The organism is Actinomadura sp. NPDC048021, from assembly GCF_040653135.1.
Lineage (GTDB): Bacteria > Actinomycetota > Actinomycetes > Streptosporangiales > Streptosporangiaceae > Spirillospora > Spirillospora verrucosospora.
Genome location: NZ_JBEZJQ010000023.1, coordinates 1 through 55,944 on the forward strand (window position 1 = coordinate 1; position 55,944 = coordinate 55,944).

The following is a 55,944-nucleotide window of genomic DNA, read 5'->3' on the forward strand; positions in this document are numbered from 1 at the left end:
CGGCCCGACCGGGCGGCCCCGCGCACGGGCCGGCGTCCGTTCCCGGCGCCGCGGCGGAGAAGAGCCGCGGCGAACGGGAGACCAGGGCGCCGGGCGGCGGCCCCGGCGGCCGGCACCGCCGGGGCACGCCCGGGAGCGCCGCCGTCCTGGGAGTGGGACGGGTGACGGCGGCGGTGGAGCGGCTCGAGGGAAAGTGTTCTAGAGGTTAGAAAACTCTGTCCAGTTGTTTAGGAGAACATCTTGAGATAAGTTCAGGCGGAAATGTCATCATTTCCCGCTTAGTTGGCCCCGCGGCCATTTCCGTGGGTCCCCGGAAGAGGTAGTAATGTCCCTCCCCGTGCCCCCGACCCTCGACTCGCTGCTGGACTGTCCGCCCGGCCTGCTCGACATGACGTTCGACCAGCTGCGGACCCTGCTGGTGGTGCACGAGACCGGTTCGGCGCTGCGGGCGGCCCGGGTGCTGGGGCGCGAGCAGTCGAGCGTCCAGAAGCAGCTCGACACGCTGAACCGCAACAGCCAGGTGCTGTGCGGGGAGGTCCTGACCGTCCGGCAGGGGCGCGGGAAGGACTACCTGTTCACGCCGACCGGGGAGACGACGGTCGAACTGGCGCGCACGACGTTCGAGAAATGGCTGGAGTCCATTCACTGGAGCCGGCGCCGCCTCGGCCGCATGCTGACGGTCGGCACCACCGAGTTCACGCTGCCGATCGTCTCCCGGGCCTGGGACCGGGTCTCGGAGGAGTTCCGGCAGCGCGAGGTCGAGTTCAAGGTCGCCCACGTCCGCACCAAGGACCTGTGGTCGCGGCTGGAGACCCGCCAGGTCGACCTCATCTGCGGCAGCATCGTCAGCACCCCGGAGGGCGACCTGCGCCTCCAGGAGTACGAGGTCGTCGAGTACGCCCGGGGCCAGGCGCTGCTGCTCACCAATCTGCCGGAGGGCGAGCTGCCCGGCACGCCGGTGCAGACCAGCCGCCTCGGGCGCATCCCGCTGGTGGTGCCGCCCGCCGGGCTCGTCGCCGACCTGCTCGCCACCTGGTACGGGACGAACTTCCGCGAGCGGCTCAACGTCGTCGCCGACATCGACGACGTGCACTACGGGCTGTCGCTGCTGCGATCCGGGTTCGTGCGCGGCTGCATGATCGTCACCGGTTCGATCGGGCGGGGCATGGCCGCGCAGGAGGACCCCGACGCCGTCCCGCTCCGTGCGATCGGGCTGGACGACGACCTGGAGCCCAGGGCCGAGTTCATGACGGGCGCGTTCGTCCGCCGCGCCGACCTCGAACGCTACGACGCGGGCCACCCCCTGAACCGCCTCTGGGACGCGGTCAGGGAGGACGTCCGCACCTACACTCCGCTCGCCTGAGCGGCCCCGCCCTACTTGATCTGGTTGTCGACCACGTCGAGGGTGGGGCGGGCGCCCAGGTGCTGCATGGCGCGGGCGGCCAGGCGGCAGCCCGCGGTGAGGGCGTCGGCCGGCTGCTTGCCGTCAAGCCACGGCGGGAGGAACCCGGCGACGAACGCGTCGCCGGCGCCCGTGCCGTCGATGATCTTCTCGACGGGCTCCGCCGCGACGGTGACCGGCTCGGGACGGCCGTTGGTGTACCACAGGGCCCCGTCGGCGCCGTTCGTGATCACGACCTGCGGGTACCAGGCGGTCAGCACCTTGGCGGCCTGCTCGGGCGTGTCGCGGCCGGTGAGGATCTCGGCCTCCTTGGCGTTGACGACCAGGAGGCGGGCGCCCTGCGTCCACTCCAGGAAGGGCTCGGCGCCCATCCGCTTGAGCGGGGAGGACGAGCCGCCGTCCACGGAGACCGACATCTGCGTCTTGCGGGCGATCTCCAGGGTGTGGATGGCCGCCTTGCGGGACCCCTCGTTGATCAGGGCGTAACCCGACAGGTGCAGGTGGGTGCCGCCGGAGAACAGGTCCTTGCAGCGCTCGATGTCCTCCGGGAGGAGGGCGGCGTTGGCGCCGGGGTCCGACAGCATCGTCCGGTCGCCCTTGTGGGTGACCATGACCACACAGGTGCCGGTGGGACGTTCCTGGTCCATGACGAGGCGGGCGTCGACGCCGTAGCCCATCAGTTCCATGTCCCGGTTCCGGCCGGCGATGTCGGAGCCGCGGCGGCCGACGAAGGCGGCGTCGGTCCCCTCCACGGCGAGCCATGCGGCCACGTTGGCGCCGGAGCCACCACCGTGCGTCGTCACGGCGGCGGGCGTGTCGCTCCCCTTGGCCAGGGGATACGCGGCACGCGCCACGGTGTCTGTCATAAGATCGCCGACCACGACCACGCGCGTCATGGAGTCATCACCTCGATCAACACGGCCCGCGCGAGCGGCAATTCTTGGACGTGTGCTCGACCGTAACAGCTTCGGAGCCCGGATTAGGTCTCGAACGCGCAGCGAAACCGAGGAAGCCGGTTTTTTCGTCGCGGGACCGTGACGCATCCGTGCCTTACCCTCGGGTACGTGACCGAGCGTTATCCGGATCAGTGGGAGGCCGACGTCGTCCTCAGCGACGGCGGGACGGCCCATCTGCGCCCCATCTGCCCCGAGGACGCCGATCTCCTGCGCGCGTTCCACGCGCGGCTGTCCCCGGAGTCGATCTACTACCGGTTCTTCTCGCCGCGCCCCCGGCTGTCGGACCGCGAGATCGAGCACTTCACCACCGTCGACCACGACCGGCGCGCCGCGCTGATCGCCACGATCGCGGGGGAGATGGTGGCGGTCGTCCGCTACGACCGGCTCGCCGACCGGCCGGAGACGGCGGAGGTGGCGTTCCTGGTGGAGGACGCGCACCAGGGCCGCGGGCTCGGCGCGGTGCTGCTGGAGCACATCGCGGCGGCGGCCCGCGAGCGCGGGGTGCGCCGGTTCGTGGCGAGCGTCCTGCCCGACAACCGCCGGATGACCCGGGTGTTCCGGGAGGCCGGGTACCGGGCGGAGCAGCGCTTCGAGGAGGGCGTGATCGAACTCGTCCTCGACCTGGAGCCGACCGACACCTCGCTGGAGGTCATGACGGCGCGCGAGCACCGGGCCGAGGCGCGCTCGATCCAGCGGCTGCTGTTCCCGCGGTCGGTGGCGGTGGTCGGGGCGAGCCGGGCCGAGCACAGCGTCGGCCGGACCGTCCTGCGGAACCTGCTCGCCGGGGACTTCAGCGGGCCCGTGTACCCGGTGCACCCGACGGCGGTCGCGGTGGCCGGGGTCCGCGCGTACGCGTCCGTCCTGGAGATCCCGGACGACGTGGACCTCGCGGTCGTGGCGGTGCGGGCCGACGCCGTGCACGAGGTCGTCGAGGAGTGCGCGGGCAAGGGCGTGCGGGGGCTGGTCGTCGTGTCGTCCGGCTTCGGCGAGGTCGGGGAGGAGGGACGGGCCGCCCAGGAGCAACTGGTGCGCCTCGCGCGCGCCTACGGGATGCGGGTCGTCGGCCCCAACTGCCTCGGCATCGCCAACACCGACACCGACGTGCGGCTGAACGCGACCCTGGCGCCGACCATGCCGGGACGGGGCCCGGTGGGGTTCTTCTCCCAGTCCGGCGCGCTGGGCATCGCCATCCTGCAGCGGACGGCCGCGCGCGGTCTCGGGCTGTCCACGTTCGTCTCGGCGGGGAACCGGGCGGACGTCTCCGGCAACGACCTGATGCAGTACTGGGAGGAGGACCCGGCGACCAGGGCCGTCCTGCTGTACCTGGAGTCGCTGGGCAACCCCCGTAAGTTCGCGCGGCTCGCGCGCAGGCTCGGCCGCCGCAAGCCGATCGTGGCGGTGAAGAGCGGGCGCAGCACGCAGGGCGTCCCGATCGGGCACGCGGCGCGGGCGCTCACGCTGCCCGACCACGCGGTCAGCGCGCTGTTCGAGCAGGCCGGCGTGATCCGGGTGGACGACCTGGCGGAGCTGTTCGACGTGGCGCAGGTGCTGGCCTACCAGCCGCTCCCGGCCGGCGACCGCATCGCGATCATCGACAACTCCAACTCGCTGGGCCTGCTGGCGCAGGATGAGGCCGTCGCGCTCGGGCTGGAGGTCCGGCCCCGCATCGACCTCGGTCCCCGCGCCGACGCCGACGACTACGAGGCCGCCCTCGCCGGCGCGCTGGACGACGACACGGTCGACGCGGTCGTGGCGCTGTTCACGCCCCCGACGATCGGCGGCTACGACGTGCGCGTCCCCGAGAGGATCCTGCGGCTGGCCGCCGAGGGCCGCAAACCGATCGTGGCGACCTATCTCGGCACCGAGGGAATGCCCGCCGACCTGCGCGTCACCGGCCCGGACGGGATGCCCGCGGAGGGCTCCGTGCCGTCCTACACGGCGCCCGAGGACGCCGTCCGGGCGCTGGCGTACGTGATCCGGTACGCGCGGTGGCGGCGGCGCCCGCCCGGCCGCATGCCGGTGTTCGAGGACGTGGACCGTGCCAAGGCGCGGGAGCTGGTCGCCGGGTGGCTGGGCGACGGCGGCCCCGTGGAGGTCGCGCCGGAGCAGGCGGCGGAGCTGCTGGCCTGCTACGGCATCCGGCTCGCGGGCGGGACGGACGGCGTGGCGACCCGCATCGTCGTCAGGGAGGACCCCTCGTTCGGCGCGCTGATCTCGTTCGGGATCGCCGACGAGACCGCCGAGCTGCTGGACGACCGCGCCTACCGCCTGTCGCCGCTGGCGGACGCGGAGGCGGCGGAGATGATCCGCGCGATCCGCACGGCCCCGCTGCTGCTGGGGCACCGCGGCGCCGATCCGGTGAACCTCGGGGCGCTGGAGGAGCTGCTGCTGCGCGCGTCCCGCCTCGGCTACGACCTTCCGGAGGTGGCGCGGCTGGAGCTGAGCCCCGTCATGGTGGGTCCGTCAGGGGTCGCGGTGCGGGCGGTGACGCTCACGCTGGAGCGTCCCCTGGGGCCGCGCCCCGAACTGGAGCCGCGCCGCCTGTGACTCGGGCCCGGAGGCCCGGGGCCTGGACACCGGCCCCGGGCCTCCGGCGTGCCCGCCGTCAGCCCGGGGGCGGGGGAGGGCTGGGCTCCGGCGTCGGCGGGACGGGATCGGGCGCGGGGCCGGGCGGGATCGGCTCGGGCCCCGGCGGGGGCGGGGACGGCTCCGGCGGCGGGCCGGGCGGTACCGGCTCCGGCGAGGGGCCGGGCGGGATCGGTCCGGGCGGCCGCGGCGCGGGGCCCGGGGCGGGGCCGGGCGGCGGCTCGGGGGGCACGGGGGGCTGCGGGGGAGGTGCCGGGTCCGGCGTGGGCGGCGGCACCGGCGGCGGGGTCGGCAGTGGATGCTCGTCCATGCCCCCCCTGTACCCCGCACGCGGACGTTACCCGCACAAGGGCGTTACCCCGCACACGGACATATGACCGCGTGCCGCGGCGCTCATGTGCGCGTCCGGCCCCGGACAGGGCAGGATGGGGCCATGAGGGAAACCCGAGCGACCGTCAGTGGTCTGCGCACGGCGATCGAGCGCAGCGGTTACTACCCGGCCCTGGTCGCGGACGCGGTCGAGTCGGCCGTCGGGGACGAGCGCGTCACCGCCTACGTCGTCCACCACGAGGCGACCTTCGACCCCGCGATGGAGGTCCGGCGGCACGTGACCGTGCTCGTGCTGTCGGCGAGCCGGCTGCTGGTGTGCCACACCGACGAGCACCCGCCCGGCGAGGGCATGACGCGGCCGCACGCGTCCACCACCACCGAGGCCGTCAAGCTGGAGCGCGTCCAGTCCGTCGCGGTGACGCGGGTCGTCCCCGACCCGGCGTCCTACGTGCCCGGGGTGCCGCCCACGGAGGTCGTGCTGACCATCGGCTGGGGCGCCATCGCCCACATCGACCTCGAACCCGCGACGTGCGGCGACGAGAACTGCGAGGCCGACCACGGCTACACCGGCAGCGTGACGGCCGACGACCTGTCGCTGCGGGTCAGCGAGGCCGCGGACGGCGCGGACGCCGTGAGCCAGGTGCTGGCCTTCGCCGAGGAACTGTCCGCCGTGACCGCGCGGTGAGCGCGGCCGCCGCCGAGCGGCGCGGCGGGTCCGGCCGGGAGGAGGGGCCGGCCCTCTCCGAACCGCCCGTCCCGCGCTACGGCGAGGCCGCGCTGTCCGACCTGCCGTCCTCCGCGCTGGCAGCGCTGGGCGTCCCGGACGCGCCGAACGTCCTGGGCCTGCCCGCCGTTCCGCGCGTCTGCGTGTTGCTGGTCGACGGACTCGGCTGGGAGCAGCTGCGGGCCCATCCCCGCGAGGCGCCGTTCCTGAACGCGATGGACGGCGGCCCGATCACGGCCGGGTTCCCGGCGACGACCGTCAGCAGCCTCGGCTCGCTGGCCACCGGCGCCCCGCCCGGCGAGCACGGCCTGCTCGGCGTGCAGATCGCGATCCCCGGCACGGGGCGGTTGCTGAACTGCCTTCGCTGGAACGACGAGACCGTCGAGCCCGAGACGTTCCAGCCGGTCCCGACCGCCTACGGGCGGGCGGCCGCGCACGGCGTCGAGGTCGCCTACGTGGCGGAGCCCCTCTACCGGGGGTCCAGCCTCAGCCGCGCCACCACGCGCGGCGCCGACTACGTGGCGGGCCGCGGCCCCTACCAGCTCGCCGACCGCGCCGGGCAGGCCCTGCGCCGCGGCGACCGGGCCTACGTCACCGTGTACTACGCCGAGCTCGACGCGACCGGCCACCGGTTCGGGGTCGGCTCCGCCGACTGGCGGCACATGCTCCGGTACGTCGACGGCCTCGCGCAGCGCCTCGCGGAGGGCCTGCCGCCGGGCTCGTCCCTGCACGTGACCGCCGACCACGGCATGGTCGACCCGGACGAGCGGATCGACGTCGACGCCGTCCCCGGGCTGGCGGCGGGCGTCGCCCTGCTCGGCGGGGACGCCCGCGCCCGCTACGTTTACAGCGAGCCGGGCGCCCACGCGGACGTGCTCGCCGCCTGGACGGAGACGCTGGGCGGCAGGGCGTGGGTCGTGAGCCGCGAGCACGCCGTCGAGAACGGCTGGTTCGGCGCGATCGGCCCCGGGATGCTGGAGCGGATCGGCGACGTGGTCGCCGTCCCGCGCACCGGCCTCGCGATCGTGGCGTCCGAAAGGGAGCCGTGGCTGGAGCAGATGGTCGGCATGCACGGCTCCCTCGTCCCGGCCGAGCAACTGGTGCCGCTGCTCACCGCGTCCCGGCCCTGAGATCCCGCGGAGTTGAGATGAACCCGGATTCGCCCCTCCCTAATCGGGGCAACGGCGGCCAAACTGGCGATGTGCACCCTCTCATCGAAGTGCCCGCGCTGGACCGGCTGCTCCGACGGCAGGCGAACGTGGTCCTGCTGGACGTCCGATGGCATCTGGCGGGGCCGCCGGGGATCGAGTCCTACCGCAGGGGGCACCTGCCCGGCGCCGTGTTCGTCGACCTCGACCGCGACGTGGCCGGGCCGCCCGGTCCCGGCGGCCGGCACCCCCTGCCGGACCCCGCCGCCTTCGAGGCGGCGGTGCGCCGCGCCGGGGTCTCGGCCGACAGCCTGGTCGTGGTCTACGACGACGCCGACTCCACGGCCGCCGCCCGGCTGTGGTGGTCGCTGCGCTACTTCGGGCACGAACGGGTCCGCGTCCTGGACGGCGGCTACCGCGCCTGGGCCGAGGCCGGCCGCCCGGTGAGCACGGAGGAGCCCGAGGCCAAGCCGGGCGACTTCGTCGCCCACCCCGGCGGCCTGCCCGTCCTGGACGCCGAGGGCGCCGCGGAACTGGCCCGCGCGGGCGTGCTCCTGGACGCCCGCGCCGCCGAGCGCTACCGCGGCGAGCAGGAGCCGGTCGACCCCGTGGCGGGGCACATCCCGGGCGCCCGGAACGCTCCCACCTCAGGAAACGTCGGTGTCGACGGCCGGTTCCTGCCGCCCGGGCTGCTGCGCGAGCGGTTCGCGCAGCTCGGCGCCACCGACGCCCTCGACGTCGGCGCCTACTGCGGCTCGGGCGTCACCGCCGCCCACGAGATCCTCGCCCTCCACCTCGCCGGCATCCCGGCCGCCCTCTACGTCGGGTCGTGGTCGAACTGGGTGGCCGACCCCGGCAACCCGATCGCCGTCGGCGACTGACCCTCCGCCGGGGGTCAGCCCGCTCCCATGGCCAGGAAACCGGTCGTGGCCGGGGTCCGGGCGATGGCGGCCAGCGCCCGGGAGGGGGTCTTCCCGGCCGCCAGCGCGGTGTGGAAAGCGGTCATGAAGGCCGGGGTCGCGTCGTCCCGGACGGGCAGGACGCTGGCGATCACGGTGGCGGCGCCCAGGGCCAGCAGCGCGCCGGCCATGCCGAGGACGGCGTCCCCCTCGTCGGCGCGGCCGATGTCGCACGCGGACAGGACGATCAGGCGCGGCGGATCGGCCAGCTCGTCGAGGTCGTGGACCATGAGGGGGCCGTCGGCCAGGCGCAGCCGGGAGAACAGGGCGTTGCCCGGGTGGAACTCGCCGTGGGCGGCGATGTGGGCGAGGGCGGCCCCTTCCAGGGCGTCGCGGACGGGTTCGGCGCGGGCGTCCGGGCCGTCCAGGACGGCGGCGCCGGGGTGGAGGCGGCGGAGCGCGGCGATCTCGCGGTCGGCGTGCAGAAGATCCGGGCCCGCCACGAGGACGGTGCGCCCGCCGGACGGGGCGCGCGTGCGGGCGTGAAGCCAGGCCCCGGCGGACGGGACGACCGTGAACGGGCGCCCCGCCAGGGACGGGAGCGCCGCCCACGGCAGGCCGTGGAGGACCCCCGTCGGGGCGATGACCAGCTCGCGGTCGCCGAGGACGGGGGAGAGCGGTGCGAGCAGGAGGCGGTCGAGGCGCTCGGCCGCGCCCGTGAGCGAGGACGGCGCCGGCGGCCCGCCGTCCTCGGCGAGGCGGCACGCGGCGAAGCGGAGCAGGCCGGTCTCGCGGCGCGCCGCGTCGCCCGCGCCGAGGCGGTGGCGGCGGGTGCGGCCCCGCGCGACGGTGACGGCGTGCAGCTCGTCCCCGATCGCGATCAGCTCGACGAGGGCGCGGTCGCCGAGCGCGGCGGCGACCGCGCCGGCCGCGGCGGGGCGTCCCGGCGACGCGCCGGACGGGCGGCGGCGCGTCCGGTCGCGGATCTTCGCCTCCAGCGCCGTCAGGTCCGCCTCCAGCGCGGCGCGGTCCGCGAGCGGCGCGGGCGGGGCCCCGCCGCGGGCGGTGTCGGCCGTGCGGTCGACGCTGAGGGCGCGCAGCGCGGTCAGCGCCGCGGCACGCTCGGGGTCCTTGGGCGGGCGGACGCGGACCGGCCGGGCGATCGCCCGACGCCGCTCCTCCACGGCGAGCAGTTCCCGCGCCGACCCGGACAGGCGGAGCCCGAGCTCCGCCAGCTCCGCGGCGAGCCCCGCCGCGCGGGCGCGCAGGTCGAGCGCGTCCAGGGCCTCCGCGTGCTCCTCGGTCACCTCAAGCCCTGCCTTGACCGCCGCCAGCGCGCCCTTGCGGGCGTCGCGGGAGGAGTGTTCGAGGGCCGTCGCGTGCCAGGCGGCGATCCTGCCCGAGGCCGGGCCGCTCGTCCGCCGGACGGAGGCCAGCAGATGCCCCGCCGGCCGGCCCAGCGACAGCGCCACGCGCGCGGCGACGATGCGGGCCTCGTCGGCGGCGTCCGCCCAGCCGCCGGCGTCCAGCCGTTCCGCCGCGGCCGCGGCCGAACGCAGCAGGACGGGGGAGCGTTCACCGGACGCCCACCGGGCCTTGAGCAGCACGTGCTCGGCCAGCAGCGCCCATCCGGTGCGCTGCTGTTCGGTGAACGTCGTGCGGGCCAGCTCCGCCGCCACCGTGGCCTCCTCCGCGTTGCCGTCGGCCAGTTCGGCGTGGGCGAGGAGCAGGTATCCGTCGGCCGTGTCGCACCGGTACCCGTTCGCGGTGGCCGCGTCCAGGGCGGCGGTGAGGACGGGACGCGCCTCGCCCGGCAGACCCGCCATGATGAGCGTCTCCGCCTGGTCGAACCGGCACTGCGCCAGGCGCTCACCGGTCAGGCCCTGCTCGGCCTCCGCGAAGAGACGGAGCGAGCGCGGGACGTCCCCCCGCCGCGACACCGTGAAGGCCAGGTTCCCCTTCGCCATGGCCGTCTGGTGGCGTAACGCGGCGGCCTCGCCGACGGCGACGGCCTCGGCCAGCGCCTCCTCCGCGCCGTCGTAGTCACCGCGGAACACCCGCGCCAGGCCGAGGTTGGTGAGCAGACCGCTGAGCGCGGCGGGGTCGTGCCCCGCGCGTAAGCGGGGCAAGGCCCGCACCGCGACGTCGTGCGCCTCTTCCAGACGTCCGGCCCGTGCCAGAGCGCCCGCCTTGTTCGCGGCCAGGCGGTCGGCGTCGGGCCCGTGCAGGACGGTCTCCGCCCGCCTCGCCTGGGCGAGCGCCTCGGTGACGTCGCCGCTCGCCGTGAGCAGCCCGACGAGGTTCATCCGCACCTGCGCCGCCGCGTACGCGTCGGACCCGGAGGCCAGTTCCAGGGCGCGCCGGAGGAAGGCGAGGCCTTCGTCGAGCCTGCCCAGCTCCTTGGCGGCCAGACCGGCCACGCGCAGCGGCAGGATCCCGCCGCCGTCCTCCAGCAGCGCGAGCGCCCGCGTGAAGGCGGTCGCGGGATCCGTCGCCGCCATCCACAGCAGGACGCCTTCATCCCGCCCGCTCATTCGTCCGGCCCGCTCATTCGTCCCGTCCGGTCACAGCCGGATCCAGCTCGTGACGATCGACGTGCCGTCGTCCAGCCGCAGGATCAGGCTCACCAGCCCGGCCGGCACGCGCGGCAGCCAGAACATCCCCGCCGGCTCCGTGCGCGCCGTGATCCCGCCCGGCGGCAGGTCGCGGTGGCGGACCTCGACGAGCGCCGCCGCGGGCGGGACGAGCCGCCCGTGGATCTCCCGGAACCGGCCGTCCGGCGCCACCTCGATCTCGACCGCCGCGTCCGGGCAGGTGAAGGTCAGCGTCCGGGCCGGGCCGCCCCGCACCCCCGCCGCGCGGCCGCCCAGGTCGTGCTCCAGTTCCGCCAGCCGCGCGGCCGGCGCCCGCCAAGCGATCGACGCGCGGGCCGCCGCGAGCACGGCCGCCGGCACCGGGTCGAGGATCTGGAACGTCGCGCGGACTCCCGCCATCAGCTCGTCGTCGTTCACGAGACCAGCCTCCGCAGCGACTCCAGGCAGCGCGCCCGCGTCGGGCCCACGCTGCCGACGGGGATCCCGAGGGCGGCGGCCAGCTCGGCGTGGCTCGGCGCGAGCGCGAACAGCCGCAGCAGCGTCCGGCAGCGCAGCGGCAGCCGCTCCAGCGCCGCGCCGACCAGGCCGAGCCGCTCGCGCGCCGCGACCACCCGCGCCGGATCGGGCTCCGGTTCGCGCGGCGCGGGCACGGACGGGAGCGCACGGCCGCGCCGGCGCGCCAGCCGTAAGCTCTCGTGGCGCGCCGTCGTGGCCAGCCAGCATGTCGCCGCGGCGGGCTCGCGGAGCTCGTCGATCCGCTCCACCAGCCGCAGCCACGTGGTCTGCACCGCGTCGCCCGCGTCGGCGTCGTTCAAACCGTACGAGCGAGCGATCGACCACAGCAGCCCGCTGTGCCGCTCGACCAGCCGGGCCCACGCGTCGCCGTCGCCGTCGCGTGCCCGGATTATCAGCTCGTCCGTATCGTCCCTACGGGCCACCGAAGTCTCCTCCTGAGGCCCCCCGCTCCCCCTTCACCCTATGGCATCGATCGATGACGCGCTGTGCACTTCGGTGCCGAGACCCGGAAGCACCGGGTGGCGCGCGGGATCGAGCACGCGATCGGCCGCCTCGGCCGCCCCGATGTCCTCGTGCGCGGCGAGGGCGGCGATCCGCCCCGCCACGACCGGCGTCGCGAACGACGTCCCGCTCCATGTGGCGTAGCCGTCGAACCGGTCGGGATCGGAACCGCTCGCCGCGGGGCGGGGGCCGTCGAACCGGACGAAGGCGCTGGCCACGCCGACGCCCTGCGCGCACGCGTCCACCCACCAGCCGTGGTTGGAGAACCAGGCCCGGTCGTCGCCGTCCAGCGCGGCGACGCCGATGACCGGCTTCATCGCGGCGGGCCAGAACGGGCGGTCCGTCGCCGCGTTCCCCGCGCACGCCACGACGACCGTGCGGCGGCCGAGCGCCGCGACCGCCTGGGAGAGCACCGGCGAAGGGCGGTCGTCGTAGGTGTGGCAGCCGAGCGAGAGGTTGACGACGTCGGCGCGGCCCCAGGCGGCGAGCCACTCCAGCGCTCGGATCACGTCCAGCTCGTCGCCGATCCCGTGGCCGTCGATGACGCGGCGGGCCCGCAGGACGGCGGACGGCGCCTGGGACAGCACCACGCCCGCGATGAACGTGCCGTGCCCCGCCTGCGCGTCCAGCGCGAAGTCCAGATCGGCGTCCAGGACCTCCGCCACCTCGTCGCGCTGCTCGCGGTACCACTCCTCGCCCTCGTACCAGGGGTGCGGCGACAGGCCGGTGTCCAGGATCGCGACCGTCACGTCCCGCCGGACCGGGCCGCCCCGCGGCGCGGGCACGGGAGGGGCGGGGCGGGGCAGGTCCGCGGGCCCGCTCCACCACATCGGCTGGCCGAGGACGAGGTGGTTCGGCGCCGCACTCAGCCTCCGGTGCCGCCGGTCGGCGCTGCCGAGGACGGCCGCGAGCTCGCACACGTCGACCTTCGCGGGGGCGCGCAGCCGCAGCCGCGTGACGCCGCCCTCGTCGTCGCGCGAGTCGTACCAGCGCCGGACCAGCGACTCGGCCGCGCCGGCGTCCCGCCCCGCGACCAGGATCTCGTCCCGGCGGATCAGCGCCGGCCGCCCCGGCAGCGGCTCCACGACGACCGCGTCCGCATGCCGGGCCAGCACCCGCTCCAGCCGCGCCTGTTGATCGAACATCGAGCCTCGCCTCCGCCGAACCGACCCTTTCGCTCATCGTGGCGAACCGATGACGCTCCGTGCCTGGAACGAGCGGAAGATGGCCGATGGTGGCATGCGTGACGAGTCTCACCCGGGAGGGGAGGCACACCCGCGTCCCCCTCGCAATAGTGGATCTTGACGGAGGCGCCGGGTGAACGATGTGCATCCTGTGTTCAAGCGTTCAACAAACTGCGAACTCACGGTGGTGCGACTCCGGCCGATGATGCACAATGAGGGACGCGGACGCCGACTTGGGACGTACGAGGCCGTAGGGGAAGACGAGCCTCGGTACAGATCCAGGAGGTCCGGTGACCGCACGTGGCGTTTTTTACGTCCACTCCGCGCCACCTGCGCTGAGCCCGCACATCGAGTGGGCCGCCGCAGGTGTTCTCGGGGTGCCCGTTTCCCTTGAGTGGGCAGATCAGCCGGCCGCGCCCGGAACGCTGCGCGCCGAGCTTCATTGGGAGGGCAGGCCCGGCACCGCCGCGGGCATCACCTCCGCGCTGCGCAACTGGAAACTGGTGCGGTTCGAGGCCACCGAGGATCCGACGCCCGGCACCGACGGCGTCCGCTTCAGCTTCACCCCGACCCTCGGGGTGTTCACGGGGGTCATCGGCGCCAGCGGCGACATCATGGTCCCCGAGGACCGGCTCCGCGCGGTGATGGCGAACGCCGCCGTCGGCAAGGCCACGCTGGAGCAGGAGCTCGACCGGCTGCTCGGCACGCCGTGGGACAACGAGCTGGAGCCCTTCCGCCGGGCCGGCGACGGCGCCCCCGTCCGCTGGCTGCACGCCGCCGTCTGACGGTCCCGCGGCGCGGCCGGCGCCGCCCGCCCGGAGCGCGTACCCGTCCCGCGACTCGTACGCTCCCGTGGCCGGGAGGCGAGCACGCCCGCCGCCGGGCGGCCCCGTGAGGTGTGGAAACGGGGAGCCCGGGGCACGTTGGGGAGGTGTCCGCTTTGACCCGCAACAACGTGCAGGACCTGGGCCGACGGTCGGGGCAGCCCATGCTCTTCGCGCACGGGTTCGGCTGCGACCAGACGATGTGGCGGCTCACCGCGCCGGCCTTCGAGGCCGACCATCGGGTCCTCCTCTTCGACCACGTCGGGTTGGGGAACTCGGACATGTCGGCCTACTCGGCCGACCGGTACGGCACCCTGGAGGCCTACGCCGAGGACGTGCTGGACATCGTCCACGAGCTGGACCTGCACGACGTGATCTTCGTCGGGCACTCCGTCAGCGCGATGATCGGGGTGCTGGCGGCGAACAAGGAGCCCGGTCGCTTCGCCCGTCTGGTGCTGGTCGGCCCCTCGCCCCGCTACGTCGACGACGGGGAGTACGTCGGCGGGTTCACCGGCGCCGACATCACCGAGCTCCTGGAGTCGCTGGAGAGCAACCATCTCGGCTGGTCCAGCCGGATGGCGCCGCTGATCATGGGGAATCCGGAGCGGCCCGAGCTGGGCCGGGAGCTGACCAACGCCTTCTGCCGCACCGATCCCGACGTCATGCGGCAGTTCGCGCGCGTGACCTTCCTGTCCGACAACCGGGCCGACCTGCCCGGGCTGAGCGTCCCGACCCTGCTCCTGCAGTGCTCGGAGGACATCATCGCCCCGGAGGCGGTGGGGGACTACGTGCACCGCGCCATCCCCGGAAGCGAGCTGGTGCGGCTGCGCGCGACGGGGCACTGCCCCAACCTGAGCGCGCCCGAGGAGACGATCGCGGCGATCAAGGCCTTTCTGCGGAAGGCTCCGAGTGGCCCCGATGTCCGGCGCGGATGACGAACTCGCCCGCCTCCGGGACCTCTACGAGCACGCGCCCTGCGGCTACCTGTCGCTGCGCCCGCCCGGGACGATCACCAGGGTCAACCAGACGTTCCTGGACTGGACGGGCTACCGCGCCGACGACCTGCTCGACGGCACGCGCTTCCAGGAGCTGCTCCCCGTCGGGGACCGCATCTACTACGAGACGCACTTCGCGCCGCTGCTGACCATGCAGGGCGAGGTCCACGAGATCGCCGTCGACCTGAAGTGCGCGGACGGCGAGCGGCTGCCCGTGCTGGTCAACTCGACGCTGCGCCCGGAGGAACCGGACGGGGCCCCCGCCGTCCGGGTGTGCGTCTTCCGCGCCATCGACCGCCGGGAGTACGAGCGGGAGCTCCTGCACGCCCGCCGGCGCGCGCGGGACTCGGAGGCCCGCGCCCGGCAGCTCGCCGAGACCCTGCAGCGCAGCTTCATCCCGCCCGCGCTGCCGCTCGTCCCCGGACTGGAGGCGGGCGGCGCCTACCGCCCGGCCGGCGCCGGCGACGAGGTGGGAGGGGACTTCTACGACCTGTTCGAGATCTCTCCCACCCGGTGGGGGCTGGTGCTGGGGGACGTGTGCGGCAAGGGGGCCGGGGCCGCGGTGGTGACGAGCCTGGCCCGGTACACGGTGCGGGCGGTCGCCACGGAGACCGAGTCGCCCGCCGACGTCCTGCGGAAGCTGAACTCGTCCCTGCTGGGCCACGGCGCGGAGCGGTTCTGCACCGCCGTCTACGCGGGCATCGAGTGCGGCCCGCACGGCAAGCCGCTCCTCACCGTCTCGCTCGGCGGTCATCCCGCGCCGCTTCTGGTCGCCTCCTCCGGGGAGGTGCGGCGCGTCGGCCGCCCCGGCGACCTGCTCGGCATACTCGACGACGTGGTGCTGGCCGACGAGTCCGTGGAGCTGCGGTCCGGCGACTCCGTCCTGTTCTTCACCGACGGCGTCAGCGAGGCGCGCCGCGACCGGGAGTTCTTCGGCGAGGACCGGCTCGCCGGGCTGCTGTCCGACGCGCGGGGCCTCGACGCAGGCGCCATCACCGGCCGGATCGTCGACCGCGTCGTCGGTTTCCAGAACGGCGTGCCGCGCGACGACATCGCGCTCGTCACCCTCAGGGTCCCGTAGGCCCCGATCAGAGGCCGCAGCGGTCACGGCCGGCCCTCGGCGGCGGGACGGGTGCGCACGCGCGGGGCCTGCGCATGCGCGAACGGCCCGGCGGGAGAACCCGGCCGGGCCGTTCGACGAGGACCGTCAGAGAGCGCGCTGGAAGGCGACCGACACGTTGTGCCCGCCGAATCCGAACGAGTTGTTGAGCGCCGCCGCCGGACCGTCCGGGAGCTTGCGCGGCTCGTCGCGCGCGATGTCGAGGTCGACCTCGTCGTCGAGGTCCTCCAGGTTGGCCACGAACGGGACGCGGCCCTCCTTGAGCGCGAGGACCGTGAAGATCGACTCAAGCGCGCCCGCGCCGCCGAGCAGGTGCCCGGTCATCGACTTGGTCGCGGTGATGACCACCTGGCGCGCGGCCTCCTCGCCGAGCCCCGCCTTGATGGAGGCGAGCTCCGCGACGTCCCCGGCGGGCGTGGAGGTGGCGTGCGCGTTGATGTGCACCAGGTCGGAGGGCTCCAGGCCCGCGTCCTTGAGGGCCCGCTGCATCGCCTTGGCCTGCCCCGAGCCGGACGGGTCGGGCAGCACGATGTCGTAGGCGTCGCCGGAGTAGCCGCAGCCCGCGGCGATGCCGTGAATCTCCGCGCCGCGGGCGCGGGCGTGCTCCTCGGATTCGAGGATCATCACGGCGGCGCCCTCGCCGAGCACGAAGCCGTCGCGGTTCTTGTCGTAGGGGCGGGACGCGCGCGACGGCTCCTCGTTGCGGGTCGACATCGCGCGCATGGCCCCGAACGAGGCCATCTGCAGCGGGTGTATGCACGACTCGGTGCCGCCGCAGATCACCACGTCGGCGCGGCCCGCGCGGATCATGTCGATGGCGTACCCGACGGCCTCGCCGCTGGACGCGCAGGCGCTGACCAGCGCGTGCGAGCCGGCCATCGCGCCGAACTCGATGCCGACGTGCCCGGAGGCGCCGTTCGGCATCAGCATCGGGACGGTGAAGGGCGAGACCCGCGACCAGCCCTTCTCCCGGAAGACGTCATAGCTGTTGAGGGCGGTGTGCAGGCCGCCGATGCCGCTGGACAGCACCACGCCGAGGCGCTCGCCGTCCACGGTGTAGCCGCCCTCGACCCCGGGGCGCTCCATGCCCTTCTGCCCCTTGCCGCCCGCCGGCACGGCGAACCCGGCGGACGTCCACGCCTCCCGCGCCGCGATCAGCGCGATCGCCTGGTTGCGGTCGAGCCGCCGCAGGTTCTGCTTCGGCATCACCTCGGACGGGTCGACCTTCAGGGTCGCGGCGAACTGGACCGGCAGGTCCTCGACCCCCTCCCAGTCCAGTTTGCGGATACCGGACTCGCCGGCGAGCAGGGCGGACCAGGTCGACGGCATGTCGCCGCCGAGTGGGGTCGTTGCACCGAGACCGGTCACGACGACCCTGGTCTGGCTCTTGCTCATAGTGCGTGCTCCTTGCGGACTGTGAGGGGAGGAGGAAGGGCGCGCCGCCTCCCGGGTGGCGGCGCGCCCTCCCGCGGCTCAGCTCTGCAGGTTCTGGACGAAGTTGACGACGTCCTTGACCGTCTTCAGGTTGCGCAGCTCGTCGTCGGGGATCTCGACGTTGAACCGGTCCTGGGCGGCCACCGCGATCTCCACCATCGACAGGGAGTCGATGTCGAGGTCGTCGATGAAGTTCTTCTCCGGGGTCACCTCGGACTTGTCGATCCCGACGATCTCGTCGATGATCTCGGCGAGGCCGTCCAAGATCTCCTGTTCGGTGGCGACTGCTTTCATGTTCAGGGTTCTCCTTCGGTGGGTTGGTCCAGAGCCTGCGAGCAGGCGTGACGGCCTACGGGATCTGGATGACTTGGGCAGCGTAGGACAGCCCGGCGCCGAACCCGACCAGCAGGGCCGGGGCGCCGGACGGCACGTCGCCGCGTTCGATCATTCGGGACAGCGCCAGCGGGATCGAGGCGCCCGAGGTGTTGCCGGACTCCACGATGTCGGTGGCGACGACGGCGTTGGACGCCTTCACCTTGCGGGCGATCGCCTCGATGATCCGCAGGTTGGCCTGGTGCGGGACGACGGCGGCGAGTTCCTCGGGCTTGACCCCGGCCCGCTCGCACGCCTGGAGCGCGATCGGCGCGATGGCGGTGGTGGCCCAGCGGAAGACCGCCTGCCCCTCCTGCCGGATGAACGAGTTGCGGTCATCAATGATGATCTTGTCGTACTTGTCGCCGGCGCTGCCCCACACGACGGGGCCGATCCCGGGCGCCTCGCTGGGCGCGACGACCGCCGCGCCCGCGCCGTCGGCGAAGATGATGCAGGTGGAGCGGTCGGTCCAGTCGATCCACTGGGACATCTTCTCGGCGCCGACCACCAGCACGTTGCGGGCGCTGCCGGCCCGGACCGCGGCGCTGGCGGTGCCGAGCGCGTAGCAGAAGCCGGCGCAGGCGGCGTTGAGGTCGAAGGCGCCGGGCGCCTCGATGCCGAGGCGGTGCGCGACCTGCGCGGCGTGGCCCGGCATCGGCGTCTCCGCCGAGCAGGTCGCCAGGATCACCAGGTCGATGTCGGAGGGCGCGAGGCCGCTGTTCGCCAGCGCCTTGCCGGCGGCGTGCACGCCGAGCTCGACGATGCCCTCGTCGTCGCCGGCGATGCGCCGCTCGGAGATGCCGACGCGGCTGCGGATCCACTCGTCGTTGGTGTCGACGGTGCGCGCGAGGTCGTCGTTGGTGACGATGCGGGCGGGGCGGTAGTCGCCGAACGCGAGGACGCGGGCGCCGGGCGCCGCCTCGGGGATGGTGAGTCCGGCGGTCATGACGCGTCCGCCTCGATCAGCTCGCGGGCCTTGTCCAGGTCGGCGGGGGTCTTGAGGGCGACCAGCTCGATTCCCTTCAGCTCGCGCCGGGCCAGCCCGACGAGCGTCCCGGCGGGCGGCAGCTCGATGATCGCGGTGACGCCGAGCTCGCGCATGGTCGCCATGCACGCGTCCCAGCGGACGGGGGCGCTGACCTGCTCGACGAGCCGGGCGACGAATTCGCGGCCGCTCTCGACGACGGCGCCGTCGCGGTTCTGGAGCAGCTTCGCCCGCGGGTCGGCGACGGGCACGCCGGGCGCGAGGCGGCGCAGGGCGCCGACGGCGGGCTCCATGTGCTCGGTGTGGAAGGCGCCCGCGACCGACAGCGGCCGCAGGCGCGCCTTGGCGGGCGGCTCGTCGGCGAACTTCGCGAGGCGCTCGGTCGTCCCGGCGGCGACGACCTGGCCGGCGCCGTTGACGTTGGCGGGGGTGAGGCCGTGCTTGTCGATCGCGGCGAGGACCTCGTCGGCGTCGCCGCCGAGCACGGCCGTCATGCCGGTCTCGGTGACGGCGGCGGCCTCGGCCATCGCCCGGCCCCGCTCCCGGACGAGGACCAGTGCGGCCTCGGGGGTGAGCACCCCGGCGATCGCGGCGGCGGCCAGCTCGCCGACGCTGTGACCGGCGACGGCGTCGGGCCCGGTCCGGCCGCCCGGGGCGCCGTCGTAGAGGGCCTCGGACGCGGCGATCGCGGCGGCGACCAGCAGCGGCTGCGCGACCGCGGTGTCGCGGATCTCCTCGGCGTCCGCGGACGTCCCGTAGCGCACCAGGTCCAGACCCGTGACCGCCGACCACCAGGCGAACCGGTCGGCGACGCCGGGTTTCTCTAGCCATGGCTGCAGGAAGCCGGGGGTCTGGGCGCCCTGGCCGGGCGATGCGAGGAGAATCACAGCGTCCAGCCTGCCGTCATGTGCCCGCGCCCACGATGCCGATCACGACGAACTTTGGTCTTGGCGCTTTGTACGACCCCTACAAGAAACCCTGGTGAGCGCCTGTAGCCCCGGCTGAGACCCTCGGTGCGACGCTCCTCACTCCCGGGCCGTCCTCGCTACCCGGCCGTCCTCGCTACCCGGTCGTCCTGGCGGCGCGGGCGTGGAAGCGGCCGAGGACCAGGGCGATGCGGAGCGTGAAGGCGTTGCGGCCGTCGGTGGGGGCCAGGCCGGTCAGCTCGGCGACGCGGCGCAGCCGGTAGCGGACGGTGTTGGGGTGGACGAACAGGAGCCGGGCGGTGGCCTCCAGCGACGATCCCTGTTCGAGGTAGGTGGTGAGCGTGTCCAGGAGCGGGGCGCCGGCGGCGAGCATCGGGTTGTAGACGCTCTCCACCAGGTAGCCGCGCGCGTCGTCGTCGCCGTCGAGGGCGCGCTCGGGGAGGAGCTCGGTGGCGAGGACGGGGCGGGGCGCGTCCGGCCACCCGGACGCGGCGCGCAGCCCGGCGACGGCGGCGCGGGCGGAGACCGTGGACTCGTAGAGGTCGGCGACCTGCGGGCCGACGACGACCGGGCCGGGCCCGCACTTGGCGGCGATCGGGCGGGCGGCGTCCATGGGGTCGGTGTCACCGCCGACGATCACCACGACCCGGTGCCCCTGCACGCCGGCCAGCACGTCGGCGCGAGCGCGGCGCGCGGCCAGCTGCATCTGGTCGATGGTGACCTCGGGCTCCTCGTCCTCCGGGGTGAAGCCGGCGATGACGGTGACGGGCTTGGACGTCCAGCCGAGCGCGGCGGCCCAGGAGTGCATGCCGTCGTCGACCTCGTCGCGCAGCACCGCGTTGACGACGAGGGCCTCCAGGCGGGCGTCCCAGGCGGCGCGCGTCTCGGCGGCGCGGGCGTAGACCTGGGCGGCGCCGAACGCCACGTCGCGGGTGTAGCGCAGGATGGCCTCGCGCAGCTGGGCCTCGCCGCCGGGCGCGGCCAGCTCGTCCAGCCGGGTCTCCACCACGTCGATGATGACGCGGATCATGTCGATGGTGTGCTGGAGCTTGATGGAGCGCAGCAGCTCGCGGGGCGCGGTGCCGAACACCTCGCCGGCGATGGCGGGGCGGGTGCGCTCGTTGCTCTTGAACCACTCCACGAACGCGGCGATGCCGGCCTGCGCCACGAGGCCGATCCAGGAGCGCTGGTCGGCGGGCATGCGCCGGAACCAGGGGAGCTGCTCCTCCATGCTGGTCAGCGCCGCGGTGCCGAACGTCCCCATCGCCTTCTCCAGACGCTGGGTGGTCTGCTCGCGGATCTCGGCCTCGTTCGCGGTGTTCACCCCAACAGAGTGCCACTCCACCCGCGGTGTCCTGGCCGGAAGCGCTCAAACCGGGTCAGCCGGGGGTCACCGCGGAGGCGCGTCCGAGCGCGATGTCGGTGAGGTTGCGCAGCGACGCCGAGCCCGGGGCGAGGTAGTCGCTGTGGCCTCCGTGCCCGGCGTCGAAGACCCGGGCGCCGAACCTCGCGGAGACCGGGTCGGGGCCGAGCCCGAGCCCGAGGAACCGCACGTGCGGGACGTCCTCCATCCAGTCGGTCGCGCCCCGGCCCGCCCACACCCGGGTCGACCCGCCCAGCCTGGACGCCGACCACGTGGTCGTCCCCGGGCTGCCGTAGAGGGCGATGTCGGTGACCTGCCTCCAGGCGGCGCCGTTGGAGCCGCCCAGGGCGGCCCGGCCGCAGACCACCGAGCCGTAGCTGTGGCAGAGGAGGCCCACGCTGGCGCCCGGGTTGACCTGGTGGACGCCCTTCATGAACTTGCGGAGCTGGACGGCGCCCTCGGCGGCCCGCTCGGCGGTGAGGACGTCGCTGCTGAACGTCTTGGGCGCCGCGTAGCCGAGCCAGGCGACGACCGCCAGTCCGGGCTGGGGCGACAGGGAGCGGGCCTGCTGGTAGACGGCGCGCGCGCCCCCGCCGGGCGTCGACCAGGGTTTGCCGCCCCGCTTGTCGAACGCGGAGAGCGTGGTGTCCGCGCCGGGGACGAGCACCGCGACGCGCCGTGCCCGGGTGAGGTCGCCGACGACCTCGATGGCCCGCCCGCGGCCGCGCGGGTCGAAGTAGAGGAACCGGCGTCCGGGCTGGAGGAACGCGCCCAGCGTTCTCCGCCGGTCGGTGTCGCCGAGCTTCTCCGCGGTCTTGAGGGCCTCCTCGATGGAGCGGCGCTCGGCGGCGTACCGGACGTCCAGCGTCGACGGCGCCATCCCGGGGACCGCGACGGGCGCCGCGTAGGGGTCGGCATGGCCCGTCCCGGCGGTCGTCATCATCACCACCCCGATGGACGCGGCGGCGGCGGTGGCCCGGCGGAAGCGGCGGGCGCGCCGTCGCGCGGGGCGCGGCGAGGTCGTCGTGAGGTGCGGCGGCATCGGCGCCTTTCTACCATCGAAGATCGTTCAGCGTGTCGGGCTCACCCCCCGGTGGATCAGGAGACGCCTCTGGTGAAGTACGGGCCGGGGACCGGGTTGGTTCCCCGCGATCGTGTTCCGCGCGTGCCGCCGCGGTCGCGGTAAGGCGGCGGCCAGTGCCCCGCCGGCGGCGAGCGCGCCGCCGGGGGCGACCAGCCACGCGAGGCGCTCGGCGATCCATTCCGGCTGGTCGGGAACGGTGTGCGACCCCTCAAGGCTACCGAACGCGAAAAGTGGCCCCACGGTGACGGTGAGCAATGCGGGCTGGTGCCAGAGGTAGATCGCCATCGCGGACCGGTTGGCCGCCGCGACGGCCGATCGCGCCCGGGCGTGTCGCGGCCGGCGGGGTCAGGGCCCGTGCAGCAGAGTCGCCACGTAGACGCAGAGGAACCACGCCGAGTATCCACCGATGAGGTAGAACACGGTGAGCGTCTGCCGGGCGTCCACGGCCCGGTCGCGGTTCTCGTCTTCGCCGGGGCTCCGGTCCTCAGGCACGGGTGACCTCCGCGTCGCGGCCGAGAGCGATCAGGGCGAGGTTGCGCAGCGCGAGGGAGCCGGGCTTCAGGTAGCCGCTGTGGGGACCCGTCCCGGCGTCGAAGCGCAGGGCGCCGAAGCCGGGCGAGACGGGATCGGCGCCGAACCCCAGCCCGGCGAACCGGACGTGGGGGACGTACCTCACCCAGTCGCCCTTCGCCCGCCCCGCCCAGACCCGCGCCGGCGTCCTGAGGTCGGAGACGCGGCGCAGGGTGGTGCCGGGGCTGCCGAACAGGACGATGTCGTCCACCGGCAGGGGCGCCAGGCGCCGGGCGGCCCTGCCGCAGACCACCGAGCCGTAGCTGTGGCAGAGCAGGGCGAACCGGGCCCGCCCGTTCACCGCGTGCACGCCCGCGAGGAGGCGCTGGAGACCCCGCGCGCCCTTCTCCGCACGTCCGCTGGTCAGGGCGTCGGCGCTCAGCGTCGAGGGGGAGTCGTAGCCGAGCCAGGCGATGACGGCGATCCGCGCGCCGGGCGCGGCGGCGCGGGCCTGCCGGTAGAGCGCCCGGCTGCCGCCGCCGACGAACTTGGGCGAGTCGTAGTTGGCCAGCGAGTTGTCCGCGCCGGGCACGACCACCGCGATCCGGTCGGCGTGCCTGAGGTCGCCCAGGACCTCCACAGCGCGCCCGCCGCCTCGCGCGTCGAACGACAGGAACCGCCGGTCCGGCCCCGCGAAGGCGGACAGGGCCCGCGTCCGCCCCTCGTCATGGACGCGCGCCGCGGTGGCCAGGGCGCGCGTGATGTCCCGGCCGGCCGCCTGGAAGCGGGCGTCGAGAGCCGGCGCCGACAGGGCGGGGGCCGGTGCCGGCGGCGCGTACACCTCGGCGTGCCCCGCGGCGGCCGTCGAGCCGGCCGCGGCCAGCACCGAAACGGCGGCGACGGTCCTGCGAACGCTGGGCATCCGGCGGTTCCTTCCTGGTCAGTGGAGTGGAGCACTGATCAGGAAGGTAGGAATCGGACGTGTCAGCGCGCATCGGCCGACGGTGCCGTCCCGTGCCGTGCGCCCCCGGTATGACGGGATGAGCCCCCGGTATGACAGGACGCGGCCGGCGTCAGTCGCCGGGCCGCACCAGCCCCACCTCGTAGGCGTAGACGATCGCCTGCGGGCGGTCGCGCAGCCCGAGCTTCATCAGGATCCGCCCGAAGTGCGTCTTGACGGTCTGCTCGGCGACGACGAGCCGCCCGGCGATCTCGCCGTTGGACAGGCCGCGCGCCACCAGCGCGAGCACCTCGGTCTCCCGCTCGGTCAGCTCCTCCAGCCGCTTGCGGGACGGCGCGCGCGGGCCCCCGAGCCGGGAGAACTCCGCGATGAGCCGCCGCGTCACCGACGGGGACAGCAGCGCGTCGCCCGCCGCCACCACCCGCACCGCGTCGGCGAGCTCGGTCGCGGACGCGTCCTTGAGCAGGAACCCGCTGGCGCCGGCCCGCAGCGCCTCGTAGACGTAGTCGTCCAGGTCGAACGTCGTCAGCATGAGGACCTTGGGGGCGCCGTCCCCGGCGCCGGCGAGCAGCCGGCGGGTCGCCTCCAGGCCGTCCATGACCGGCATCCGCACGTCCATCAGCACCACGTCGGGGCGCACCTCGGCGACGCGGCGCAGCCCCTCCGCGCCGTCCGCGGCCTCGCCCGCGACCTCGATGTCGGGCTGGGCGTTCAGCAGCACGCCGAAGCCGGTGCGCACCATCCCCTGGTCGTCGACGATCACGACCCGGATCGTCACGTCGCCTCCCGCGCCTTCACCGGCAGCGATGCGGTCACGGCGAATCCTCCCTCGGACGTGGGGCGGGCGGTCAGCTCGCCGCCCAGCGCGGCGGCCCGCTCCCGCATCCCGACCAGCCCGTGGCCGCCGCCGGGAAGCGGCGGAACGGACCCCGGCCCGCCCGCGGGCGGACCGTTGACGACGCCGAGCCACACTATGCCGCCCTCGCAGGACGCCTCGACCTCGACGCGGGAACCGGGCGCGTGCCGCATGGCGTTGCTCAGCGCCTCCTGGAGGATCCGGTACGCGGTGAGGCCCACGCCGGGGGGCAGTCCCGCCAGGTCGCCGTCCAGCCGGGTCTCGACGCGCAGCCCGGCGCCGCGCGCGTTGCCGACGAGCTCGTCCAGCCGCTCCAGGCTGGGCTGCGGGGCGGTGTCGGCGCCGTCCTCCGAGCGCAGCACGCCGAGGATGCGGCGCAGCTCCGTCAGCGCGTCCAGCGCGGTCGCGCGGATCTCGGCGAGGTCGCGGCGCGTCTCGTCCGGGACGGTCTCGACCTTGTACGGGGCGGCCTCCGCCTGGATGGCGATCATCGACATGTGGTGGGCGACGACGTCGTGCAGCTCCCGCGCGATCCGCTGCCGCTCGGTCAGCACCGCCTCGGCGTCCTGGTGCCGCTTCTCCTGCTCGGCCAGCTCGCGCCGCGACGTCTGCCGGACGCGGACCGCGTACCCCACCGCCAGCGGCAGCAGGAGCAGCACCGACGCCCCGGCCCCGGACGCCGGGTCCTTGATCCACACTCCGGCGAACGAGATGATCGCGACGCCCAGCGTGACGTCGCGCGAGCAGCGCACCGCGACCGTGTAGAGGGTCGCGACCGCCGCGAACGAGCCCGCCGGGACGTAGGGGACGGTCAGCCAGTCGCCGACGTCGATCAGCGCCATCGCCAGGAAGCTCAGCCGCCACGCGCCGAGCGGGTGGCGGTCCCGCAGCGCCAGTGGCGCCGTCACCGCGACGGCGATGAAGAACTTCGTCCCGTCGGAGACGTAGAGGCCGCGCCGCATCGTCTCGGTGGACAGCAGCGACACCGTCCCGGCGACGAGCCCGGCGGTGAGGGCCAGCCCGAACAGGTTCGCCACCAGCCCGTAGGGCAGCCGCCCCACCCCGACGTACCGCGTCCAGCGCAGCAGCAGGGGCCACGGCCGGTTCAGCGGCGCCGGTTCGGCTCTGCCGGTCACGGCGGCGGCGAGCAGCACGTCCCGCAGGACGCCGCGCAGCGTCACATTCTCCCCGGCCATGGGCCCCAGGCTAGGGAGCCCCGGTCTCGCTCGGATGACACCGTGGTGGGACGTGCCGGGTCATACCTGGGTACGGTGCGAGACGTGGAGCCCGTCGAAGCCCTGCGCCGCATCGCGTTCCTGCTGGAGCGCGCCCACGAGCCGACCTACCGCGTGCGGGCGTTCCGCACGGCCGCCGACCTCGCCGAGAGGACGGCACCGGACGAGCTGGCCGGCCGCGCGCGCGACGGGACGCTCACCGCGCTGCCCGGCATCGGCAAGGTCACCGCCCTGGTGATCGAGGAGGCGCTGCGCGGCGAGACCCCCGTCTACCTGCGCCGGCTGGAGGCCACCGAGGGGGAGCCGCTGGACGAGGCCACGGCCGCGCTCCGCTCCGCTCTCAGGGGCGACCTGCACACCCACAGCGACTGGTCCGACGGCGGGTCCCCGATCCTGGAGATGGCCGAGACGGCCCGCTCCCTGGGCCACGAGTACCTCGCGCTCACCGACCACTCGCCGCGCCTGAAGGTCGCGAACGGCCTGTCCGCCGACCGTCTGCGCCGCCAGCTCGACGTCGTCGCCGAGCTCAACGCCTCCCTGGCGCCGTTCCGCATCCTCACCGGCATCGAGGTCGACATCCTGGAGGACGGCGCGCTCGACCAGGAGCCCGAGCTCCTCGACCGCCTCGACGTCGTCGTCGCCAGCGTGCACTCCAAGCTCCGCATGGACCGCGTCGCCATGACCAAGCGGATGGTCGCGGCGATAGCGAACCCGCGCGTGAACGTCCTCGGCCACTGCACCGGGCGCATCGTGAAGGCCGGCGGCAGGCGCGGCGGCCTGCGCCCGGAGTCGGAGTTCGACGCGGCGCTCGTCTTCGACGCCTGCGCCGCCTACGACGTCGCCGTCGAGATCAACTCCCGCCCGGAGCGCCTCGACCCGCCGAAGCGCCTGCTGCGCCTGGCGGTGGAGGCGGGCTGCCGCTTCTCCGTCGACTCCGACGCCCACGCGCCCGGGCAGCTCGACTGGCAGCCGTTCGGCTGCGAGCGGGCCGCCCGGTGCGGGGTGCCGGCGTCGCGGGTCGTCAACGCGCTCCCCGCCGACGACCTCCTCGCCTGGACGCGCGCGAAGCTCTGACGGTCAGCGAGGCCTCCGGTGGATGTGCCCGCGGAACGAGGCGCCCTTGGCGATGATCTCCACGGGAGAGCACCAGCAGCCCGTCGGTGTCGGGCGGAAGGATCGCCATCTCGCCGTCGCCGCCGACCTGCCGCAGCCAGGCCCGCCGGTCGAGACCGGCCGCGGCCGCCGCGCTCTCCAGGACCTCGTGCAGATCGAGCTGGACCTGTTTCTGCTGCGCCGTGCTCAGCTTGCTGTAGCCCTCGATGTCGACCGCGATGAGAAAGTGATACGTCAGTCGATCGGTCACCGGGACGGTGAACGGCACGTCCGCCGCGTCCGTCGCCGCCATGTTCGCCGCTGCGCCGCTCATCCGCTAACCCGGCGGGTGACCTGGCGTTCGTAATACCCCGGTTCTCATCACACCTCTGCCTTCGGTCATGGCCGACGCGCCCACTGCCCCCTCTTCGTATGTTGCGCGCCCGCCAGGGCGTACTAGCAGAACATTGAATCTCCGTTAATGACAACGACGTCTCATGGTGCCGCCCTCGAATGGCGTAAGAGCACCCGTAGCGCCTCCGGTGACGAATGCGTCGAACTGGCCGCCGGCATTGCCGCCGGCGGCCGGGATCCGGTCGTGCTCGTCCGCGATTCCAAGGCGCCCGCCGGAACGGTTCTCCGCTTCGGTGGCGCCGAGTTCGCCGCCTTTCTGGGACGGGTGGGACGCGGCGAACTCGACCCGTGAGGCGTCAGCCGCCGAGGGCGTGGACCATCCGCATGATGGTCTCCACCTGCTTGCCGCCCTTCATGTCGTAGGCGGTGTCGCCGCCGTAGCCCCACCAGTTCCAGCAGCCCTGCGGGTTGCCGCCCAGCCAGCTGGACGCGGTGGCCTGCGGATACAGGACGATCATGCCGTTGGTGTCGGCGTACTCGTTGAGGTGGGTCTTCGTCGCGAACGCGTTCCCGACGACGCCGCGCCCCTGCTGGCAGCCGTGCAGCGCCACCATCAGCCTGCACGTCCCCGAGCGGCAGCTCGCCGGGATGTAGGCGAAGCCCGTCGCGTCCATGCTGATGGACGAGGCGCTCCCGCCCGGCGCGTAGGCGTTCTGGTCGAACTCCATGAGCGTGCCGCCGGGCGAGGGCGCGGGCGATGCCACGGACCCGAACAGGTGCCCCAGCATCGAGCGCTCAGGGTCGTCGCCGCACGTGTTGATGTAGGGGGTGTAGGTGGCCGAGCAGGGGTTGGGGCCGAGCGGGCTCACCCAGGCGTGCCCGGACGGCGAGGTCCTCGTGTAGGAGACGGCGGCCCCGAAGTCCTGGTAGAACCCGGCGAGGTCGTCGTTCACCGACTGCTTCACCGTCGAGTCGTTCGTCCCGTGGTAGATCCACACCGGGTGCCCGGCCAGGTTGCTCACCGGATCCACACGTCCCTGCGCCGAGCGGTCGCGGGCCGTCCGCTCCAGTTCCGCGGGGGCGTCGTCGTAGAGGTCGTTCATGCACGCGAGCTGCGCGGTCGTCACGTCGCCCCGCGCGCAGTGGTAGGGCCCGGCGGTGAAGATGCCGGCGCCCCGGAACGTCCCGGAGTAGGCGATGTGGAGCTGGTCGGCCATGTAGCCGCCGGACGAGACGCCGCTGACGTACGAGGCGCTGATCGAGTGGCGGGGAAGCGCGGCGGCGGCCGCGGACGCGGGCGACGCGCTGACGGTCGCTAAGGCGAGCGCGGCGGCCGCGACGAACGGGGTGGGTTTCATGGTGTTCCCCTAGCTGAGGGAGCAGGTGTTCACGGTGTCGCCCGATGCGGGGCGGGGGAGCGTGGCGCTCTTCGGTGGCGTGGTGCCGTGCTGTGTCCAGGACTCCAGGGCCGTGAACGCGGTGCGCATGCACGGCAGGAGCGGGCGCAGGCGGTCGGGGAAGGAGTCGTAGAGGCCGTCGACGTGGTTGGCGGCTTCCAGGCGGTAGTAGCGGTAGGGCGCCTTTCCCTTGGCGCGGACGAGCTTCGCGTAGACGTCGGAGTCGGTGCCGATGGGCAGGAGGGTGTCGTAGGTGCCGTGAAGGGTGATCAGGGGCTTGCGGATGCGGCCCGTGAGCGCCACGCGGGCGACGGCACGGTGGACGCTCCTCGGACGTGTGGCGTAGTCGTAGGCTGCCTCCTCTCCCGTGTAGGCGGGGTCGAATTCCTGGCGGTAGACGCGCTGGGTGAGCCCCCAATAGACCTGGTCGTGGAACGGCCAGAGGAACTCCGAGCCGGGGGCGAGGCCCGCGTTCAGGAGTGCTTTGTGGGCGGACGGGTCGCCGGTGGCCGCGTAGGCCGGATAGGCGCGCAGCACCTGCGGCAGGTAGGTGAACAGGTTCGGGCCGCCGGCGCGCCAGAGCGTGCCCTCCGCGTCGATGCCGCCGTCGTACAGCTCTGGGCGGTTCTCCAGCTGCCAGCGGACGAGGTATCCGCCGTTGGAGATCCCCGCCGCGTACGTGCGGCGCGGGGTGCGCCCGTACCGCTGCGCGACGACCCTCTTCGCGGCCCGCGTGAGCTGCGTGACCCGCTCGTTCCATTCGACGACGGCGTCGCCGGGGCGGCGGCCGTCCTTGAAGAACTCGGTGCCGCTGTTGCCCTTGTCCGTCGCTGCGTAGGCGTAGCCCTTGGCGAGCGCCCAGTCGGAGATGGTGAAGTCGTTGGCGTACTGCCGCCGGTTGCCGGGCGAGCCGGCGACGACGAGTCCGCCGTTCCAGCGCTCGGGCAGGCGGATGACGAACTGGGCGTCGTGGTTCCAGCCGTTGTTGGCGTTGAACGTCGAGGTGTCGGGGAAGTAGCCGTCCAGCTGGATGCCCGGGACCCCGGACGGGTTGCGCGTCCCGGCGGCGTGCAGCCCGGCCCAGTCGGCCGGGACGGTGTGGCCCGAGGCGGCCGTTCCCGCGGTCGTGAGGTCGCCGAGGCAGGCGGCCACCTGCTTCTCCGCCCCCGGCACCGCGAGCCCGGGCGCGCAGCCGGGGCTCAGCCGCGCGTCGGCCTGCGCGGCCAGGGGCGCGACCAGGGCCGCGGTGAGGGCGCCGGCCACGGTGCCGGCGGTAAGGGCGGGGCGGACGATGGGCATTCCGGCTCCTCGGGACGGACGTCAGATGCCCGCCATGGTGAGCGCCGCCTGTGACCGCTGCCACGTGGCCCGCACACATATCGCGTCGACCCGCCATGTGCCCGTGGTCGTGACCTGCGCGTGATGTGTCTCACACCCGTATCCGGCCGTCCGAATGTGGGTGCCGGTCACATGGTCCGGTCCGCGGGCGCCACCTAGCGTTCCCGGTCACGGCGGCCCGAGTGCGATTCGGGCCGTCCCCGACGAGCGCGAGGAGGGCGCATGGGCGACCCGGACCGTAAGGCCCCGGTGCTGGCGGCGCGCGGCCTGGTCAGGGAGTTCCGCGGCTTCAGGGCCGTGGACGGCGTGGACCTCGACGTCGCCGAGGGGTCCGTCCACGCGCTGGTGGGGCCGAACGGCGCGGGCAAGACCACGCTGTTCAACCTGCTGACCGGATTCCTGAAGCCGACCGCGGGCAGCGTCCGGCTCGGCGCGCAGGAGCTGGCCGGGCGGCCCCCCGAGCTGATCGCCAGGCTCGGCCTCGCCCGGTCGTTCCAGATCACGAGCCTGTTCGCCGAGCTCACGCCGCGCCAGCACGTGGAGCTGGCGCTCGCCGGCCGCACGGGGCTCGGCTGGCGGTTCTGGCGCTCGGACAAGGCGCTCGGCCGCCACTCCGAGCGCGCCGCCGAACTGCTCGGGCAGGTCGGGCTGGACGAGCACGCGGACGTCCCGGCCGGGTCGCTGGCCTACGGCCGCAAGCGCGCCCTCGAACTGGCGCTGGCCCTCGCGCTGGACCCGAAGGTGCTGCTCCTGGACGAGCCGACCGCCGGCATGGGCGTCGAGGACGTCGGCCGCACCGTCGACCTCATCAAGAAGGTGCGCGACGGGCGGACCGTGGTGATGGTCGAGCACAACATGAGCGTCGTCTCCAGCCTCGCCGACCGGGTCACCGTCCTGCAGCACGGCCAGGTCCTCGTCGAGGGCCCCTACGCCGAGATCCGCCACGACCCCCGCGTCGTCACCGCCTACCTCGGAGACTCCCATGCTGCGCATTGACGGACTGTCGGCCTGGTACGGCGAGGCCCAGGCCCTGCGCGAGGTGTCGCTGCACGTCGACGAGGGGGAGATCGTCACCCTCGTCGGGCGCAACGGCGCCGGCAAGACCACGCTCCTGCGCTCCCTGATGGGGCTGCACCGCGGCGCGTCCGGCACGGTCCGGTTCCTGGACGAGGACATCTCCGGGCTGAGCCCGCACAGGCGCGCCCGGCGCGGCCTCGGCTACGTGCCCGACGACCGCGGCGTCTTCGCGACGCTCTCGGTGGAGGAGAACCTCACCCTGCCGCCCGTGACGGGCCCCGACCCCTGGTCGCTGGACCGGGTGTACGAGACCTTCCCGCGCCTGCGAGAGCGGCGCCGGTTCCCCGGGACGAAGCTGTCGGGCGGCGAGCAGCAGATGCTCGCGCTCGCCCGGGTGCTGCGGACCGGCGCCCGCCTGCTCCTGTGCGACGAGCCCACCGAGGGCCTGTCGCCGCTGATCGTCCAGCAGATCGGCGACATCCTCCGCGAGGTCAAGGCGGCCGGGGTGACCGTCCTGCTCATCGAGCAGAACGTGCACTTCGCCGCGACCGTCGCCGACCGCCACCACCTGCTCGCCGAGGGCCGGATCGTCGAGTCCATGGACAACGACGAGGTCCGCGCCCGCGAGAGCGAACTCCTCCAGTACCTCGGAATATAGGGAGACCCCCATGAGAGTTCTCGGACGCTCGGCCGCGCTCGCGACCGCCGGAGCGCTGCTGGCCGGCTGCGCGGGCGGACCCGGCGGGGGCGGGGGAAAGATCAGCGATGACAAGCTCGTGCTGGCGGTGCTGACCGACCAGTCCGGCGTCTACGCCGACCTTTCGGGCAAGAACGCCGTCGAGGCCGTGAAGATGGCCGTCGCCGACTTCAAGGCCAAGTACGGGGACAAGGCGGTGACCGACAAGATCGAGGTCATCTCCGCCGACCACCAGAACAAGCCCGAGGTCGCCAACTCCAAGGCCCAGGAGCTCTACGACCGCAAGAAGGCCGACCTGATCCTGGACGTGCCCACCTCGTCGGCCGCGCTCGCCGTCGCCACCGTCGCCAAGAACAAGAAGAAGCTGTTCATCGACGTCGGCGCCGCGACGACCGAGCTGGAAGGCAAGCAGTGCAACAAGTACACCTTCCACTACGGCTACAACAGCTACATGCTCGCCAACGGGACGGGCACCGGCGTCACCAAGGACGGCGGTAAGAACTGGTACATCGTCTACCCGGACTACGCGTTCGGGCAGGACATGCAGAAGACGTTCACGACGGCCATCAAGGGCGCGGGCGGCAGCGTCGTGAAGAGCGACCCGACGCCGTTCCCGAACGACAACTTCTCCACGTTCCTGCTGAAGGCCCCGGGCCTGAAGCCCAAGCCGCAGGTGCTCGGCGCCATGCAGGCCGGCGGCGACCTCGTCAACCTGGTCAAGCAGTACAACGAGTACAAGCTGCGAGACAAGGGCGTGAAGCTCGCCGCGGGCCTGATGTTCATCACCGACATCCACTCGCTCGGCTCGGACGCCCTCGCCGGGACCCGCTTCACCGACTTCTGGTACTGGAACGCCAACGCGGGCAACCGCGCCTGGGCCGACAAGTTCAAGGCCAAGACCGGAGCCCGCCCGACGGCCGTGCACGCGGCCGACTACTCGGCGGCGCTCCAGTACCTGGAGGCCGTGCAGCGCGGCGGCACCGACAAGTCCGACGACGTGGTGAAGCAGCTCGAAGGCGCCAAGGTCAACGACGCCTTCACCTCCACCGGCACCATCCGCGCCGAGGACCACCTGCTCACCCACGACGCCTACGTCGCCGAGGTCAAGCCCGGGAGCGAGGTCAAGGAGCCCTGGGACTACGAGAAGATCGTCAGCACGATCCCGGCGGCGGAGGCGTTCCAGCAGCCCGACCCGTCCTGCTCCCTCTAGGCGGGCCGCGACGTGCTGCAACAGGCGTTCAACGGGCTGGTGGGCGGGGCGTTCTACGCCCTGCTCGCCCTCGGCCTGGCCGTCATCTTCGGGATGCTGGGCGTGGTCAACTTCGCGCACGGCGCGTTCTACATGCTCGGCGCCTTCGGCTCCTTCGTGCTGCTCGACTCCTTCGGCGTGAACTTCTGGCTCGCGCTGCTGATCGTGCCCGTCGTCCTCGGGATCGCGGGCGTGCTGCTGGAGCGGCTGTTCATCCACCGGCTCGCGCCGCTCGACCCGCTCTACAACTTCCTGTTCACCTTCGGGCTCGCCCTGATCCTCCAGGACCTGGTGAAGCGCAGGTACGGGGTGCAGTCGCAGCCCTACCCGCGCCCGTCCGCGCTGGACGGGTCGATCGACCTCGGCCTGTTCACCTACCCGACCTACCAGGTGTTCGTGCTGGCGGTGTCGGTGCTGGTGTGCGGCGCCGTGTGGGTGGTGCTGACCCGCACCCGCGTCGGCATGATCGTCCGGGCGGCGACCGAGCGGCCCGAGCTGTCGCGGGCCCTCGGCATCGACGTCGCCCGCTGGGTGACGCCGGTGTTCGGGTTCGGCATCGCGCTCGCCGCGTTCGCGGGCGTGCTCGCCGCGCCGATGCGGGCGGTCAACCCGCTGATGGGCTCCGACCTGATCATCACGGTGTTCGCGGTGGTCGTGATCGGCGGCCTCGGGTCGGTGTTCGGCTCGGTCGCCGCCGGCTTCGCGGTCGGCCTCGTGTCGGCCCTCGGCAACTACTACGTTCCGTCGCTGTCGCAGACGCTGGTCTTCATCCTGATGGCCGCCGTGCTGCTGTGGCGCCCCGCGGGCCTGTTCGGACGCGAGGAGGCCCTGTGACCGCCAGAGATCCTGTGACCGCCAGAGACCCTGTGACCGCCGAAGGCCCTGTGACCGCCGAGGAGATCTCGTGATCCTCTCCAAGCTGGCCGGACGGCCGGTCCTGCTGGCCGCGGGGCTCGTGGTGGCGCTCGTCCTGCCCTGGTTCGTCTACCCGCCGGTCGCCCTGGACATCGTCTGCTGGGCGCTGTTCGCGGCCGCCGTCGACCTGCTGCTCGGGTTCACCGGGCTCCTGTCGTTCGGGCACGCGGCCTTCTGGGGCGGCTCGGCGTACGCCACCGGCCTGATCGCGCTGCACTCCGGGCTGCCGTTCCCCGTGGCCGTGCTGGGCGGCGCCGCCTTCGCGGCCGCCCTCGCCGTCCCGATCGGCTTCCTGTCGGTGCGGCTGCGCGGCATCTACTTCGCGATGGTCACGCTGGCCTTCGCACAGATGGTGTACTTCATCGCCAACCAGTGGAGGGACGCGACCGGCGGCGAGAACGGCCTGCAGGGCATTCCCCGGGAGCTGTTCGGGGTGGACCTGTCCGACCCGTTCTTCTTCTACTACGCCGCGCTGCCGTTCATCCTGGCCGGGCTGTTCGTCGCCTGGCGCATCGTCCGTTCCCCCTTCGGCAGGGTCCTGATGTCGATCCGCGACAACCCGAACAGGGCGCGGGCGCTCGGCTACAGCATCGACCGCTACAAGCTGCTCGCCTTCGTCCTGTCGGCGGCCCTGTCGGGCCTCGCGGGCGGCCTGTTCACCGTCGGGCACGGCTTCGCGTCCCTGCAGGGCGTGTACTGGACGACTTCGGGCCAGGCCGTGATGATGGTCGTCCTCGGCGGCATCGGCACCCTGTGGGGCGGGGCCATCGGCGCCGCCCTGGTCGTGGAGCTGAACGACTACCTGGCCACCGCCGGGTTCGAGGAGACCGGGATCATCACCGGCGCGATCTTCATCGTGGTCGTGCTGCTGTTCCGCCGCGGCGTCTGGGGCACCGCCCGCGACCTCGTCGCGGCCCGTGCGTCCCGCGCCCGCCCTGCTCCCGAGAGCAAGGACACCAAGGTCGAGGCCTCCGTCTGACACGAACCGAGTCGGCGGCGCGCCTTCCCTGGAAAGGGGCGGCGCGCCGCGTCGCGGCGTGCTCAGCGGGAGAGACGGTGAAGGCGCAGGGCGAGCTGGAGTTCCAGGGCCCGCTCGGGGGTCTGCCAGTCGTCGCCGAGGAGGCGGGCGATGCGGTCGAGGCGCTGGCTCACGGTGTTGACGTGGATGTGCAGGCGCTCGGCCGTCCGCGACAGGCTGCCGCCGGTCCCGAAGTAGGCCTCCAGGGTCTGGACGAGGGCCGTGCCGCGCCGCTCGTCGTAGTCGAGGACGGCGCCGAGCGCGCTCCCGAGGAAGCCCGTCACGTCGCGGTCGTCCCCGATGAGCAGGCCGACGAAGCCCAGCTCGGACGCGCCGGCGCCGTCACCGCGGCGTCCGAGGGCAAGCAGCGCGTCGGCGCAGCGCTGAGCCTCCCGGTGTGCGGAGGCGACCCCGCCCGGACCGCTCACCGGGCCGGCCGCGCCGACCGTGGCGGGACCACCGAGGGAGGCGCCGAGCTCCTTGGCGACCCGGCGCGCCGCATCGCCCGGCCGGTCGCCCGGCAGCAGCAGCACGACCTCCTCCGCCCGCGAGGCGGCCAGGCCGTGCTCCACCGCCGCGAACGACGACGCCCAGAAGGCCGCGCGGGGCCGGTGCTCGCGGGAGTCGTACTTGGCGCACAGCACCACGTGCGGGGCGCCCAGGTCGACGCCGACGCGCCGCGCCCGCGCCGTCAGCGCCTCGGCGCCCGCCCGGCGGCCGGACAGCAGGTCGTCCAGCAGCTCGCCGCGCACCCGGCCCTCGGCCTCGGTGGCGCTGCGCTGGAACAGCAGCAGCAGCGCGGTGACGAGCGCCGCCCGCTCCAGGATCCGCTGGTCGGCGTCGTCGACCTCGTCGGCGGTGCGCAGCACCAGCGTGCCGAGCATCTCGTCGCCGGTGGAGACCGACGCGATCCACAGGTCGCCGCGCCTGACCGTGCGGCCCTGGGCGCGCGCGGAGTGCGCCGAGGCCGAGACGCCGCCCAGCTCGTCGTCGCCGAGGGGCTCCGGCGCGGCTCCGGTCGTCGCGAGCCTGCGCCCGTCGGCGTCCAGGACGTGCAGGGTGCCGCCCAGCAGCTCGGTCACCACGGCGCCGACGTCCTCCACGCCGCCGCCCCGGACCACCACGGCGGTCATCCGGTCGTGCGCGCGCGCCGCCCGCTCCACGGCCGCGCTCCGCGCCTTGACCTCCTCGTTGGCGGCGCTCAGCTCGGTCAGGGCGGTGCGGGTCTCCTCCAGGAGGCGGGCGTTGTCGATGGCGATGGCGGCGTGCGCGGCGAGCGAGCCGAGCAGCGCCACCTCCTCCTGGTCGAACGGGCGCTGGCTGCGGTTCGCGGCCGTCAGCACCCCGATGACCCGGCTGCCCAGCCGCATCGGCACGCCGAGGATGGCGACCAGGCCCTCCTCGGCGACGGCGTCGTCGATGAACCCGCGGTGCTCGAACTGCGCGTCCCCCAGGTAGTGGGCGCTGTTGTACGGCATCGCGGTCTGCGCGACCAGGCCGACCAGACCGGTGCCCATCGGCAGCCTGAGCTGCCGGAACGCCGCCGACACCGACCCGTCGGTCACCCGCATGTAGGTGTCGCCGCGCTCGTCGTCGTTCAGCGTCAGGTAGGCGATGTCGGCGTTCAGCAGCCGCCGGGCGCGGCGGGTGATCGCCTCCAGCACCGCGTCGAGGTCGCGCAGCCCGGCCAGGTCGCCCGCGGTGTCGAACAGCGCCGCGAGCTCGTTCTCCCGGCGGGCGTGCCGCCGCATGATCGTCCGGACCCGCAGTGCGGCGATCTTCGTCGCCTCCAGCTCCTCCAGGACGGCCGGGGGCGCGCCCTCCGCCCGCGCCTGGACGAGGGGACCCTCGAACTCGACGGGGGAGGCCTCCCGGGCCAGCAGTTCGAGGAAGACGCCGCAGGTCATACGGGTCATTCTTAGTGCGCCGTCCAGCCGCCGTCGAGTGCCAGGGACGCGCCGGTCACCATCGAGGCGGGCGGGGAGCACAGGTAGGCGACGAGCTCGGCCACCTCGTCCGGCTCGATCAGCCGCTTCACCGCCGCGTGGTCGAGCATGATCCGCTCGACGACCTCGTCCTCGGGCAGCCCGTGCGTGCGCGCCTGGTCGGCGATCTGGTTCTCCACCAGCGGCGTCCGGACGTAGGCGGGGTTGACGCAGTTGGACGTCACGCCGTGCGGGGCGCCCTCCAGCGCGATCACCTTGGACAGCCCTTCGAGGCCGTGCTTGGCCGTCACGTAGGCCGCCTTGTACGGCGAGGCCCGCAGCCCGTGCACGGACGAGATGTTGACGACGCGGCCCCAGCCGCGCTCGTACATGCCGGGCAGCGCGTCCCGCACCAGCCGGAACGGCGCCTCGACCATCAGCCGCAGGATCCGCGCGAACGTGTCCGGCGGGAAGTCCTGGAGCGGCGCCACGTACTGGATCCCGGCGTTGTTGACCAGGATGTCCGCGCCGGCGGCCAGCCCGTCGAGCGCGTCCACGTCGGCCAGGTCGGCGAGCAGGGGGACCCCGCCGATCTCGGCGGCGGTCCGCTCGGCCGCGTCCCCGTCGATGTCGGCCACCACCACCTCGGCGCCCGCCGCCGCGAGCCGCCGGGCGCAGGCGCGGCCGATGCCGCTCGCGCCGCCGGTGACCAGGGCGCGCCGGCCCGCCAGGTCCAGCGTCCCCGAAGTCCCCGCGTCCACCCGCGGTGTCACGCTCGTCATGCGCAGAACTTATGGACCGTGAGCCCGCCCTCCCATGTGGGCCGCGCACACAATCCACCGCCGGACGGTATGGGTGCGCCTGGTTCGGCCCTTTTCTCCTCCCGCGTCCCGAGCATGCGCCGGGGCGGCTACCGTTGGCCCGCACTGGCCGGCCACGCCGCGAGGGGTAGGGATGCACGAGATCAGGCACCGCTTCGTCCGGTCGGACAGCGGGCTGCGCATGCACGTCGCCGAGGCGGGCGAAGGGCCCCTCGTGCTCCTCCTGCACGGCTTCCCCGAATGCTGGTACTCCTGGCGGCACCAGCTCACCGCGCTCGCCGAGGCGGGCTTCCACGCCGTCGCGCCCGACCAGCGCGGCTACGCCCGCACGGGCGGCCCCGCCGATCCCGGCCAGTACACGATCCTGCACCTGGCCGCGGACGCGGTCGGGCTCGTCGGCCCGCTCGGCGCCGACCGCGCCGTCGTCGTCGGCCACGACTGGGGCGCCCCCGTCGCCTGGGCCGTCGCCCAGATGCGCCCCGACAAGGTGCGCGGCGTGGTCGGGATGTCGGTGCCGCACCGGCCGCGCGGCAGCAGGCCGCCGGTCGAGTCCATGCGCCGCCTGTTCGGCGACGGCTTCTACATGGTGCACTTCCAGCAGCCGGACGTCCCGGAGGCCGAACTCGACCGCGACCGGGCCGCCACGTTCCGCCGCATGCTGTACGGGGTGTCGGGCGACGGCCCGTGCCCGCCGCTGATCGCCCCGGAGGGCGGCGGCTTCCTCGACGGCCTCCCCGACCCGGAGAAGCTGCCCGGCTGGCTCACCGGCGACGACATCGCCGCCTACGTCGAGGAGTACGCGGAGAGCGGCTTCACCGGCCCGGTCAACTGGTACCGCAACCTCGACCGCAACTGGGAGCTCACCGCCGCCTGGCACCGCGCCCCCATCGGCCCGCCCGCCCTCTACATCGCGGGCGACCGCGACCTGGTCGCCGTCGGCGCCCGCGACGCCGTCGCCTCCATGCGCGACTTCGTGCCGAACCTGCGCGAGACCGTCTGGCTGTCCGGATGCGGCCACTGGACGCAGCAGGAACGCCCCGCGGAGGTCAACGAGGCCCTGATCGGCTTCCTCCGCGCCCTCTGACTGTCGGACCCGGCGCGTACGGTCGGCGCGTGAACCGCACCGACCGCTTGTACGCGCTCGTGGAGGAGCTGCGTGCCCGCGCCCCGCGCCGGGCCAGCGCGCGGGAGCTGGCCGCGCGGTACGAGGTGAGCGTCCGCACGATCGAGCGCGACATCGGCGCCCTCCAGCAGGCCGGTGTGCCGATCTTCGCGGACGTCGGCCGGGGCGGCGGCTACACGCTCGACAAGAGCCGGACGCTGCCGCCGCTGAACTTCACCCCCGCCGAGGCCGTCGCCCTCGCGATCACCCTGTCCCGGGCGGGCGGCTCCCCGTACTCCCGGGCCGCCCGCACCGCCCTCCACAAGATCGTCGCCGCGATGTCGGCCGCCGACAGCGCCTCGGCCCGCGAGCTGGCCCAGCGCGTCCGCTTCCTGACCCCCGCCGAGAAGGACGACCCGGCGTCCGTGCCGGCCGTGCTGGAGGAGGCCATCCGCACGCGCCGCGTGGTCCGCCTGACCTACGTCGACCGGGCGGGCGCCGAAACCGAGCGCGACGTCGAGCCCGTCACGTTCACGGCGTCCGGCGACGGCTGGTACCTGACGGCCTGGTGCCGCATGCGGGGCGGCCGGCGCGTGTTCCGCACCGACCGCGTCCGCCGCGCCGCCCTCCTGGAGGAGACCGCCCCCGAACGCCCGGTCGAGGCCATGCACGACGACATCCCGTCCGACTACACCGTCCGCCCTCTGGAGTTCATCTAGCGTCTCGACGGCGGCAGGCCCGCACGACGGGAGACGTGCGGGCCCGCGGTCACGGTCAGCCGGTGTAGTTCGGCATCTTGGGGATGGCGTTGCCGGGGGGCTGGGGCATCGGCGCCGCGCTGGGCGTCTGCGGGTTGCCGGGACGGGTGGTCGGGGCCGGGGCCCCGGGACGGGTGGTCGGGCCCCCGGGACGGGTGGTCGGGCTGCCGGGCGGGGCGCTCGGGGTGGGGGTCGCCGCCGGGCTGCTCGGCCGGGGGGTGGCGGTGGCGGCCTCGGCGGTGGCCATGCCGGCACCGGCCAGGCCGACGCCCAGCGCGACGGCTGCGATGAGGGATTTCAGGCGCATCGATGTTCCTTTCGGTGTGGTGTCATTCCTTGACGACGACAGGCGTGCCGATCGCCAGGTTCTTGGCCATCCAGGTGATGTCGTCGTTGCCGACCCGAACGCAGCCGTGGCTGGCCCTGCCGCCCAGCGCCGCCGCTTTGTTCGTGCCGTGCACGGCGAGCTGCCCCGGGCCGCCGGCGAACGTCTTCAACGTCGGCGAGAACCCGCTCAGCCCGAAGGCGTACGCGCCGTAGGCGCCGTTGGGGTCCGGCGGTCTGACCAGTTCGGTGAAGTAGAAGCGGCCGGCCGGTGTCGGGGTGCCGCCCTCGCCGGTGGCGACCTTTCCGGTGCGCAGCACCTTGTCGCCGTCGAAGACGGTGAACGTGAACGCCCTCGGGTCGATCTCCACGCGGTGGGGCGTCGACGACAGCTGGACGTCGGACGCCTTGACCCACCCGGTGCTGCCGTTCGGCCGGATCGGCAGCAGCACCTTGAGCCAGTCGCCGTCCCTGGCCTCGACGAGGAAGACCCGGACGGCGCCCATCTCGTTGGGGCTGGACAGCGTCTTCCAGGCCGCTCGGTCGCCCTTCTGCTTGTGCACGGCGATCCGGCGGCCGCGCACGGTCGCTATCTCGGCACCGCCCTGCCGCTCGGACCGCTGCGGTCCGGCGGCCGCCGGCCGGTTCGCGCCGGACGGGCCGTCCCCTGATCTGCCCTCGTCCGACGAGCCGCAGCCGGCCAGCCCGGCGATCAGCCCGGCGGCGAGCAGGGCACCGGTATGGATCTTGACTTGGCGCATGCCGCGAGATGCTGGCCGAGGAGTGTGAAGAACCTGTGAGGCCGATGTGATGATCCCGTGGTGCCGATCACGCTTTGGCTACGCTCGGGTGCCATGTGCGCGAACGTCCTGGTCGCGGAGGACGACCCCAAGCAGGCGGAGCTGCTGCGCCGCTACCTCCAGCGCGAGGGGCACCGCGTGGTCGTCGTCCACGACGGGCGGGCCGCGCTCGACGAGGCCCGCGCGCGCCGCCCCGACCTCGTGCTGCTCGACGTGATGATGCCGGGGATCGACGGCCTCGACGTGTGCCGCGGGCTGCGCGCCGAGTCCGACGTCCCGGTGCTCATGCTGACCGCCCGCTCGACGGAGGACGACCTGCTGCGCGGCCTCGACCTCGGCGCCGACGACTACGTCACCAAGCCGTACAGCCCGCGCGAGCTGATGGCCCGGGTGCGCACGCTGCTGAGGCGGACCGGGCGGGGCGGCGGCGAGCAGGTGTACCGGGTCGGCGGCATCACGGTGGACCTCGAACGGCACACGGTCCTCGCGGACGGGCGCGAGGTCGAGTGCACGCCCGCGGAGTTCCGCATCCTGGAGGCGCTGGCCGCGCGGCCCGGCCGGGTCCTCACCCGGGCGCAGCTCCTGGAGCACCTGCACGGCTTCGACCGCTTCATCACCGAGCGCACGGTCGACGTGCACGTGAAGAACCTGCGCAAGAAGATCGAGCCGCAGCCGCGGCGTCCGGTCCGGCTGTGCACCGTGTACGGCGTCGGGTACAAGCTGGTCGGCGACCGTGCGCCATAGCCTGCTCGTCCGGCTGGTCGCCAGCTCGGTGCTGATCGCGGTGTGCTCGATCGTGGCGACCGCGTGGCTGGCGGCGCGCGGCACGTCCGGCGAGATCCGGCAGCGGCAGGGCCGGACGCTCGCCCGTGACGCCCGGATCAACGACGCGCTGCTCGGCTACGCGGCGAGCCACCCGCGCTGGGACGGCGTCGGGGAGACCGTGCGCGGGCTGTCCCGGCAGAGCGGCCAGCGGGTCGCGCTGGCGACCGAGGGCGGCGTCCGGATCGCGGACTCGGCGCCCGGCCGGCCGCCGCTGCCGCAGCGCCCCTCGGCCGTCGTCGACCCCCTCGCCGTCGACGTCTCCCTGGGGCCCGGCGCGGCCACCGACCGGATCGACGCGCGCGCGGCCGGGCCGTTCCGGCTGCCGGATCCCGAGCGGGTACGGCTGCGCGGGGAGGTCGACGCCCAGGCGGCGTGCCTGCGCCGCGAGGGCCAGCGCGCCACGGTCGTCGTCGGGCCCGGCGGCCGTCCGTACCTGCGCCGGGAGGGCGGTGCGGCCACCCCCGAATCGAGCACGAACCGCCCCGGCGCGCCCGCCGGCGTGCCCGCCGGTTACGGCCCCTTCCTCCCGCGGGCCGCGCTCGCGCGAACGTCCGGTGGCGGAGCGGTCCGGCTCGCGGGCGTCGCCACGACGCCGTCCGCCACGGCCCCGGCGACGCCGCGGCCTTCCCCGACGACCGGGCCGGGGAACGCGCCGCGGCGGCCGGAGTCCACGCCCGGCGCGCCGACCGTCATGCCGTCCAGCACCCCGACCGCCGCGCCCGGCGGCAGACCGGTGAGCCCGCCGGCCGCGACGCCGGAGCCCGTGCGGCCGCCCACGCCGTGCTCGCCGGACACGCCCGGGCCCACCGCCACCGAGAGGCGCGCCCTCAGCCGGCTCGCCGCCCTGGTCCGGGAGTGCCACGGAAGCCGGGTCGACGTGTGGCTGGACGAGACCGGCACGCCGGCCGCTCCGGCGTCGGCCGCCGAGTGCCTGGCCACCGCGCGCCGCACCCAGCTGAAGCCGTACGTCGCGCCGGCCGCGCTGCTCTACATCGGCTCGGCGGAGGACCGCGCGCCCGCCATCGACCCGTACGGCATCGCGGGCGTCACCGCGGTGATCCTCGTCCTGGCGGTCGGGGTCAGCGTCCTCGTCGCCACCCGGCTGGCGCGGCCGGTGCGGGCGGTCACCGCGGCGGCCCGGCGGATGCGGGCCGGCGACGGCTCGGCGCGGGTCACGGTGCGCGCCAAGGGCGAGGTCGGCGAGCTCGGCGCGGCGTTCAACGAGATGTCCGAGCACCTGGACCGCATGGAGCGGCAGCGCAAGGCGATGGTCAGCGACGTGTCGCACGAGCTGCGCACGCCGCTGAGCAACATCCGGGGCTGGCTGGAGGCCGCCCAGGACGGTGTGGCCGACCTGGGCCCCGCGCTGACCGCCTCGCTGGTCGAGGAGGCCACGCTGCTCCAGCACATCGTCGACGACCTCCAGCAGCTCGCGCTCGCCGACGTGGGCAAGCTGCGGCTGCACCCCGAGCCGGTCGACGTGGCGGACCTGGTCGAGCAGATCGCGACGGTCTACCGGGCCGCGGCCGAGGCCGCCGAGCTGACGCTGACCGCCGAGGTGACCGGGCGGCCCTCCCTGGACGCCGACCCGGTGCGGCTGCGGCAGGCGGTCGGCAACCTGCTCGCGAACGCGGTCCGCTACACGCCGGCCGGCGGGCGGGTGAGCCTGCGCGCGTCCGACGACGGCGACGACGTGCTGATCGAGGTCGCCGACACCGGGCCGGGCATCGCGCCCGAGCACCTGCCGCACGTCTTCGACCGGTTCTGGCGGGCGGAGAAGTCGCGCAGCCGGCAGACCGGCGGCAGCGGACTGGGCCTGGCCATCGTGCGGCAGCTCGCCGAGGCGCACGGCGGGTCCGCGGCGGTGCGCAGCGAGCCGGGCCGGGGCGCGACGTTCGCCCTGCGCCTGCCCCGTTCGCCGGACCGCGCCGGACCGAGTGCGACGTGATCGGGTGCGACGTGACCGGTGAAGAATTCCCGGGCCGCCATGTAATCCACCGGGGCCTCCTCGGACTTCTCGGCGTAACGGTTCCGAGAAGAGAGGAGGTGGCGTGGACGAGCAAGAAGCCCGATTCACCCGCCTCTACGAGACGCACTACCGCAGCGTCTTCGGCTATGTCGTGCTGCGGGCCGCCCCCCAGGCCGCCGAGGACCTGACGGGCGAGGTGTTCACCGTCGCGTGGCGGAAGATCGACGAGATCCCCGACCAGGCGCTGCCGTGGCTGCTGGGCGTGGCGAGGAACGTGGTCCGCCGGTCGCACGGCGCGGCGGGCCGGGCGCGCGGACTGGCCGACCGGCTGGCCGGCCTCACCACCGACGCCGACCTGCACGCCTGGGACGTCGCCGAGCACCTCATCGCCCGCGACCAGGCGCTGGCCGCGCTGCGGGCCCTTCCGCCCAAGGAGGCCGAGGCGGTCACCCTGACCGCCTGGCACGGGCTCGACCCCGCCGAGGCGGCCCGTGTCGCGGGGTGCTCCCGCACCGCCTTCCTCGTCCGGCTGCACCGGGGACGCCGCCGGCTGGCCAAGGCGATCGAGGCGTCCCCGGAAAGCCCCGCGCGAGCGCACGGACGCGCCCCGCGCCCGCGAGTCATCCAGGAGAAGCAGTGAAGCAGGACGAACTCGACAACCTGATCGCCGCCCTGAAGCCCGCGGCGGTCGCCGAACTCGCCGACGACGCCTACGCGCGGCGCCCCGACGTGGCGCAGATCCGGGCGCGCGCCGGCGCGTCGACCGTGAACGCGCGCTTGGCCCCGGTGCGGCGGCCGGTGCGGCGGCTGGCCCTCGCCGGCGGCGTGGCCGCGGTGGCGGTGGCCGCGGCGGCGCTGGCCGTCGCCCTGCCGTCGGACGGCCCCGGAGGCGCCCCCGGTGGCGCCCCCGGCGCCGGACATGACGGGACGCTCGACACCCGCACGTTCCTGCTGGCCAGCGCGACGACGGCCGCCAAGCAGCCCGCCGCCCGCGGGACCTGCTGGTACAAGCGGACCCGCATGTGGCAGGACATCCTGCCCTTCAAGCCCGGCCCCGGCGTCCCGACGCCCAAGCCCAAGCCGCTGGGCAAGCCCCAGAACTTCCAGGCGCGGACCGCGAGCAGCGTGGAGGACTGGGCGTGCGCCAAGAGCGGGACCGACATGCGCTTCGGTACGAACGGACCGCTGGACATCAAGCTCACCTTCCCCACGAAGAAGGACGAGGCCGCATGGAAGGCGGCGGGCTCGCCCCCGCTCGACGTCAACGACGGCACGACCGTCTCGAAGCCCCGCATGGTCACCTACAGCAAGGGCTCGCACCTGGTGAACCCCGTCATCGGATCCCACGAGATCGAGTGGAAGACGATCGCGAAGCTGCCGGCGACCGACGGCGCCCTGGAGCGCTACCTGCGCAGGCTGTGGCAGCAGGACGGCCGGGGCGGTGCGCACGGCTACACCGCCCCGGCCGACTTCGGGGAGTACGTCTTCGTCAGCGCCTGGGACCTGTTCATGGCCCCGACCACCCCCGGCACCCGGGCGGCCCTCTACCGGATCCTGGCGCGCACCCCGTCCGTGCGCGTCACCGGACAGATCACGGACCGGCTGGGCAGGCCCGGCGTGGCCATCACCGCCAGGGGCACCAGCGTGCGGCTGGTCGTGGACCGCAAGACCGCCCAGCTCCTCGACTTCGAGGACCGGCACACCGCCCTTCCGGGCAAGGAGGCCGGCAGTGAGTACCTGGCCTTCGAGAGCCAGGGCTGGGTGAACAAGCTCGGAGCCACCCCCGCTCGCTGACCCGCGACGACCGCGGGGACGCCGCACCCTCTGCGGCGTCCCCGCGCTGGGCGTCCCGTGGGCGCCCGCCGCTGCTCAGCACTCGCGGAGCGAGTAGGGGTTCAGGCCGCCTCCCCACAGCCAGGCGTGCCCCTCCCAGCCGTACCGGATCTTGACCCAGTCGGACCGGGTCCGGCCCCAGGCGGTCATCTGCGCGCCGTCGGTGATGTGGCACAACGCGCTGGCCTCCGCCGGCGGCATGATCGAACCGATGATCCTCCCCGGCGGGATGCCGGGCGCCCCCGGATCGGCCCGGACGTGCAGGGGCCTGGCCCAGTCGCCGACGGTGACCCGGTCCGCGCGGGCGCGGGCCGTGGTGCCGGCGTCCGCCGCCGAGGGCGCCGCGTCCGCCTCCGAGGGCGCCGCGACGGCCGGCAGCGCCAGCGCCGCGACCGCTGCGGCCCCGATCCGGTACGCGTTCACCGTTCCTCCTCGCGGGTCCGGCAGTCGCCGCAGGGCCTGGTGCCCGCGCCGCGGTCCGTCTTGATCCTCGGGCACCCGCAGACGCACGGGGGCAGCACCTCGTGGGGATTGAGCCCACCGTCCCAGACCCATGCGGTGGGCGGCGAGCCCGGGCTGATCTTCACCCAGGTCGAGCCGGTCCGGCCGTAGGCGGTCATGTCGGCGCCCTCGGTCGAGCAGACGGCCATGGCGGGGGCCCCGGGCCGCATCGAGCCGATCACCTTCCCCGGCCCGCCGCCCGGCCAGCCGGGACTGTCCCGGACGCGCAGGACGGGCTGGGCCCACTGCGCCACCTGGACGCGGTACAGGGCGGCCGAGGCCGACGCGCCGCTCCCGGCGGCCATCACCGGCCGGTTCACCGACCCGCCGCCGGCGTAGGCCGCCTGGCCGCTCGCGCCGGACGCCACCAGCACCCCCAGCGCGGCCGTCACGGTCACCGCCCTGGTCAACAGGCCTTTTCTCATGTGCACTCCTGGCATCGAAGATGGCTCCCCGGACCGAAGTCCGCGAGAACCGTTCGATCCATCGTCACTCAGAGTGCGGGAACGGGTGCATGCCGTGGCATGAACGGGCCACTCTTTGAAGCCTCAACCGCTGTCCGAAGCCTGCGTGCGGGCGGTCCCATCCCCGATGACCCGAATTCACGAGGGGGTTCACGGTTCCTGACCCAACCGATCGAGATTGCGCAGGGCGTCTCCCCTAGGACGGTCTCCTTGGCCTGGCCGATGCGGTCGGGTACCGGCGAAGAGCCGGTCGAACCAAAGGAGATTCCTCATGAGCAGAACCTGGGGGGCGCTTGCGGAAGCGCTCTCCCTGATTCTCGTATCGGTAGGGTCGGCGTACGCGACGCGGCTCTACCCCGAGTACTCGCCGGCGCCCGTGGGTGCACTGATCACGATCTTCGGGGCCGTCTTCTTCAGCGCGGTCACGCGTCTTTCGCCTGGCAGGGCGAAGCGAAGGCGCGCCAGGGCCCGGTGGAGCCGGCACCAGTGGAAGTGGGTGCTCATTCTGGTGGTCCCCAGCACCTTCCAGGGACAGGTCCAGCAGGCCGCGCTGGCGCGGGTGGACGTCGGAACCCTGATGACCGTCATGACGCTCGGCGCGCTCGGCCTGGCGACGTGGCGGCTCGTCTCGTCTCCGCACGGATCGAACCGGCGACTGCACGCCCTGTGGTTCGTGATCGGTTTGGTCGGTGTCGCCATGCTGACCAGGCCGTTCACCGGCGGGATCGGATCCTGGGGCTTGGCCCTGACGGGTGTGGCCGCCGTCATAGGCGTCAACGCCACGATCGTCTCGGCCAAGCTGGCCGAGATGGGCGCCCTGCCCCGGGTCGTCGAGATGAACTGCTGGTCGGGCGCCTGCCTGGTCGGGGCGCCGATCCTCCTCTGGACCGACGAGCACTGGATGACCTGGTCCGTGCTGTCGACCGTGGCGGTCACGTCGCTGCTGAACATGATCGCCAACAAGCTGCACGTCCGCGCCTGCGAGCTCGTCCGGTCCGACGACGGGTTGATCAGCACGGTGAAGTGCGTCAACCCGGTGCTGGCGTGCCTCGTCGGCGTGGTCGTCGGGACAGGCGGGTCGCCGGGGCTTCTCGGATGGATCGGCGCCGGGCTGGTGGTGGGGGTCTCCCTCGCCGCTTTTCGGGCCTTCCACCGCCTGGGCCTGCACGCCGTGGCGCAGACCGTCAAGGGCGCCGTCTGGAAGGAGCCGCCTCCGGAGGCCGCTCCCAATGGCGGTGGCTGGGGCGGCATTCCGCCTTCCAGCGTCTGGCTTCGCAGTGTCTGGAAGCCGGACGACCACGGCCCGTGGAAGTACAAGTTCGCCTGACGGCCTCATCGCCGCGTGGCCCTAACGATCCGTGACGCTCCGGGGTCGCGGACGGCGTCACGCCCAGGCGTGACGCCACACCACTGACGGTGGAAGCGGGCCTGTCCCGCTTCCACCGCCTTTCCCCGGGCGGGCCGGTCACTCCGAGCGGAGGGCCGCCGCCGTCCTGATCCGGGACGCCCGGCCCGCCGGGACCAGCGCGCCGAGCAGGGCGATCGCGATGCCCGCCAGCACGGACAGCAGCATCAGCGGCCAGGGGAAGATCTCCAGAAGGCCGTAGGGGAGGACGAGGCCGCCGGTGCCGGCCATGGCCGGCATCACCACATGGTGGGCGGCCAGGCCCAGCGGCAGTCCGATGAGTCCGCCGACCAGGCCGAGCACGGCCATGGACGCGAGCACGACCGTCAGGACCTGCCGCGGTGTCGCGCCCAGCGATTTCAGGACGCCGAAGTCGCGCGCCCGGTCCTTGGTGTTGAGGACCACCGTGTTGAACACCCCGAGCCCGGCGACCGTGGTCAGCCCCAGGGTCAGCAGAGTGAGGAGCCCGAGGAGGATCACCTGGCCGGACTCCATGCCCTCGGCGGCCGGCCTGGCCGGGATACCGTCCGCCTCGAGCGCGGCGGCGTAGTCCTCGGGGGAGGTGCCAGGGGTGAGGCCGACCTCCAGGAGCGAGGTCACCCTGCCGGGGCGCGGGCCGGGGGATTCCGAGGGCTGCGCCGGCTTCTCGCGGCCGAGGAGCGAGGTGAGGGACGCCCAGTCCGTGAGGACGGTGTCGCCGCCGTCCACGAGCGCCGTCCCGACGATCCGCAGTGCGGCCTTCCTGCCGTCCACGGTGACGACGACGGTGTCGCCGATCTTCTTGCCGCCGGTCTTCAGGAACGGGTCGCCCACGACGGCCTCGCCCGGTCCGCCGAGCCAGCCGCCGTGGACCATCCGGTAGCCGTGCCGGTCGGTGACGTCCCCCTGGTACGCCTTGACCTGCACCGGCCGGTCGAACCCCGGAACGTGGGCCTGCTCGAAGCGCGTGGCCGCGACCTTCGCGGTGCCGGGCCGGCCGGCCAGCGAGACCGGCCGGTCGCCGTCGGCGAAGACCAGGACCTGGACGGTCCCCGTGAGTTCCGCGTCGGCGAGGTAGGCGCTCAGGGACCGGTTGAGGCCGGCGGCGAACGTCACCGCCGCCACTCCGAACGCGACGGCGGTGACGGTCAGCGCGGTGCGGCCAGGACGGGTGAACGGCAGGCCCAGGCCCAGGCTGACCGGGCGCGGCAGCCGTGTCCGGGCCAGCGCCCGCTGCACCCGCAGGGCCCGGCCCCGCCGCGTCGCGGCGCCCGCGCTGACCGCGACCGCCGTCGGGATCCGGCCCGCCCGGACGGCGGGCACCAGCGCGGTGACGACGGCGACCGCGAGGACGCCCGTGAAGGCCAGGACGTCCACCCAGGGTGAGACGCCGCTGGCGGTCGGCAGGTCGAACGAATCGCCCAGCGTGGTGGTGACCGTCCCGGCCAGGACGTTGCCCGCGGCGATCCCGATCAGGCTGCCCACCACCCCCGGTATCGCGATCATCACCAGGTAGACGCCGGTGACCTGGGCGGGCGTGAAGCCGAGGGACTTGAGGACGCCGATGTGCCGGAACCCCGACACGACGGCGCCGCTGACCACGTTGGCGATGACGAGCACCGCGACGAGCAGCCCGGCGATCCCGAACGCGACCAGGAACGGGATGACGGTCGTTCCGGCCTCGGTGGCCTGCTGCCGGGAGACGAGATAGCTCTGGCTCGCGGTCGCCGGCAGCCCGGCGGTGACCGTGCCGGCCGGGGCGGCGGGGTCGGCGAGCCGGTAGAGCATCTGCAGGCCGTCCGGGGCGGTCAGCTGCCCGGGCGCCACCCACGCCTGGGCGGACCGGGTGATCGACCGGCCGATCCCGACGATGGTGAAGGTCCGCCCGTCGGTGAAGGTCACCTTCTTCCCGATCGGGTCGAACGGGAACCGCGCGTAGTCCGTGCCCAGCACGATCTCGCCGGGGGCGGCGGCCCAGCGGCCGCTCCTGAGCGCCAGCCGGTCGACCGGGTCGTCGTCGCGGACGGTCCGCTCGACGACCGTGAGGGGGCCGGGCGGAAGCAGCCCCGGACGCGCCGGGTCGGTCTCCTCCGGGACGTTCACGACCTGCGAGCGGTACGGGCCGCCCGCCGCCGTCACGCCCGGCCGGGACGCCGATGCCGCGACCTGCGCGGCCGTCGCTTTCGCGGGGTCGTAGGCGACCGTCAGATGGGCGCCGTGCTGCCGCGCGAACGCCTTGTCGTACGGGCCGTCCACGGTGGCGAGCAGGCCCAGCGCGAGCACGACCGTCCCGGTGGAGACCAGCAGCACCAGCGAGATGATGGACGTCTGCAGCTTGCGCCGCCGCACCGCGAACCGCGCGGCCTGCCACACCGCCCTCACCGGGTCACCTCGGCGGCCACGCGGCCGTCCTCGAACGCGACGACCCGGTCGGCGACCCGGGTCGCCAGCCGCTCGTCGTGGGTGACGATGAGCAGGGTCTGGCCGATCTGGTTGAGGTCGAGCAGCAGGTCCATGACCTGTTCGCCGGCCCGCGAGTCGAGCGCGCCGGTCGGCTCGTCGGCCAGCAGCAGGGCGGGCCGGTTCATCAGCGCGCGGGCGACGCCGACCCGCTGCCGCTCCCCGCCCGACAGCACCACCGGGTAGGCGTTGCGGCGGTCGGCGATGCCCAGCTCGTCGAGCAGCTCCATCGCCCGGGCCTGGGCCTGCTTGCGCGAAGTGCCGAGCAGCTGCGCGGCCAGCATCACGTTCTCCAGCACCGGCAGATCGTCGAGCAGGTTGAAGAACTGGAAGACCATGCCGATGCGGCGGCGCCGGTACCGGGCCAGTTCGGCCTCTCCCATCGCCGTGATGTCCTCGCCGCGCACCACGACCGTGCCCGCGGTGGGCCGGTCCAGGCCGGCGATCATGTTGAGGAGGGTCGACTTGCCCGACCCCGACGGGCCCATCACCGCGACGGCCTGACCGGCCTGGATGTCGAGGCTCACCCCGGCGAGCGCGGCGGTCTCGCCGTACTCCTTGCGTACGTCCATCAGCTGGACCATCAGTTCCATGCCGGTGACGGTACGAGCCGCGCCCTCGCCCGCGCGTCGGGTCCTGGAGGTAACTCCGGGGCCGGGTCAACCGAGGGATGTACGGCCGTGGACCGCCGGGATGATGCGCTCCGTCCGGGTCTGGCGGCAGGATGGGCGGATGCTGCCTGCGTGGCTCGTGCCCCTCCTCGCCGCGATCCCGTGCACATGGGCCCTGTGGGAGCGGCGCAGGCGCCGCGCCGTGCTCGGGGCGCGGACCTGGCTGCTGGAACGCGAACGCGAGGGCGCCGCGCGCCGGGCCGTCGAAGAGGAGCGGGCCCGGGTGGCCCGGGACCTGCACGACATCGTCAGCCACAGCGTCAGCGTCATGGTCGTGCAGGCGGGCGCGGCCCGGCACGGCGTCGACGGCGAGGCCGAGGAGGCGCTGCTGGCCGTCGAGCGGACCGGCAGAGAGGCGATGACCGAGCTGCGGCACCTGCTCGGCGTCCTCGCGCCCTCCCCGGACGGCGACGGCGAGGCGTTCGCCCCGCAGCCGTCGCTGGCGCACCTGGGGACCCTCGTCGACCGGATCGCGTTCGCGGGCCTGCCGGTCGACGTGCGGGTGACCGGCGAACCGTGCCCGCTCCCCGCCGGGATCGACGCGACCGGCTTCCGCGTCGTCCAGGAGGCGCTCACCAACGCGCTGAAGCACGGCACCTCCGGGGCGACGGCGGAGGTGACGGTGAGCTACGGGACGCGGAGCCTGCGGCTGGAGGTGCTCAACACCGGCCCGAGCGTCCTCACCGGGACGGGCCCCGCCCCGCCCGAGGGCAGCGGCGGCCGGGGGCTGGCCGGACTGCGCGAACGGGTCGCGGTGTACGGCGGCGACCTCGACGCGCGGCGGCGGCTGGGCGGCGGCTACCGGGTGCGTGCGCGGATCCCCCTGGAGCGGCCGTGACGCGGGTGCTGATCGCCGACGACCAGACACTGGTGCGCGGCGGCTTCCGGATGATTCTCAGCAGGTCGGGGATCGAGGTGGTCGGCGAGGCCGCCGACGGGCTGGAGGCGGTCGCCGCCGCGCGGCGCCTGCGCCCGGACGTGGTGCTGATGGACATCCGGATGCCCGGAATGGACGGCCTGGAGGCCACCCGCCGCGTCCTGGCCGACGACCCCGCGTGCCGCGTACTGATCCTGACAACCTTCGACCTCGACCGGTACGTCTACTCCGCGCTCGCCGCCGGCGCCAGCGGGTTCCTGCTGAAGGACGTCACCCCCGAACACCTCGTGGCGTCAGTGCAGCTGGTCGAGACCGGGGACGCGCTGCTTGCCCCCTCCATCACCCGCCGCCTCGTCGAGCGGTTCGCCCGCCCCGCCCCTGAGCCCCAGGGCCTGGACGTCCTGACCCCGCGAGAGAAAGAGGTGCTCCGCCTGGTAGGCGGCGGCCTGTCCAACACCGAACTGGCCGCCCACCTCCACCTCAGCGAGGCGACGGTCAAGACCCACGTCACCCGCATCTTCGCCAAACTAGGCCTGCGCGACCGAGCCCAAGCCGTAGTAGTCGCCTACGAGTCAGGCCTAGTAATCCCCGGCACCCCCAACTGACCTAACAAGCACAGCCTCCGCTCAGGCTCGGTGAACCAGACGGCTGAGGAGACGGCGGAACTTGCATGGCCCAGCAAAGGCGCGCGAACGGTAAGCCGCACGGTGACACCTACAAGCCGCTGTGGAGGGCCTACGGAACCTATGAGAGCAGCGCCGGTTCTGCTTGGCTCGCGCGGTGACCCTGGACTTCAATGACTACGGAGAGGACGGCCTGACCATCCATCGCGGCCCCGGACTATGGCCGTTCTCCGCCTCAAGATCTGCGGAAGCCGCCGACCGCCCACCCAAGATGAAATCAGTTCCAGTACCTTCTGTGCTCGCGGACTGAGCAACGTGCCGCGCCGACCCGCCCCTTCTGCCGTAGGACAACCGAGAGCCGGGCGTTAAGTGATGGTTCCTCGGGCATCGCCCTGCTTGAATGCCAGCGTGGCGTTGGATGTGGGGCGGCTCCGGGCTGAGCATGACAGCACGCTGCGGGGCCACGTTCGAATGCCTCCGCGGATCGGCACCGTCGTAGAGCGGATCGGTCCGCTGAACCTCACGCACTACGGCACCCATTGCGTCGTTGACCATCCCCCGCTGGACGCGGAGGACTCGGCTTCGGCCGTACGGCTTGCCGAGCAGGTGCAGGTATCCGCGGCCGCACGTGCGGAACCCGTGGAGTGGCGCGTGTTCCACCACGACGTAGCGGCGTCCCACCTGAGCGCCGTGCTCGACACGGCCGGCTTCTCCGCAGGTTGGGAGCGCAGTGTCCTGGTCGGTGAGGTCGCCGAGCTCGACTTCCCCGAGCCGGAACCGGTGGGGGAAGCCGGATCGGTCCGGTGGGACGAACCACAGGCGCAGCAGGCACTCGACCTTGCGGCCCGAACCGGCCCGCATCGGGTCCCCTTGGCGAACTGGCACGCAATGCGTTCCATCCCGTACTGGGACGTCGAGGTCCGTGTGCTGACCCGCCGCGGAATGGTCACCGCGGCCTGCTGGCTAGAGAACGTCTCCGATACCGCCTACGCCGTCATCGGAGGGCTGACCGCGGCCCGCCCCGAACTCCTGGCTCAACTGCCGCTGTGGCGGTTCCGGTCGCCGCCCAAGCAGTTCCTGGTCGCCGACGCCGACGGGGAGGTGCGTGACGTCCTGCTCGCCACCGGATTCCGTGAGGTGACGACCGTCCGATCCCACTACTGGAACCCGCCGGGCGAACCCGCGGCGACCCCGCCCGCGAGGCACTCGCTCTACAACGGTGAGGCCGGACGGATCGCGCGCCTCTGCGAGGCCCGCGTCGGCTTCGACTATGAGAGCGGCAGAGGACGCTACCGTGCGCCGGCCGACTCGCGCCGCTGGTTCTACGGCCTGCTCGGCGGCCGCGACGACCCGGCGATCGCGGCCGCCGAAAGCGTCATCGAACGCGGCCTGCGTGCCTGTGTCCGCCCCGGCGAATGGGTGTACGAGCACCGGCCCTACCTCAACGGATGGGAGTTCGACCCCCATCGCGTCGGCGGCCCCGGACAACCGTCCTGGCCGGGAAGCGCCATCGCCGACGAGGAGTTCCAGTTCCTGACCACGGCGGACGCCCGCCTGGGCACGTTCGGCCACCACGTCGAACAAACCCTTGTCGTCTTCGGAGACGACCTCCTCGCACAGGTCGCGGAGGATTTGAACCGGCTACTCGGCGGCGGGACCTGGGCTTTCGGTTCGTAGACCTCCTACCTGACCGAAGGTTCCAGCGAGCATTAACCCAGGTCAATCAACTATCGAATCGAGCATGGCCTGACGCATCTCCTCGCGGCGTGACGCCAGGTAGGCCCGACCGCCTCATCCACCAGACGGCTGCGATGCCAGATGGGCCAGGAGGCTGGTGAAGTGTCGGCGGGTGAGGGTGAGGGTGAGGTGTTCGGCGGTGGGGTCCTTGCTGTCGCGGATGCCGATGTGGCCGTCGAGGTCGGCGATCTCGACGCACTCGCCTTCGTCGCCGCCGCTGTGACTGCTCTTGCGCCAAGGGGACCGGAGCAGTTCGGAGTGCTCATGATTGCGACGCTGTCTCGTCGATGAGTTTCAGCGAAGCGGTCCGGCTCAGCGCTGCTGAGCGCAACGGTTCGAACGTCTCCCGCCTCCGCGATGATCGGCATGTAGCAAGGCGGGTGCGAACGGTTGAGTACCTGCTGGCGGGCAGCCGGAAGTCGACCAGCATCTTGGCGTTGCGCGCATATTTCGGCAGGGCCGACGGTGATGAGTTTCCGCGTGTACTCGGGGATCTGGAGAAGCCCGGGGACGATGCCGGGCTTGAAGTTACGGATCTCGGCGGTGTCCTCGTCGAGGCCGGCCAGGTCAGGCGCGGCGGTGGAGCGGCGGTGGAGCGGCGGTGGAGATGCGGCGCTTGCGTTCCCGTACCTGTGAGGTGGGCTTGTGGGGGCAAGGTGGGGGAGGGACTCGCGGAGGGCGCCGTGATCGATGACGGGGGGGTCAGGCTGTCCTCGGGGCGAGGTCGATGTGCTCGCCGTCAAGGCGGGGTGCCGCGATGTCCTGACGTGGATACAGCCGCACGAACGTCTGCTCGTCCCACATCACCATGCAAGGAAGACGCTCTGCGGTGGTCAGTCGGGCGATATCGATGGAGGACACCACTCCCCAATACCATCGGGCCGGCTCGCTTCGTTGTGGGATGTCCAGCTCCAACTCCATGTGCATGATGAGGCGGTTCCTGCGGGTGTTCGCGTTGGGCACCTGATAGTTGACGACACGGGCTGCTCCGCGAACTCCCTGCTCGGCGAAACGCCGGTCGATCTCTGCCTGGACCTTCTTGGCCTCACGGCCGAACAACATGAACCCCGTGAAGGAAAGCACCACGGTGGCGATGATTCCGACTTGGAGTGCGAGCCACCCCGTCTCGGCCGAGACCAGGTCGGTAACCGCAGCTAGCACCGCTGCGCTGATTCCCCCTAGGAACGAGACCACTGCCGCTACAACGACTAGGAGAAGGGGGATATGCGAACTTTTTCTCTGCGTCACGCCCACAGAGATTAGCAGAATGCCCGAATTGGTCCCTGGTGTCCCGAATGAAGGGATGGGCGGCTCTGTTCAGAGCCGCCGGGCGCGGGGCCCAAGGGGGGCGAGGGGGCCTGTCCGGCGCCAACCGGAGATCAAGACACCCAGGTGCTGGCGCTGAGCCCGGCGCGAGATCGAGCACCAGGAGTTGCTGCCCGCGCCACGTCGTGAGCCGCAAGGCAGTGATCTCGGACCAGGGCAGGAAGGTGTGCTCGGGCGCAGCGTCGATACTGCAGCGCAGCCCATGGCGGACAAGCGCATCGTGACCGCGGGGACGCGCGGCCGGGGGAAGCAAGCACGCCACGACCACGCGCTGCTGCCCGTCCGGTCCGGGGGAGCGGCCTGTCCTGGCCCTGCCGTCTGCGCGCCGCTGGTCAGGCGGCCCAGTCGAGGGCTGTGGGTGGGTCGGCGGTCCGCGGCTCGGTTGTGCGGGGCTCGGTTGCGCCGGGGTCGGTTGCGCGGGGGTCGGCTGTTCGTGGGTCGGTTGTGCGTGGGTCGGTTGTGCGTGGGTCGGTTGTGCGGGGGTCGGTTGTGCGGGGGTCGGTTGTGCGGGGGTCGGTTGTGCGGGGGTCGGTTGTGCGTGGGTCGGTTGTGCGTGGGTCGGTTGTTCGTGGCTCGGTTGCGCCGGGGTTGGCTGTTCGTGGGTCGGTGATTGGCGGGGTGGTTGCCGGTGTGTCGGGTGGTGGGAGGAGTTGGTAGGTGTAGCGGCCGGTGGGGTCGTGGGTGGTGCGGATCTGTTGGGTGTTGGTGTGTTTGTAGCGGTTGTGCCATCCGCAGCACAGGGCCAGTTTGTCGATGTCGGTGGGGCTGTTGCCGAGGGCCCATCCGTTGACGTGATCGACTTCGCACAGGGTGCCGGGGACTTCGCAGCCCTGGACGGCGCAGGTGGGGTAGAGGGCTTCCAGGACCTGGCGCTGGGCTGCGGTGGCGAACCGGACCTTGTGCCCCAGGTAGAGGGGCATGTTGCCAGTGCCCAGCAGGAGGGGTGAGACTCCGGCAGCCAG

54 protein-coding genes and 1 pseudogene (1 of these 55 only partly in view) are annotated in these 55,944 nt (G+C 73.5%); 25 read left to right on the top strand and 30 right to left on the bottom strand.

Annotated features, from left to right (window positions below):
* Window positions 1-325 precede the first annotated feature (325 nt).
* Window positions 326-1,363, top strand: a complete 1,038-nt coding sequence (locus tag AB0C87_RS31145) for a LysR family transcriptional regulator (protein ID WP_345185677.1) — start codon at window positions 326-328, stop codon at window positions 1,361-1,363.
* Between the two features lie 11 nt (window positions 1,364-1,374).
* Here the strand turns inward: AB0C87_RS31145 and AB0C87_RS31150 are convergent, their stop codons facing one another.
* A complete protein-coding gene (locus AB0C87_RS31150; protein WP_353834916.1) occupies window positions 1,375-2,298 on the bottom strand; it encodes a PfkB family carbohydrate kinase in 924 nt (307 codons plus the stop codon).
* Window positions 2,299-2,466: 168 nt separating this feature from the next.
* On the opposite strand from AB0C87_RS31150, the gene AB0C87_RS31155 reads away from it, so the two are divergent.
* From AB0C87_RS31155 to AB0C87_RS31170, 4 genes are all read left to right on the top strand, one after another.
* Window positions 2,467-4,905, top strand: a complete 2,439-nt coding sequence (locus tag AB0C87_RS31155) for a GNAT family N-acetyltransferase (RefSeq protein ID WP_360580794.1) — start codon at window positions 2,467-2,469, stop codon at window positions 4,903-4,905.
* Window positions 4,906-5,377: 472 nt separating this feature from the next.
* A complete protein-coding gene (locus AB0C87_RS31160) occupies window positions 5,378-5,959 on the top strand; it encodes a DUF5998 family protein (protein ID WP_185026304.1) in 582 nt (193 codons plus the stop codon).
* The gene (locus tag AB0C87_RS31165; protein WP_360580796.1) at window positions 5,956-7,128 is read left to right on the top strand and encodes a nucleotide pyrophosphatase/phosphodiesterase family protein; all 1,173 of its coding nucleotides are present in this window, start codon (window positions 5,956-5,958) and stop codon (window positions 7,126-7,128) included. Before AB0C87_RS31160 ends, AB0C87_RS31165 begins: the two co-directional genes overlap by 4 nt.
* A gap of 71 nt (window positions 7,129-7,199) precedes the next feature.
* Entirely contained in the window at window positions 7,200-8,027 is an 828-nt protein-coding gene (locus tag AB0C87_RS31170) for a sulfurtransferase (protein ID WP_345187825.1), read from the top strand.
* Between the two features lie 14 nt (window positions 8,028-8,041).
* Here the strand turns inward: AB0C87_RS31170 and AB0C87_RS31175 are convergent, their stop codons facing one another.
* From AB0C87_RS31175 to AB0C87_RS31190, 4 genes are read right to left on the bottom strand one after another with little or no spacing between them, the layout of a single operon-like run.
* Complete coding sequence (locus AB0C87_RS31175; RefSeq protein WP_360580798.1) at window positions 8,042-10,579, bottom strand: CHAT domain-containing protein; 2,538 nt, start codon at window positions 10,577-10,579, stop codon at window positions 8,042-8,044.
* A 30-nt stretch (window positions 10,580-10,609) separates the two neighbouring features.
* Window positions 10,610-11,056, bottom strand: a complete 447-nt coding sequence (locus tag AB0C87_RS31180; protein ID WP_345178678.1) for a hypothetical protein — start codon at window positions 11,054-11,056, stop codon at window positions 10,610-10,612.
* The gene (locus AB0C87_RS31185; protein ID WP_345178676.1) at window positions 11,053-11,577 is read right to left on the bottom strand and encodes a sigma-70 family RNA polymerase sigma factor; all 525 of its coding nucleotides are present in this window, start codon (window positions 11,575-11,577) and stop codon (window positions 11,053-11,055) included. The genes AB0C87_RS31180 and AB0C87_RS31185 overlap by 4 nt, the downstream gene beginning before the upstream one ends.
* Before the next feature lie 33 nt (window positions 11,578-11,610).
* On the bottom strand, window positions 11,611-12,801 hold the full coding sequence (locus AB0C87_RS31190; RefSeq protein ID WP_360580800.1) for a S8/S53 family peptidase: 1,191 nt from the start codon (window positions 12,799-12,801) through the stop codon (window positions 11,611-11,613).
* Between the two features lie 329 nt (window positions 12,802-13,130).
* On the opposite strand from AB0C87_RS31190, the gene AB0C87_RS31195 reads away from it, so the two are divergent.
* The 3 genes from AB0C87_RS31195 to AB0C87_RS31205 all read left to right on the top strand — a co-directional run bounded on the left by AB0C87_RS31195 (window position 13,131) and on the right by AB0C87_RS31205 (window position 15,740).
* The gene (locus AB0C87_RS31195; RefSeq protein WP_185026294.1) at window positions 13,131-13,625 is read left to right on the top strand and encodes a DUF3145 domain-containing protein; all 495 of its coding nucleotides are present in this window, start codon (window positions 13,131-13,133) and stop codon (window positions 13,623-13,625) included.
* Window positions 13,626-13,771: 146 nt separating this feature from the next.
* Window positions 13,772-14,599, top strand: a complete 828-nt coding sequence (locus AB0C87_RS31200) for an alpha/beta hydrolase (protein ID WP_345178672.1) — start codon at window positions 13,772-13,774, stop codon at window positions 14,597-14,599.
* Complete coding sequence (locus AB0C87_RS31205) at window positions 14,583-15,740, top strand: SpoIIE family protein phosphatase (RefSeq protein ID WP_345178670.1); 1,158 nt, start codon at window positions 14,583-14,585, stop codon at window positions 15,738-15,740. The genes AB0C87_RS31200 and AB0C87_RS31205 overlap by 17 nt, the downstream gene beginning before the upstream one ends.
* 126 nt (window positions 15,741-15,866) lie before the next feature.
* Here the strand turns inward: AB0C87_RS31205 and AB0C87_RS31210 are convergent, their stop codons facing one another.
* The 10 genes from AB0C87_RS31210 to AB0C87_RS31255 form a co-directional block, all read right to left on the bottom strand.
* Window positions 15,867-17,174: a beta-ketoacyl-[acyl-carrier-protein] synthase family protein gene (locus tag AB0C87_RS31210; RefSeq protein ID WP_345178668.1), complete on the bottom strand. Its 1,308-nt coding sequence runs from the start codon at window positions 17,172-17,174 to the stop codon at window positions 15,867-15,869.
* A gap of 78 nt (window positions 17,175-17,252) precedes the next feature.
* Window positions 17,253-17,507 carry an acyl carrier protein gene (locus tag AB0C87_RS31215; protein ID WP_345178665.1) on the bottom strand — a complete coding sequence of 85 codons (255 nt, stop codon included), beginning with the start codon at window positions 17,505-17,507 and terminating at the stop codon, window positions 17,253-17,255.
* A gap of 55 nt (window positions 17,508-17,562) precedes the next feature.
* Window positions 17,563-18,531 (bottom strand): beta-ketoacyl-ACP synthase III, encoded by a 969-nt coding sequence (locus AB0C87_RS31220; RefSeq protein ID WP_360352256.1) that lies wholly within the window; start codon window positions 18,529-18,531, stop codon window positions 17,563-17,565.
* Entirely contained in the window at window positions 18,528-19,457 is a 930-nt protein-coding gene (locus tag AB0C87_RS31225) for an ACP S-malonyltransferase (RefSeq protein ID WP_360580803.1), read from the bottom strand. Before AB0C87_RS31225 ends, AB0C87_RS31220 begins: the two co-directional genes overlap by 4 nt.
* A gap of 175 nt (window positions 19,458-19,632) precedes the next feature.
* On the bottom strand, window positions 19,633-20,820 hold the full coding sequence (locus AB0C87_RS31230; RefSeq protein ID WP_345178660.1) for a helix-turn-helix domain-containing protein: 1,188 nt from the start codon (window positions 20,818-20,820) through the stop codon (window positions 19,633-19,635).
* 55 nt (window positions 20,821-20,875) lie between these two features.
* The gene (locus AB0C87_RS31235; protein WP_360580806.1) at window positions 20,876-21,901 is read right to left on the bottom strand and encodes an alpha/beta hydrolase; all 1,026 of its coding nucleotides are present in this window, start codon (window positions 21,899-21,901) and stop codon (window positions 20,876-20,878) included.
* A 387-nt stretch (window positions 21,902-22,288) separates the two neighbouring features.
* Window positions 22,289-22,435 carry a hypothetical protein gene (locus AB0C87_RS31240; RefSeq protein ID WP_360352263.1) on the bottom strand — a complete coding sequence of 49 codons (147 nt, stop codon included), beginning with the start codon at window positions 22,433-22,435 and terminating at the stop codon, window positions 22,289-22,291.
* The gene (locus tag AB0C87_RS31245; protein ID WP_345178655.1) at window positions 22,428-23,375 is read right to left on the bottom strand and encodes an alpha/beta hydrolase; all 948 of its coding nucleotides are present in this window, start codon (window positions 23,373-23,375) and stop codon (window positions 22,428-22,430) included. Before AB0C87_RS31245 ends, AB0C87_RS31240 begins: the two co-directional genes overlap by 8 nt.
* Before the next feature lie 151 nt (window positions 23,376-23,526).
* Window positions 23,527-24,192, bottom strand: coding sequence for a response regulator transcription factor (locus AB0C87_RS31250; protein WP_345178654.1), 666 nt, complete (start codon window positions 24,190-24,192; stop codon window positions 23,527-23,529).
* Window positions 24,189-25,466, bottom strand: a complete 1,278-nt coding sequence (locus AB0C87_RS31255; RefSeq protein ID WP_345178652.1) for a sensor histidine kinase — start codon at window positions 25,464-25,466, stop codon at window positions 24,189-24,191. The genes AB0C87_RS31250 and AB0C87_RS31255 overlap by 4 nt, the downstream gene beginning before the upstream one ends.
* 84 nt (window positions 25,467-25,550) lie before the next feature.
* Between AB0C87_RS31255 and AB0C87_RS31260 the strand changes: the two genes are divergently transcribed.
* The gene (locus AB0C87_RS31260) at window positions 25,551-26,579 is read left to right on the top strand and encodes a PHP domain-containing protein (RefSeq protein WP_345178651.1); all 1,029 of its coding nucleotides are present in this window, start codon (window positions 25,551-25,553) and stop codon (window positions 26,577-26,579) included.
* Here the strand turns inward: AB0C87_RS31260 and AB0C87_RS31265 are convergent.
* Window positions 26,527-26,931 carry a hypothetical protein gene (locus AB0C87_RS31265; protein WP_360580808.1) on the bottom strand — a complete coding sequence of 135 codons (405 nt, stop codon included), beginning with the start codon at window positions 26,929-26,931 and terminating at the stop codon, window positions 26,527-26,529. The two genes, AB0C87_RS31260 and AB0C87_RS31265, sit on opposite strands and share 53 nt — an antisense overlap.
* A 147-nt stretch (window positions 26,932-27,078) precedes the next feature.
* On the opposite strand from AB0C87_RS31265, the gene AB0C87_RS31270 reads away from it, so the two are divergent.
* Window positions 27,079-27,303 (top strand): DUF397 domain-containing protein, encoded by a 225-nt coding sequence (locus AB0C87_RS31270; RefSeq protein ID WP_345178647.1) that lies wholly within the window; start codon window positions 27,079-27,081, stop codon window positions 27,301-27,303.
* A 4-nt stretch (window positions 27,304-27,307) separates the two neighbouring features.
* Here the strand turns inward: AB0C87_RS31270 and AB0C87_RS31275 are convergent, their stop codons facing one another.
* Both AB0C87_RS31275 and AB0C87_RS31280 read right to left on the bottom strand, forming a co-directional pair.
* On the bottom strand, window positions 27,308-28,309 hold the full coding sequence (locus AB0C87_RS31275; RefSeq protein ID WP_360580810.1) for a PHB depolymerase family esterase: 1,002 nt from the start codon (window positions 28,307-28,309) through the stop codon (window positions 27,308-27,310).
* Window positions 28,310-28,318: 9 nt separating this feature from the next.
* Window positions 28,319-29,647: a tannase/feruloyl esterase family alpha/beta hydrolase gene (locus tag AB0C87_RS31280; protein ID WP_353834569.1), complete on the bottom strand. Its 1,329-nt coding sequence runs from the start codon at window positions 29,645-29,647 to the stop codon at window positions 28,319-28,321.
* A 261-nt stretch (window positions 29,648-29,908) separates the two neighbouring features.
* Between AB0C87_RS31280 and AB0C87_RS31285 the strand changes: the two genes are divergently transcribed.
* From AB0C87_RS31285 to AB0C87_RS31305, 5 genes are all read left to right on the top strand, one after another.
* The gene (locus AB0C87_RS31285) at window positions 29,909-30,682 is read left to right on the top strand and encodes an ABC transporter ATP-binding protein (RefSeq protein ID WP_360352285.1); all 774 of its coding nucleotides are present in this window, start codon (window positions 29,909-29,911) and stop codon (window positions 30,680-30,682) included.
* Window positions 30,669-31,361, top strand: coding sequence for an ABC transporter ATP-binding protein (locus tag AB0C87_RS31290; protein WP_345178638.1), 693 nt, complete (start codon window positions 30,669-30,671; stop codon window positions 31,359-31,361). The genes AB0C87_RS31285 and AB0C87_RS31290 overlap by 14 nt, the downstream gene beginning before the upstream one ends.
* Before the next feature lie 10 nt (window positions 31,362-31,371).
* Entirely contained in the window at window positions 31,372-32,610 is a 1,239-nt protein-coding gene (locus AB0C87_RS31295; RefSeq protein WP_353834567.1) for an ABC transporter substrate-binding protein, read from the top strand.
* A gap of 12 nt (window positions 32,611-32,622) precedes the next feature.
* A complete protein-coding gene (locus AB0C87_RS31300) occupies window positions 32,623-33,483 on the top strand; it encodes a branched-chain amino acid ABC transporter permease (protein WP_345178634.1) in 861 nt (286 codons plus the stop codon).
* Between the two features lie 70 nt (window positions 33,484-33,553).
* Entirely contained in the window at window positions 33,554-34,543 is a 990-nt protein-coding gene (locus tag AB0C87_RS31305; protein ID WP_353834566.1) for a branched-chain amino acid ABC transporter permease, read from the top strand.
* A 62-nt stretch (window positions 34,544-34,605) separates the two neighbouring features.
* Here the strand turns inward: AB0C87_RS31305 and AB0C87_RS31310 are convergent, their stop codons facing one another.
* The gene (locus AB0C87_RS31310; protein ID WP_360580814.1) at window positions 34,606-36,489 is read right to left on the bottom strand and encodes a GAF domain-containing protein; all 1,884 of its coding nucleotides are present in this window, start codon (window positions 36,487-36,489) and stop codon (window positions 34,606-34,608) included.
* An 11-nt stretch (window positions 36,490-36,500) separates the two neighbouring features.
* Window positions 36,501-37,289 (bottom strand): 3-hydroxybutyrate dehydrogenase, encoded by a 789-nt coding sequence (locus AB0C87_RS31315; protein WP_345178630.1) that lies wholly within the window; start codon window positions 37,287-37,289, stop codon window positions 36,501-36,503.
* A 172-nt stretch (window positions 37,290-37,461) separates the two neighbouring features.
* Here AB0C87_RS31315 and AB0C87_RS31320 point away from each other — a divergent pair, with 172 nt between their 5' ends.
* Together AB0C87_RS31320 and AB0C87_RS31325 are read left to right on the top strand one after the other, a co-directional pair.
* Entirely contained in the window at window positions 37,462-38,412 is a 951-nt protein-coding gene (locus tag AB0C87_RS31320) for an alpha/beta hydrolase (RefSeq protein WP_345178629.1), read from the top strand.
* 29 nt (window positions 38,413-38,441) lie between these two features.
* Complete coding sequence (locus AB0C87_RS31325) at window positions 38,442-39,149, top strand: YafY family protein (RefSeq protein WP_345178628.1); 708 nt, start codon at window positions 38,442-38,444, stop codon at window positions 39,147-39,149.
* Between the two features lie 55 nt (window positions 39,150-39,204).
* Here the strand turns inward: AB0C87_RS31325 and AB0C87_RS31330 are convergent, their stop codons facing one another.
* Both AB0C87_RS31330 and AB0C87_RS31335 read right to left on the bottom strand, forming a co-directional pair.
* Complete coding sequence (locus AB0C87_RS31330; RefSeq protein ID WP_353832791.1) at window positions 39,205-39,495, bottom strand: hypothetical protein; 291 nt, start codon at window positions 39,493-39,495, stop codon at window positions 39,205-39,207.
* A gap of 22 nt (window positions 39,496-39,517) precedes the next feature.
* Window positions 39,518-40,273 (bottom strand): L,D-transpeptidase family protein, encoded by a 756-nt coding sequence (locus tag AB0C87_RS31335; protein WP_353832790.1) that lies wholly within the window; start codon window positions 40,271-40,273, stop codon window positions 39,518-39,520.
* Between the two features lie 93 nt (window positions 40,274-40,366).
* Here AB0C87_RS31335 and AB0C87_RS31340 point away from each other — a divergent pair, with 93 nt between their 5' ends.
* From AB0C87_RS31340 to AB0C87_RS31355, 4 genes are all read left to right on the top strand, one after another.
* Window positions 40,367-41,056, top strand: a complete 690-nt coding sequence (locus AB0C87_RS31340; protein WP_345178624.1) for a response regulator transcription factor — start codon at window positions 40,367-40,369, stop codon at window positions 41,054-41,056.
* Window positions 41,046-43,085 (top strand): ATP-binding protein, encoded by a 2,040-nt coding sequence (locus AB0C87_RS31345; protein ID WP_360580816.1) that lies wholly within the window; start codon window positions 41,046-41,048, stop codon window positions 43,083-43,085. Before AB0C87_RS31340 ends, AB0C87_RS31345 begins: the two co-directional genes overlap by 11 nt.
* 103 nt (window positions 43,086-43,188) lie before the next feature.
* On the top strand, window positions 43,189-43,746 hold the full coding sequence (locus AB0C87_RS31350; protein ID WP_345178622.1) for a sigma-70 family RNA polymerase sigma factor: 558 nt from the start codon (window positions 43,189-43,191) through the stop codon (window positions 43,744-43,746).
* Window positions 43,743-44,900, top strand: coding sequence for a CU044_5270 family protein (locus tag AB0C87_RS31355; protein ID WP_353832788.1), 1,158 nt, complete (start codon window positions 43,743-43,745; stop codon window positions 44,898-44,900). Before AB0C87_RS31350 ends, AB0C87_RS31355 begins: the two co-directional genes overlap by 4 nt.
* A 75-nt stretch (window positions 44,901-44,975) precedes the next feature.
* Here the strand turns inward: AB0C87_RS31355 and AB0C87_RS31360 are convergent, their stop codons facing one another.
* Both AB0C87_RS31360 and AB0C87_RS31365 read right to left on the bottom strand, forming a co-directional pair.
* Window positions 44,976-45,362, bottom strand: a complete 387-nt coding sequence (locus tag AB0C87_RS31360; protein ID WP_360580819.1) for a hypothetical protein — start codon at window positions 45,360-45,362, stop codon at window positions 44,976-44,978.
* Window positions 45,359-45,865, bottom strand: a complete 507-nt coding sequence (locus AB0C87_RS31365) for a hypothetical protein (protein ID WP_360580820.1) — start codon at window positions 45,863-45,865, stop codon at window positions 45,359-45,361. Before AB0C87_RS31365 ends, AB0C87_RS31360 begins: the two co-directional genes overlap by 4 nt.
* A gap of 535 nt (window positions 45,866-46,400) precedes the next feature.
* Here AB0C87_RS31365 and AB0C87_RS31370 point away from each other — a divergent pair.
* The gene (locus tag AB0C87_RS31370; RefSeq protein WP_353832785.1) at window positions 46,401-47,231 is read left to right on the top strand and encodes a hypothetical protein; all 831 of its coding nucleotides are present in this window, start codon (window positions 46,401-46,403) and stop codon (window positions 47,229-47,231) included.
* 138 nt (window positions 47,232-47,369) lie between these two features.
* On the opposite strand, the gene AB0C87_RS31375 is transcribed toward AB0C87_RS31370, so the two are convergent.
* Window positions 47,370-49,670, bottom strand: a complete 2,301-nt coding sequence (locus AB0C87_RS31375; protein ID WP_360580822.1) for an ABC transporter permease — start codon at window positions 49,668-49,670, stop codon at window positions 47,370-47,372.
* Entirely contained in the window at window positions 49,667-50,341 is a 675-nt protein-coding gene (locus AB0C87_RS31380) for an ABC transporter ATP-binding protein (protein ID WP_345178613.1), read from the bottom strand. The genes AB0C87_RS31375 and AB0C87_RS31380 overlap by 4 nt, the downstream gene beginning before the upstream one ends.
* A gap of 139 nt (window positions 50,342-50,480) precedes the next feature.
* Between AB0C87_RS31380 and AB0C87_RS31385 the strand changes: the two genes are divergently transcribed.
* The 3 genes from AB0C87_RS31385 to AB0C87_RS31395 all read left to right on the top strand — a co-directional run bounded on the left by AB0C87_RS31385 (window position 50,481) and on the right by AB0C87_RS31395 (window position 53,596).
* Complete coding sequence (locus tag AB0C87_RS31385; RefSeq protein WP_345178612.1) at window positions 50,481-51,257, top strand: histidine kinase; 777 nt, start codon at window positions 50,481-50,483, stop codon at window positions 51,255-51,257.
* Entirely contained in the window at window positions 51,254-51,901 is a 648-nt protein-coding gene (locus AB0C87_RS31390) for a response regulator transcription factor (protein WP_345178611.1), read from the top strand. Before AB0C87_RS31385 ends, AB0C87_RS31390 begins: the two co-directional genes overlap by 4 nt.
* A 414-nt stretch (window positions 51,902-52,315) precedes the next feature.
* Window positions 52,316-53,596 (top strand): DUF2716 domain-containing protein, encoded by a 1,281-nt coding sequence (locus AB0C87_RS31395; protein WP_360580824.1) that lies wholly within the window; start codon window positions 52,316-52,318, stop codon window positions 53,594-53,596.
* A 114-nt stretch (window positions 53,597-53,710) separates the two neighbouring features.
* On the opposite strand, the gene AB0C87_RS31400 is transcribed toward AB0C87_RS31395, so the two are convergent.
* The 4 genes and pseudogenes from AB0C87_RS31400 to AB0C87_RS31415 all read right to left on the bottom strand — a co-directional run.
* The gene (locus AB0C87_RS31400; RefSeq protein WP_360580899.1) at window positions 53,711-53,908 is read right to left on the bottom strand and encodes a DUF397 domain-containing protein; all 198 of its coding nucleotides are present in this window, start codon (window positions 53,906-53,908) and stop codon (window positions 53,711-53,713) included.
* A gap of 107 nt (window positions 53,909-54,015) precedes the next feature.
* Window positions 54,016-54,399 (bottom strand): annotated as a pseudogene (locus AB0C87_RS31405) (Scr1 family TA system antitoxin-like transcriptional regulator); the annotation flags it as partial.
* Entirely contained in the window at window positions 54,359-54,904 is a 546-nt protein-coding gene (locus AB0C87_RS31410; RefSeq protein WP_353832781.1) for a hypothetical protein, read from the bottom strand. The pseudogene AB0C87_RS31405 and the gene AB0C87_RS31410, both read right to left, overlap by 41 nt.
* A 410-nt stretch (window positions 54,905-55,314) precedes the next feature.
* A protein-coding gene (locus tag AB0C87_RS31415) for a DUF222 domain-containing protein (RefSeq protein ID WP_360580825.1) crosses the window boundary here: on the bottom strand, window positions 55,315-55,944 show its end. The gene runs 867 nt beyond the window's last position; only the last 630 of its 1,497 coding nucleotides appear in the window; the start codon falls outside the window, past its right edge; the stop codon is at window positions 55,315-55,317.

Bases quoted from the DNA above. Each gene is read 5' to 3' on its own strand.
- AB0C87_RS31380 (WP_345178613.1), bottom strand. From the start codon at position 50,341: ATGGAACTGATGGTCCAGCTGATGGACGTACGCAAGGAGTACGGCGAG.
- AB0C87_RS31275 (WP_360580810.1), bottom strand. From the start codon at position 28,309: ATGAAACCCACCCCGTTCGTCGCGGCCGCCGCGCTCGCCTTAGCGACC.
- AB0C87_RS31190 (WP_360580800.1), bottom strand. From the start codon at position 12,801: ATGTTCGATCAACAGGCGCGGCTGGAGCGGGTGCTGGCCCGGCATGCG.
- AB0C87_RS31265 (WP_360580808.1), bottom strand. From the start codon at position 26,931: ATGAGCGGCGCAGCGGCGAACATGGCGGCGACGGACGCGGCGGACGTG.
- AB0C87_RS31365 (WP_360580820.1), bottom strand. From the start codon at position 45,865: ATGAGAAAAGGCCTGTTGACCAGGGCGGTGACCGTGACGGCCGCGCTG.
- AB0C87_RS31255 (WP_345178652.1), bottom strand. From the start codon at position 25,466: ATGGCCGGGGAGAATGTGACGCTGCGCGGCGTCCTGCGGGACGTGCTG.
- AB0C87_RS31335 (WP_353832790.1), bottom strand. From the start codon at position 40,273: ATGCGCCAAGTCAAGATCCATACCGGTGCCCTGCTCGCCGCCGGGCTG.
- AB0C87_RS31320 (WP_345178629.1), top strand. From the start codon at position 37,462: ATGCACGAGATCAGGCACCGCTTCGTCCGGTCGGACAGCGGGCTGCGC.
- AB0C87_RS31145 (WP_345185677.1), top strand. From the start codon at position 326: ATGTCCCTCCCCGTGCCCCCGACCCTCGACTCGCTGCTGGACTGTCCG.
- AB0C87_RS31270 (WP_345178647.1), top strand. From the start codon at position 27,079: ATGACAACGACGTCTCATGGTGCCGCCCTCGAATGGCGTAAGAGCACC.
- AB0C87_RS31310 (WP_360580814.1), bottom strand. From the start codon at position 36,489: ATGACCTGCGGCGTCTTCCTCGAACTGCTGGCCCGGGAGGCCTCCCCC.
- AB0C87_RS31295 (WP_353834567.1), top strand. From the start codon at position 31,372: ATGAGAGTTCTCGGACGCTCGGCCGCGCTCGCGACCGCCGGAGCGCTG.
- AB0C87_RS31210 (WP_345178668.1), bottom strand. From the start codon at position 17,174: ATGAGCAAGAGCCAGACCAGGGTCGTCGTGACCGGTCTCGGTGCAACG.
- AB0C87_RS31235 (WP_360580806.1), bottom strand. From the start codon at position 21,901: ATGCCGCCGCACCTCACGACGACCTCGCCGCGCCCCGCGCGACGGCGC.
- AB0C87_RS31205 (WP_345178670.1), top strand. From the start codon at position 14,583: ATGTCCGGCGCGGATGACGAACTCGCCCGCCTCCGGGACCTCTACGAG.
- AB0C87_RS31220 (WP_360352256.1), bottom strand. From the start codon at position 18,531: ATGACCGCCGGACTCACCATCCCCGAGGCGGCGCCCGGCGCCCGCGTC.
- AB0C87_RS31290 (WP_345178638.1), top strand. From the start codon at position 30,669: ATGCTGCGCATTGACGGACTGTCGGCCTGGTACGGCGAGGCCCAGGCC.
- AB0C87_RS31385 (WP_345178612.1), top strand. From the start codon at position 50,481: ATGCTGCCTGCGTGGCTCGTGCCCCTCCTCGCCGCGATCCCGTGCACA.
- AB0C87_RS31340 (WP_345178624.1), top strand. From the start codon at position 40,367: ATGTGCGCGAACGTCCTGGTCGCGGAGGACGACCCCAAGCAGGCGGAG.
- AB0C87_RS31245 (WP_345178655.1), bottom strand. From the start codon at position 23,375: ATGCCCAGCGTTCGCAGGACCGTCGCCGCCGTTTCGGTGCTGGCCGCG.
- AB0C87_RS31215 (WP_345178665.1), bottom strand. From the start codon at position 17,507: ATGAAAGCAGTCGCCACCGAACAGGAGATCTTGGACGGCCTCGCCGAG.
- AB0C87_RS31160 (WP_185026304.1), top strand. From the start codon at position 5,378: ATGAGGGAAACCCGAGCGACCGTCAGTGGTCTGCGCACGGCGATCGAG.
- AB0C87_RS31150 (WP_353834916.1), bottom strand. From the start codon at position 2,298: ATGACGCGCGTGGTCGTGGTCGGCGATCTTATGACAGACACCGTGGCG.
- AB0C87_RS31285 (WP_360352285.1), top strand. From the start codon at position 29,909: ATGGGCGACCCGGACCGTAAGGCCCCGGTGCTGGCGGCGCGCGGCCTG.
- AB0C87_RS31315 (WP_345178630.1), bottom strand. From the start codon at position 37,289: ATGACGAGCGTGACACCGCGGGTGGACGCGGGGACTTCGGGGACGCTG.
- AB0C87_RS31175 (WP_360580798.1), bottom strand. From the start codon at position 10,579: ATGAGCGGGCGGGATGAAGGCGTCCTGCTGTGGATGGCGGCGACGGAT.
- AB0C87_RS31330 (WP_353832791.1), bottom strand. From the start codon at position 39,495: ATGCGCCTGAAATCCCTCATCGCAGCCGTCGCGCTGGGCGTCGGCCTG.
- AB0C87_RS31280 (WP_353834569.1), bottom strand. From the start codon at position 29,647: ATGCCCATCGTCCGCCCCGCCCTTACCGCCGGCACCGTGGCCGGCGCC.